We start from the raw sequence: 55,679 nt of genomic DNA on the forward strand, positions 1-55,679 counted from the left end.
GACCTCGCCGCGGCGGGTAGACAGAACAATCTCTTGCCCGCGCCGCAGTCCTCGGTCCCGTGCATCATCGGGGTGCATGTAAACTACAGCGGCAGGGTATGCGCGGTGCAGTTCAGGCACGCGGCGGGTCATCGAGCCTGAGTGCCAGTGCTCCAACACGCGACCGGTGCAGAGCCACAGATTGAACTCCTCATCCGGTACTTCGGGGGCAGGTTCGTAGGGGGCAAAGATGATCTTGGCCTTGCCATCCTTATGGCCGTAGAACTTCACATCCGCGCCCTCGGGCACGTAGGGGTCATAGCCCTCTCGGAAGCGATAAAGCGTCTCTTTCCCGTCTACGACCGGCCAGCGCAGGCCGCGTGCCTGGTGGTAGGTTTCAAACGGGGCCAGATCGTGTGCATGGCCGCGACCAAACTCGGCATATTCTTCGAACAGGCCTTTCTGGACGTAGTAACCAAAGTGCTCGGATTCGTCGTTGTCGAACCCTTCGGCGGTTTCGGACAGCGGGAACTGATCAACGGTGCCATTGGCGTAAAGCACATCGTACATGGTTTTGCCGCGATGTTCGGGCATGGAGGCCAGCAGCTCCTCGCCCCAGACCTCTTCGACGGTGAAGCGTTTCGAGAATTCCATCAGCTGCCACAGGTCCGATTTCGCCTCACCGGGTGCCTTGACCTGTTGCCGCCAGAACTGGGTGCGACGCTCGGCGTTGCCATAGGCGCCTTCCTTTTCGACCCACATCGCGGTGGGCAGGATCAGGTCAGCCGACAGAGCCGTCACGGTCGGATAGGGGTCGGACACGGTAATGAAGTTTTCCGGGTTGCGGTAGCCAGGGTAGCCTTCTTCGTTGATATTCGGGGCCGCCTGCATGTTGTTGTTGCACTGCACCCAATAGGCGTTCAGGTCGCCGTCTTTCAATTTACGATGCTGCAATACGGCGTGGAAGCCGGGCTTGGGCGGGATAGTGCCCGCAGGGATTTTCCACGCGGTCTCACAAATCTCGCGGTGCTTGTCGTTCGCAACGACCATGTCAGCGGGCAGGCGGTGGGCAAAGGTGCCAACTTCGCGCGCCGTGCCACAGGCCGAGGGCTGACCTGTCAGAGAGAAGGGTGAGTTTCCGGGTTCCGAGATCTTACCAACCAGCAGGTGCACGTTGTACATCAGCGAGTTCACCCACGATCCGCGCGTGTGCTGGTTGAAGCCCATTGTCCAAAGGCTCATGACCTTGCGGTTCGGGTCGGCATATTGCTGCGCCAGACGCTCAAGCTGGGCCTCTGGGACGCCGGAGAGTTCCGAGGTGTATTCCAGCGTGTATTCCGAAACTGCTTCGGCGTATTCGTCGAACGAAATCTCTTCCAGCTTGCCCGAGTCCGGGTTCGCGGCCTCTTGCTGCAGCGGGTTGGTCTCGCGAAGGCCGTATCCGATATCGGTCGCGGTTTTGGTGATGTTGACGTGATTCCGAACAAAGAATTCATTCACCGCGTTATTTTGGATGATGTAGTTGGCAATGTAGTTCAGGATCGCCAGATCGGTCTGCGGCGCAAATACGATGCCGTTGTCGGCCAGTTCGAACGAGCGGTGTTCGAAGGTCGACAGCACGTGCACTTCACAACCCGGTTTGGTCAGACGCGTATCCGTCAGGCGCGACCACAGGATCGGGTGCATTTCCGCCATGTTAGAGCCCCAAAGCACAAAGGTATCCGCGTGCTCAAGGTCGTCATAGCAGCCCATTGGTTCATCAATGCCAAATGTTCGCATGAAGCCGACAACGGCCGAGGCCATGCAGTGGCGCGCGTTCGGGTCGATATTGTTTGACCGGAAGCCAGCCTTCATCAGCTTGGATGCGGCATAGCCTTCCCAGACAGTCCACTGACCCGAGCCGAACATGCCGACACTTGTCGGGCCTTTCTTGGCCAACGCCTCTTTCCATTTGGCAGCCATGACGTCGAACGCTTCGTCCCATGACACAGGCTCAAACTCGCCGTTCTTGTCATATTCGCCGTTGGTCTTGCGCAGCATCGGTGTCGTCAGGCGGTCCTTGCCGTACATGATCTTGGACAGAAAATAGCCCTTGATGCAGTTCAGCCCGCGGTTCACCGGCGCATCCGGATCACCCTGAGTGGCGACTACGCGCCCGTCTTTGGTGCCGATCAGGACCGAACAGCCGGTGCCGCAAAACCGGCAGGCAGCCTTGTCCCAGCGGATATCAGGGTTGCCGATCTGTGCACTGGCTTGCCCGGTTGCAAGCGGCAGACCGGCTGCCGAGGCCGTTGCAGCAGCGGCGGTTGATTTCAAAAAGGTCCGGCGGGATTCAGAGATGGTCATGACATGGGTCTCCGGCTTTAGATCTGGCGAGAAGCGTTAAGATGCGGACGGGTCTCCGCAAGGTCTTCGAAATGGTGATAAGTCAGGGTCAGAGAGATCACGCCCGGGATCTGGTGCAGATCCATGATCGTCTCGGAGGCCATTTTCTCAGGCGTATCCTCGACCACAACAACAAGGCGGCCATCTTCGGCTGCTGCGTGCACCTCTGCCCCGTCTGTGCGCGCAATCGCATCTTGCGCGCTTTGCGTCGTTTCGGGGGTCACATGGACAAGGCAACCACAGATGTTCATAGGGCAACCTCCTGGGTTGGTGATGTTTGGCGTGTGAAGCTGACCGATCCGGCAGGGCAGGCGCTGGCGCAAGCACCGCAGCCGGTGCAGCTATCGGCATCTAGCTGGGGTTCGGCGCGACCGCCGAGTTGCAGTTTGAAACGGATCGCGCCCTGATCGCAGACGTCCTGACAGATACGGCAACTGACGCCGTTCATTGACAGGCAGGATGCAGTGACTGAGGCGCGCCATGGCCACTCATTTACAAGTTCTGGCGTTAGTGCACCGGTCGAACAAGCATTAGCGCACTCGCCACAGAAGGTGCAGGGGCCCGCGCTCAGGTCAACAACGGGCCAGCCTTGTGCATCGAAATGGATGATATCCTCGGGGCAGGCATCGCGGCAGTCGTCGCACTGGGTGCACAGATCATAAAGCTCCACCTCCATCGCGCCGGGGGGGCGGATGGCTGATCTGACCTCGCGTAGCGTTTTGCCACACAGGAATGCGCGTCGGCTTGCTAGCTTGTTCATACGCTTGCGACCTTTGAGTGCCCGGCAGGGGTTGGCCTGCCTGACTCGGGTGTTAGCGTAGCACAGGTAACAAGAAATTGATTTATATCATTTCAGCATCGCTTAGTTTTTCAGCGCGAACGCTGAATAACGCCAAGAAATCGGGCGATATCAAGATACTGGAGCGTCAGATCATGGATAGGTCAGGCGCGTTTTTCACCGATAGACGTCACGCCCAGAACCGACAGCACTCTGGCTTCGATCTGCTCGGCATTCATGCCCGCCACCGCATACATATCTGCTGGGCTGGACTGATCGATGAAGATGTCCGGAAGCACCATTGAGCGGTACTTGAGACCCCGATCAAATACGCCTTCTTCGGCCAGAAGCTGCGCCACATGGCTGCCAAACCCGCCAATCGCGCCTTCCTCGATTGTGATCAGTGCCTCGTGATTCTCGGCCAGATCAAGGATCAGGTCACGATCCAACGGCTTGGCAAAGCGGGCATCGGCGATGGTCGGGGTGATCCCGCGCGCCGACAAAGCTTCGGCTGCCTTTTGAACCTCGGCCAGTCTTGTACCAAAAGATAGCAGCGCCACACGTGCGCCGGCTTGAATCAGGCGACCCTTGCCGATTTCCAGCACCTCGCCCTGCTCGGGCAGATCGACTCCGGCGCCCTCGCCACGCGGATAGCGGAACGCGATCGGGCCATCATCATGCGCGACGGCGGTTGCAACCATGTGCATCAATTCGGCCTCATCCGCCGCAGCCATCACGACCATGCCCGGAAGGTTGGACAGAAAGGCAATATCGAACGATCCCGCATGGGTCGCACCGTCGGCGCCAACAAGACCCGCGCGGTCGATGGCAAAACGGACCGGCAAACGTTGGATAGCCACATCATGTACCACCTGGTCATAGCCGCGTTGCAGGAAGGTCGAATAAATCGCACAAAATGGCTTCATTCCACCCGCTGCCAGCGCGGCTGAGAAGGTCACGCCATGCTGCTCGGCAATTGCCACGTCAAAGCAGCGCGAGGGGTAGCGTTCAGCAAACAGGTTTAGCCCGGTGCCATCCGGCATCGCAGCAGTCACCGCGACGATCTTGTCATCCCGGGCTGCTTCTTCGACCAATGTCTTGCCGAAGACCGATGTATAAGACGGCGCGTTAGAGGGTGCCTTTTTCTGTTCTCCCGTCACCACATCGAATTTGGCGGTCGCATGGCCTTTGTCGCGGGCTTGCTCGGCGGGAGCGTACCCTTTGCCCTTCTTGGTCAGCACATGGATCAGTATCGGGCCGGTTGCCTTTGCCTTGACCGTGCGTAGAACCGGCAGCAACTGATCCAGATCATGCCCGTCGATGGGGCCGAGATAAGAAAAGCCCAACTCTTCAAAAAGCGTCCCGCCCATGGCCATGCCTTTCAGCATGTCCTTGGCGCGCTTGGCGCCTTCACGGAAGGGTTCCGGCAGCAACGACACCGCACCTTTGGCTGCGGCTTTCAGATCATGAAACGGCTCTTCCGCATAGATGCGCGACAGATAGTTGGACAAAGCGCCAACCGGCGGCGCAATGCTCATCTCATTGTCGTTCAGGATCACGATCAGGCGCTTTTTCAGGTGGCCTGCGTTGTTCATCGCCTCAAAAGCCATGCCCGCAGACATCGAGCCATCGCCAATCACTGCAATCGCATCGCCCAACCCTTCGGGCGTCACACCGCCCAGATCGCGGGCTACGGCAAAGCCCAATGCTGCACTGATCGACGTGCTGGAATGGGCTGCGCCAAACGGGTCATAGGGGCTTTCGCTGCGTTTGGTAAATCCGCTTAATCCGTCCTTCATGCGTAAGGTGCGGATTCGGTCGCGGCGTTCGGTCAGGATTTTGTGCGGATAACACTGGTGGCCTACGTCCCAGACGATCTTGTCGCGCGGTGTGTCGAATACCGCATGCAGCGCCGTCGTTAGCTCGACCACACCCAAGCCTGCGCCCAGATGTCCACCTGTGACGGACACGGCCGAGATCGTCTCGGCGCGCAATTCATGTGCGATCTGATGCAGTTGCACGTCCGAGAACTGTTTGAGGTCCGCAGGGCGGTTCACAAGATCCAGCAGAGGCGTATTCGGACGGTCAGACATTCGGCGTTCCTGGCTTAGCTGTCCCGGGCAATAACGAAGCGGGCAGCCTGCTTCAAGGTTTCTGCGGCAGGGCCAAATTCGCCCAGTGCATCGCAAGCCTGATCCACAAGCTCAAGCGCACGGGATTTAGCGGCGTCCAGACCCATAAGAGAGACAAAGGTCGCTTTGCCTGCTTCTGCATCTTTCTGCAGCCGCTTTCCGGCCTTTTCGGCATCTCCTTCGACATCCAAAATGTCATCAGCGATCTGAAAGGCAAGCCCAAGCGCTTGGGCAAATTGGCGCAAGGGGGTCGGATCGGCCTGCACCAATCGCGCGCCTGCACAAGCCGACCATTCGATCAACGCGCCGGTCTTGCCTGCTTGCAACTGCGTAATCTCATCCAGTGTTAGCGGTTCTGCTGCGGTCTCTGCCGCGATATCCAGCGCTTGACCCAGCACCATACCCTGCGCACCGCTTGCTTTCGCCAGTGTTAGAGCCAAATCGGCGCGTATTTCAGCATTTCCAACTTCTGGCCTTACGCAGAGCTCAAACGCTAGGGTCAGCAGCGCATCCCCGGCCAGAACGGCCGTTCCGTCATCCCATTTCAGGTGCACAGTTGGACGCCCGCGCCGCAGGTCATCATTATCCATGCAAGGCAGGTCGTCATGAACCAGCGAGTAAGCATGCAGCGCTTCAATCCCGGTTGCTGGCCAAATTGCCCGAGCTATATCGATGCCATGCAAACGCGCGCTTTCCAAAACCAGAAACCCGCGCAGGCGCTTGCCGCCTTCGGTGGCATAGGCCATCGCCCGCGTCACATCCAGATCATCCAGCGCACCCAGAACCAGATCAAAATGGCTCTGAATCAGCGCGGCATCCTGCGCCAGCTTTTCACGAAACATTTACTGACCTTCGACAGGTGTCGTTCCGGTTGGTTTGCCGCTTGCGTCCAGAGTGATCGCGGCCACCTTTTCCTCGGCACGCTTCAGCTCATCCTCACAGCGTTTTTTCAGCGCCGCACCCCGCTCATACAAAGCGATCGACTGATCCAACGCCACATCCCCGCGTTCCAATTGGCCGACCACGGCCTCAAGCTCTTTCATCGCCTGTTCAAAGGTCATCTGTTCGACTGGAGTATCGGTCATCGTGCTGCCTTCATCAGTTCTTCCACATGGGCGCGTGTCGCCTCGGCCAATGCGTTCAGATCATACCCACCTTCCAGAGTCGAGACGATACGGCCATCACAAACTTCATCGGCAATCTTGCACAGTTCTGCAGTGATCCAGGCGAAATCGCCGGTAGACCAGTTTAGGTTGGCCAGCGGATCATCCTGATGGGCGTCGAAGCCGGCTGAGATGATGATCAGCTCTGGTTTGAACGCGCGCAGGCGCGGGAACGCCTGTGTCTCATACGCAGCCCGCATCTCGGCTCCGCCCGTGCCGGGGGCCAAGGGCATATTCAAGACCGTCTCAAAGGCCCCAGTCTCATCCGGGCGACCCGAACCAGGCCACAAAGGCATCTGTTGACTGGTGATCACTAGGGCGCGTTTCTCATCCCACAGTAAATCCTGCGTTCCATTGCCGTGATGTACGTCGAAATCCACCACGGCCACGCGGCTAAGCCCATGATGATCCAATGCATGTTTCGCAGCCAGCGCGGCGTTCCCAAATAGGCAAAATCCCATAGCCGTCTCAGTCTCGGCGTGGTGTCCCGGTGGCCGTATGGCGCAAAACGCGTTTGGCGCTTCTCCGCCCAGAACCAGATCAACCGCACGTACTACTGCGCCCGCCGCGCGATAGGCTGCATCGACCGAGCCCGGGGACATAAATGTATCCCCGTCGATCTGTGTGAACCCATCCGAAGGCCGGTGGTCAAGAATGTCGCTGATATGGCTCTGCGGATGAACCCGCAACAGATCATCATCTGCGGCCAGCGGTGCAGTCACACGCCGCACATCCAGCCCTTCAAGCGCATGCAGAATATGTTCCAACCGCGCCACGCGTTCGGGATGCCCCTCTGGCGTCACATGGTTCAGACAATCCGCATGGGTCAACAAGGCAGTTTTCATCAGGATCCCATCTTCATCTGGCTAAAAATATCCTCGCCGAAGGCAAAAATCGCCGCGCAGCGGCTATATCAATCCGGCGCCAGCATATAGCCGGCACCGCGAACGGTCTGCAGGTACCGGGGCTGTTTCGGATCCTGCTCCAGCTTTCGCCGCAGGCGGGTGATCTGTACATCCACCGCGCGTTCCTGCGCCTGACCCTTGTCGCGCCCCAAATCCTCAACCAGCTTGGCCCGGCTGATCGGTTCGCCGGGCTGGGCCGAGAATATCTTCATCAACTGGCTTTCTGTCGCTGTCAGGCGCACCGGGTCTTCGCCCTGCCACATCTCGCCGCGTTCGATATCATAGCGAATGGGTCCAAGATGAAGAATCTTCGCCGCTGTATCCTGCGCGGGCGTTTCCGGCATTCGGCGCAAGATGGCATTGATCCGCAAAAGCAGCTCTTTGGGCTCGAACGGCTTTGCCAGATAATCATCGGCGCCCGCTTCAAGCCCGGCGATCCGATGTTCGGTCTCGCCCTTGGCGGTCAGCAGCAGGATCGGGGTCGTATGCGTTTCTCGCAAGGAACGGGTCAGGCTCACGCCGTCCTCACCGGGCATCATTACATCCAGCACAATCAGATCGAAATCCAGCCCGGACAAAACCCGCCGTGCATGGGCTGCATCCCGTGCTGACGTAACCAGAAACCCGCTGCGCATCAGGAACTTCTTGAGCAGATCCCGAATACGTTCGTCATCGTCAACGATCAGAAGATGGGCGTCCATATCGCTCATGAAGTCGTATCCCGCAGTTTCGTATATGCACGACGCATATCAGCATCCATCATCGCTTCAAGCACTTTGCGAAACCCGGCAACCGCCTCGGGGCCCGCATCTTTGTAGGCCGCGCGCATTCGGGCGCGCTGGGCGTCGGAGAGTTTGGACTCTAACGCCTTGCCCTTATCCGTCAAAAATAGGTGGCGTTCGCGTTTGTCCACTGTTCCGACCCTGCTTTCAACCAACCCGTCATCGATCAGGCTGCGCAATACACGGTTCAGAGACTGTTTTGTGACCCCCAGGATCGCCAGCAGATTATTCACCGTGGTCCCAGGTGCACGGTTGATAAAGTGGATCGCCCGATGATGGGCCCGGCCATAGGCCATCTCGGTCAGGATGCGATCAGGATCGGCGGTAAATCCGCGATAAGCAAAGAACATGGCCTCGATACCTTGCCTCAGTTGCTCATCTGTCAGAAACAACAGGCTTTCTCCGCCAAAGACAGGGGCGGGACGGATGTCGGACATGTCGGGCCTCATTACTCGATATGGTCTGACTTTATGTCAGCCTTATTGACATTCCAAGAGCGCGCAGGTATCGAATCGCAGTTTTTGCGCAACATTATGTCCGATGCGGACTTAATCGACGCAACATTCGGAAATATTGCCCGGTTCAGGAGGTTTCGCATGGCGGGATATGACGATCGCGACGGTGTCATCTGGATGGATGGCGAACTGGTGCCCTGGCGCGAGGCCAATGTGCACATTCTGTCCCATGCAATGCACTACGCGTCCTCGGTGTTCGAGGGTGAGCGCGCCTATAATGGCAAAATCTTCAAAAGCCGCGAACATTCGGAACGCCTGATCGCCTCAGCCGAGGCTCTGGATATGCCGATGCCCTACACTGTTGATCAGATCGAGGCAGCCAAGGATGAGGCACTGAAAGCCAGTGGCCTTCGGGATGCTTATGTGCGGGCGCTGGTCTGGCGTGGCTCGGGCGAGGATATGGGTGTCGCTTCCGCCAAAAACCCCGTTCGGATGGCGATAGCTGTCTGGCCATGGGGTGCCTATTACGGTGATGCCAAGATGCAGGGCGCTAAACTGGACATCGCCGAGTGGAAGCGCCCCAGCCCGGAAACCATTCCAGTACATGCCAAGGCAGCCGGTCTTTACATGATCTGCACCATCTCGAAGCATAAGGCCGAGGCCAAAGGCTGCTCGGACGCGTTGTTCATGGATTACAACGGCAATGTGGCCGAGGCGACGGGTGCGAATGTTTTCTTCGTTAAGGATGGCGAAGTGCACACCCCGCTGGCCGATTGCTTCCTGAACGGCATCACGCGCCAGACGGTCATTCAGATGTTGAAAGACAAAGGCGTCACCGTCCATGAACGCCGCATCAGACCCGAGGAGATGGCCGATTTCGAACAATGCTGGCTGACCGGCACTGCAGCCGAAGTCACTCCGGTCGGGCAGATCGGCGACTATACGTTTGAGGTCGGAGATCTGACCCGCGAGATCGCTGAAGACTACGAAAAGCTGGTCCGCGCCTAAGTTGAAAGCCTCTCAACCCCCGCTCAGGCGGGGGCTTTGATTGCAGATCGTGCGATTTTCCATGCAGATCGTCCGATGATATGGACGTTGCTGCGCCAAACCGTATCCTTGGTGCATGTTGGATCTTCTCAGCGATATTCTCACGCGCCTGTCCTTGCGCGGCACGTTCTATTTTCGGACCTCCTTTACCCCTCCGTTTGGAGTTCAGGTACCGGGGTTTGAAAACGTGGCGCGATTTCACTTTGTTCAACGCGGTGAGCTGAAGGTCCACCTGTCCGCGACAGGTGAAACGCTGCGATTGCGGCAAGGTGATCTGATCCTGATCCCCCATGGCGCCCCACATGCGTTATTATGCAACGAGGTCAAACCCTTTGATGCTTTGCCGCTTGAGCAGGTCCTGGACCAATCCGGTTATCAGGGCGACGGGGTATTGGTTTACGGTGGTACAGAGGAAGAGCGTGACACGCAATTGATCTGCGGCCACTTCTCGTTCAGCGGCCCTGCCGGGCGGAATGGGACAGGGCACATGCTGATCGATAGGTTGCCGCCCTTTATCTTGATTCAGAACTATGGCGAAGAGGCGGGATCGTGGATCGAAGCGACTCTGCGCATGATCGGATCAGAAGTGTCAGGTGCCCGCATTGGCGGCGATCTGATCGCGATGAAATTGTCCGAAGTGCTGTTCGCCCAAGCGATCCGCGCCTATCTTGAACATCAAAGCCCGGATGACGCTGCGCTGGCCGGATTTGCCGATCCGCGCATATCACGGGCTCTCACGGCGTTTCATCAATCCCCGGCAAAGGATTGGAGCGTTGCGACGCTTGCCCGCGAGGCTGCGATGTCGCGCACGGCATTTGCGCAACTCTTTTCCCAAAAGATGGGAACGACGCCTATGCAATACCTGACGGATTGGCGCATGCAGATTGCCTGTCATGGGCTGACCGAAAGCCGCTGGAATATCGCGGATGCCGCCGCCGAGGTCGGGTATGCATCAGAGGCTGCATTCTCTCGTGTGTTCAAGAAGCAGGTTGGTGTGTCGCCAGCCGCTTATCGGGCGATGCACTGATCGTTCGCATAATGTGTACGATCTGCAATGTTTGCTAAACGATCTGGAATTCAACGTACGAGATCTGCTCCTTAATCTTTGATCATCACTGATAGAAAAAAGGAACTTCTCATGTCTCTGCGTTTTGTTACCCGATCGGTCCACGCTTATCTCGACTATCCTGTTGCCGTCGCGCTAATGGTCCTACCCTTCGTGCTGGGGCTGGGCCAGTCAAACCCGCTTGCGCTATGGCTGTCGGTCGTCACAGGTGCCGCGGCCTTTGTGCTGACCGTTCTGACGGATCACCACCTGGGGATCTGGCGGGTGCTGCCCTACAAGTTCCATTTGGCAGTCGATCTGCTTGTCGGAATTACGTTCCTGTTTGCGCCTAGCCTATTCGGATTCTCGGGTCTAGATGCCCTGTTCTACTGGGTCAACGGGGCTGCTGTTGTCGCGGTTATATCGCTCAGCGCGCCCGAGCAGGACGTTGTTGCGTGACGACACAATAGGATCACAGCATATGATCGGGCCATGCAAAATTTTGCATGGCCCGATCTAAATCAGACACTAAATATAGAATTTCGTGCAAAAAAACCGCCTCAGCTTTTTTGACTTGAAAATTCTGATAAAAATAATCAGATTTAAGGCAAGGCCAGATGATACCATCTAGCATACTGTTCCGGGGCGATCCGTGGGCTCAGCAAATGAGATGTGATAGCCTGCCATCGCCTCGGGAACGATTAAAGGAGCCTACGAGTGCGCGATCGATTCGAAGAACTGATGGCAGATCCCTGCTGCGCATCGTGTGACTGCGACGCGCTCACCTCGGATGTCGCCGTCTATCTAGATCAAAAAACCTGCAATGCCGAAAGGTGCCGAGCGCTTGAAGAACGCTCAGCCGTCAGAGGGCATGCGATCGGACGCCCCTCGATACGGTCACTGAATGAGAGCAGTACGCGGGCTTAGAAATCCACTCCGCGTTGAGCTTTGATGCCGGCCTGAAACGGATGTTTTTCTTCGGTCATTTCAGTTACCAGATCCGCATAGTCCCGCAGGGCCTGTGGTGCGTCACGCCCTGTCAGAAACACGCTGGTTTTGTCCGAGCGCGCCCGAAGTCCCTCAATAACAGTGTCTACTGAAAGGTATTCGTATCGCAGCGCAATATTGATCTCGTCCAGAACAACCAGATCGTAATCACCGCTTTTCATCAAATCACAGGCTTTGTTGAAAGCCGAGGTCGCAGCCGCGATGTCGCGCTCGCGATCTTGCGTATCCCAAGTGAACCCTTCGCCCATGGTATGCCAGGTAACCAGATCGCGGTCCTCAAAGAACCTGCGTTCACCTGTTTTCCACTTGCCCTTGATGAACTGAACCACGGCCACTTTCTGACCCCAGCCCAAGGCCCGGATCACTACACCAAACGCGGCAGAGGATTTCCCTTTGCCTTTGCCGGTATTGATCAGCACCAGCCCCCGACCAGGATCGACCGCTTCTGAGACCTTCTTGCGGTGCTTGGCCTGCACCTCTTGCATCTTTTCTTTGTGGTTTTGTGCGTCACTCATCGGGAAACCTCATAGCCTTATCGCGCCCCAAACTAGGGGAAGTTTGCGAAAGGTAAAGTCACGCTTTGGGGTCTGTCACGGACCGCGCCTTGGTGCGATCCAGACCTAGCTGACGCTCGCGCAGGATAACGACGACGTTGCCGGCGATCACCAAGGCCGCACCGGCCAGCATGACCAGGGTTGGAAGCTCATCAAACCACATATAGCCGATGATTATGGCGAAAAGCATTGTGGTGTAATCGTAGGGTGCCAGCATCGATGCCTGGCCGAACTTGTACGAGGATGTCACGAGAATCTGTGCCACCCCACCAATCAAGCCGATGGTCACCAGCAGGGCTGCTTGCTCCCAGCTAGGAAGGACCCAGCCCCAAAACACAGTCAGGCCCGAAAGCAAGGTTGCGGTGAGCGAGAAATAAAACACGATCGCGGCGGGATGATCCACCTGCACCAACTGGCGGATATGGATCTGCACAAAGGCGCGGGCGACCGTGGCTGCCAGCACGCACAGTGCGCCAAGTGTTGCGGCAGCTTCAGCCGTGCCTGATCCCAGTCGCGGCCAGATCATGATCAGAACTCCGACAAGGCCAAGGGCGACGGCACCGATACGGATCATCCTTATCCGCTCACCTAGCATGATTGCAGCCAGAATCAGCGTGAAGATCGGGGTTGCGTAACCGATGGCCGTGACTTCCGGCAAAGGCAACAGGCTGAGGCCGGTAAAGGTCAGCCCCATTGCCGACGTGCCCAAAACACCGCGCCAGAAATGGCCCATCGGCTTCTTGACGATGAATCCGTGCGACAACTCTCCACGCCAGAATAACCAAGCGATGATAACCGGAATGGCAAAAAGCGAGCGGAAGAACACCATCTCGCCTGGGGGGAAATCTTCCGACAACGCCTTTACCAACGCAGACATCACCGTAAACAGCACAAGCGCACTGAGTTTCAGCGCCACGGCCAATGCCGGACGATGCGATGTTAAGGATTTCGCCATGGCGCGAACCTGCTCTTTTGCGTGGGAAAGATCAACCTGCTCTATGAGAGGGTATTAGTGTGCCGCCCAGTCCGGTGGCAATGGGGTGCCGATCTCGTCCGACAAGTCATTCAAAAACCGGATCATCCGCGCCGCGCGTTCTTGCGCGATAGACCTGCCTTTTTCGGTCAACATGTCATGTGGCAGGTTCAGCAGTTTGATCTTCCAGTGATCGATCGAGAACTGAAGATCATCCATTGGGCGGGATTTGCCGAACGGATCTGCCGGGTCATACAGCGCCCGCCCCAACGCACCTGAGACCGAGAAGTTGCGGGCAATTCCGATCGCGCCAAGCGCATCCAGACGATCCGCATCTCGCAAAATACGCGCTTCGGACGTCTCGGGTGGGATGTTGGCGGAATAGCTGTGTGCTGAAATGGCGTGTTGTGTGCGGCGAATGTCTGAGGCCGAAAAGCCAAGTTTGGCAAGAATAGGCTCTGATTCTACAGCCGAACGTTGTGATGCCAGATGCCGATCAGGATCATCTTTGGGCAGGTTGACCAGATCGTGCAAATAGCTGGCAGCCTGCAACACAGTCATGTCGGTTTGCGTATCAGCAATGGCTTGGGCGTTCACCCAGACGCGATCCAGATGGGCCAGATCGTGGGCGGGGTCAGTTTTCATCCGCTGCACGACGACGCCGCGCAGTCGGCTGCGCAGATCAGCCGATCCGTCCACGGTTCTCACCGATTTGGCCGCGATGCAGCAGCAGATGGTCTAGGATCGTGCAGGCCATCATGGCCTCACCCACGGGCACCGCGCGAATACCGACGCAGGGATCGTGGCGACCTTTGGTGATGATCTCAGTCTCTTCGCCTGATTTGGTGATGGTTTTGCGGGTGGTCAGGATCGACGAGGTTGGTTTGACCGCAAAGCGCACCACAATGTCCTGCCCGGTCGAGATACCGCCCAGAATGCCGCCCGCATGGTTCGAGCTGTATTGAGGGCCGTTCTGCCCCATGAAAATTTCGTCTGCATTGGCCTCGCCGGTTAGTTCTGCGGCGGACATGCCTTCGCCGATTTCAACACCTTTAACGGCGTTGATCGACATCATCGCGGCGGCCAGATCAGTGTCTAACTTGGCGTAAACGGGCGCCCCGATCCCGGCGGGAACGCCGCGAGCGACCACCTCAACCACCGCACCGACCGAATTGCCAGACTTGCGCAGACCGTCCAGATAGTCGGCCCAATTTTCGGCGGCCTTCGCGTCGGGCGTCCAGAACGGGTTTTGCTCAATCTGAGACCAGTCGAAATTGGCACGGTCGATCTTGTGGGGACCAATCTGGGTCATATAGCCTGTGATCTGCACATTTGGAGCGATCTGTTTGATCGCCTCGCGGGCCAGCCCGCCTGCCGCCACACGAGACGCGGTTTCACGCGCCGAGCTGCGCCCGCCACCACGATAGTCGCGGATACCGTATTTTTGCCAGTAGGTGATATCGGCATGACCGGGGCGAAACTTGTCCATGATATCGCCGTAGTCTTTCGACCGCTGGTCGGTATTTTCGATCATCAACTGCACCGGGGTGCCGGTCGTTTGCCCCTCGAAGACGCCAGACAGAATTTTCACCTGATCAGGCTCACGCCGCTGGGTGGTGAACTTGTTCTGCCCGGGTTTGCGCTTGTCGAGCCACTGCTGGATCATCGCCTCGTCGATCGTAACACCCGGTGGGCAGCCGTCGACAGTTGCTCCAAGTGCTGGGCCGTGGCTTTCACCCCAGGTGGTGACGCGGAAGAGGTGTCCAAAGCTGTTCATCGACATGGGGCATGCTCCTTTGAGCGATGTGATTAGCGGTCGCGGGGCTTGGCCTCAAGCGGATTTGCATTTGAGGTGGGGTTGCACCGCCCGGTGGGCGGTGCGTTTGAGTTATTGCAAAAAAGATGAAGATCAGGCGGCTGCAGAAATCTTTCTCCGGGTCTCGGTCACCTTAAGTGCGGCTTGGGCGGCCTCTCGACCCTTTTGCACGAAGTGATCCCGGTAGATCGCGTTGTGATGATCGGTCTCCTGGTACTGATGTGGGGTTAGCGACACCGAGAGGACTGGGACACCGGTGTCCATACCTGCGCGCATCAGGCCATCGACTACGGCCTGAGCAACGAAATCGTGCCGATAGATGCCCCCATCTACAACAAAAGCGGCGCAAGCGACGGCGGCGTATCGCCCGGTCTGGGCCAGATCGCGAGCCAACAAGGGCATCTCGAACGCGCCGGGGACGTCGAATACATCGACTTGGTCGGCGGGAATCAGTTCGAGAAATCCATCCAGCGCGCGATCCACGATATCGGAATGCCAATTGGCTTTGATGAAAGCATAGCGGGTGTGTGTCATTTGGATCTCCTTGGTTTGCAGACACGTCACCCAAGGCGATCACGAGCAGCCGCGCCGGTCTGCGGCGCGCTGCACGTTCTCTTTCATCCGGACTGTAACCGTCGGCTCTGGCCTCTCACCAGATCTGCTGACACCCTTTGGTGGTTCCACAACTTGTCCGAAAACCGGTTCCCACTTTTCGGATCGTGGACACTGCTGGGCCGCTCGCGGGCTTACGGGTCATGCCCGCATACCGCCGGTGGGGAATTTCGCCCCGCCCTGAGAACGAGGTGGACCTTGCCAATCAGATGCCGCTTCTGCAAGAGGAATTGGCAGGAGGAACAAAATGCACCCCAATCCCGCTTTTCGGGCCGAAGCCCAGGCTCGCCACATTGATTTTGCCCGCACTCGTGCATTTGGTGTTCTGGCGGTGTCGACCTTGGACGCGCCCTTGCTGAGCCATGTTCCCTTCCTGCTGAATGAGGATGCCACCTGGCTGGACCTGCATCTGGTGCGTTCCAATCCTATTGTGCGTGCGCTTAAGCAGCCGCAGCCAGCGCGGATCGCCGTTTCGGGCCCCGATGGGTACATCTCGCCCGATTGGTATGGCATTGATGATCAGGTGCCGACCTGGAACTATGTGGCGGTACATCTGACAGGGACCTTAGAGACTCGCCCGGCAGAAGAGTTGCGCGGCGTGTTGGATCGGCAGGCGGCTGATTTTGAGAATCGCCTGCAGCCCAAGCCCCCGTGGCTAGCGTCGAAGATGACACCTGAAGCATTGGAACGGATGATGCGTATGATCGTACCGTGCCGTTTGATGATCTCAGAGATCGACGGTACCTGGAAACTGAACCAGAACAAGCCGGATGCCGCGCGCCAAAACGCTGCGGATCATGTGCAATCTGCCGGGGTCGGGGCTGAGGTGGCGCAATTGGCCTCGCTCATGCGCGAAGCTTGAAGTTTCTGGTAGACATCGACGGAATTACGGCGCCACGAAGGTCGCGAGATAGGCAGCGATGTCATCCGCCCCTTTCTTAAGCTTAACGGTCATGTTCGGGCGCGCGGTGTCATCGTTCAGATATTCCTTAATGAACCCGACCGGGTCCTTGGAATATGCAGCGATGTTTTCTTCGGTCCAAACCAGCCCTTCCTGCCCGGCGCGGATCATGTCATCGGTGAACATGCCGATGGGCAAACGCTCACTCCCGTAAAGATAGTCGTTCTCGGTCCCTGCGATGCGACCAATCACGCCAAAGAGATTCGGCCCTGTGATGCCACCTTTGACCAGAACTTCGCCATCTTTGATGATCGCGTGGCACGAGGAGCATCGGTTATAGAGTTGTTCGCCCTTTGCTGGATCACCGGCCGCTATCACCTGTGACGAAGTTAGAAGCGAAACAAAAACTGCAGTTGTTGCTATCTTTGGCATTGGACATCTCGGGTTGGAAAGTTTGCTTGGCTGGCCTTTCACGTATTCCCGTTTAAAGTGCAACAGAATTCATGCAGAGATCACGTAACTGAAATATCTGTTTTAAATGAACAATTTAGAGATATTTGAGTCTCTTCAAAGTAGATATGGCCTTATCTTCTAGATGCAGCTTTGAATTAGGGCGACGGTTTGCGCCGTAGGGGAATCCAAGACTGTTCAGATGTGTTCACGCAGGTGATTCCTGCGAATCAGGTCGCGTCTGGATCACGGCGATCTGCTGCTTCAAAGCGTCAAAATCTGCATTTGAGATTGAAATTTGGCCTTCTCACCGTGACATGAATGCTTAGATGCGGCGTAATGCGCGTTTAACAGCGCTGGACGAACTCTATTCTCCCCGATAGATACCCCGTTTAAGACGCCGCAGTTCATGCGGTGCGCGAGCTTTATGCCCGTTCGCGGGCGCCAGAAAATCGGAGATAACCTCGTGTCCCAAGCTGAAGACCACGAAGGCACCCGCAGAGATTTCCTCTACTACGTCGCTGGCGGCGCAGGTGTCGTTGTCACCGGGGCTGCCGTTTGGCCCCTGGTAAATCAAATGAACCCCTCGGCAGACGTTCAGGCCTTGTCCTCGATCCGCGTGGATGTAAGCGGTGTTGAGCCGGGCACGCAGCTGACCGTGAAGTGGCTGGGCAAACCCGTTTTCATCCGCCACCGCACCGGTGCCGAGATTCAGGAAGCTCAGGACCAGGATGCTGAAGGCATTGATGCCTTGCCCGATCCATTGGCCCGTAACTTCAATATCGCAGCTGATGCACTGGCAACCGACGCTAACCGCGTCATGCCGTCGCCCGAAGGCGAAGCGCCGGGTGCTTGGATTGTGCAGATGGGCGTATGTACCCACCTGGGCTGTGTGCCGCTGGGCGACGCCGGTGATTTCGGTGGCTGGTTCTGCCCCTGCCATGGTTCGCACTACGATCTGGCGGGCCGTATCCGTAAGGGCCCCGCGCCCGAGAACCTTCCTGTGCCGCCCGCTGAGTGGGTGGATAACAGCACCATCAAACTCGGCTAAGGGAGACCTAACTAATGTCCGGAATTCCCCACGATCATTACGAGCCGAAGACAAACGGCGAAAAGTGGCTGAACAGCCGCCTGCCGATTGTCGGCCTGCTGTATGACACCCTGATGATTCCAACACCAAAGAACCTGAACTGGTGGTGGATCTGGGGCATCGTTCTGGCATTCTGCCTGGCGTTGCAGATTGTCACCGGCATCGTTCTGGTGATGCACTACACCCCGCATGTCGATCTGGCCTTCGCCAGCGTCGAACACATCATGCGCAACGTGAATGGTGGCTATATGCTGCGCTATCTGCACATGAACGGCGCATCGCTGTTCTTTGTTGCGGTGTACATTCACATCTTCCGTGGCTTGTTCTACGGCTCGTACAAAGCCCCGCGTGAGATAACGTGGATCATCGGGATGCTTATCTACCTGATGATGATGGGCACCGCCTTCATGGGTTACGTTCTGCCCTGGGGTCAGATGTCCTTCTGGGGTGCGACAGTTATCACCGGCCTGTTTGGTGCGATCCCGTTTGTGGGTGATGCGATCCAGACCTGGTTGTTGGGCGGACCTGCGGTGGATAACGCCACGCTGAACCGCTTCTTCTCGTTGCACTATCTGCTGCCCTTCGTGATTGCAGCGCTGGTGATCGTGCATATCTGGGCTTTCCACACCACCGGCAACAACAACCCCACGGGTGTTGAGGTGCGTCGTGGATCGAAAGCCGAGGCCGAGAAAGACACGCTGCCGTTCTGGCCCTACTTCGTTATTAAGGATCTGTTCGCGCTGGCGGTCATCCTGGTCGTGTTCTGGGCCATCGTGGGCTACATGCCGAACTACCTGGGCCACCCGGATAACTATATCGAAGCGAACCCGCTGGTCACACCTGCGCACATCGTTCCTGAATGGTACTTCCTGCCTTTCTACGCAATCCTGCGCGCCTTCACCGGTGAGGTTTGGGTCGTTCAGTTCGCCAGCTTCATCACCGGCGGCATCATCGACGCGAAGTTCTTTGGTGTTCTGGCCATGTTCGGCGCGATCCTGGCGATGGCACTGGCGCCCTGGCTGGACACCTCGACCGTGCGTTCGGGCAAGTATCGTCCGATGTTCAAATGGTGGTTCTACCTGCTGGTCATCGACTTCTTCGCCCTGATGTGGCTGGGTGCGATGCCTGCGGAAGAGCCCTATGCGACCTTCTCGCTGATCGCATCCGCCTACTGGTTCGCCTATTTCTTCTTGATCCTGCCGATCCTGGGTGTCATCGAAAAACCCGATGCCCAGCCGGAAACGATCGAAGAAGACTTCAACGCGCATTATGGCAAGGCAAACGCCGACGCCACGCCGGCCGAGTAAGAAGAGGGACCGGAAACATGTTCAAGAAACTTGCAATCGGTGCCGCGTTTGCCCTCGCATTTACCCCTGCTGCGTCTTTCGCAGCAGGTGGCGAAGGGCATGTCGAGGACTTCGACTTTTCCTTCGAGGGACCTTTCGGAACCTGGGATCAAAACCAGCTTCAGCGTGGTCTGCAGATCTATACTGAGGTCTGCGCCGCCTGCCATGGTCTGCAATACATCCCGCTGAGGACGCTTGAGGATCTGGGATATTCGGAAGAGCAGGTTATCACCTATGCGGCCGACAATTTCGAAGTGTTCGACCCCGAGTTGGATGATTTCCGCCCGGCCATCCCGACCGACCATTTCCCGACGTCGAACCTGGAAAACGCGCCGGACCTCAGCTTGATGGCCAAAGCGCGCGCGGGCTTTCACGGCCCTTACGGTCTGGGCATCAACCAGCTGATCAAAGGTATGGGTGGTGCGGAATACATCGCCTCGCTGCTGGATGGTTATACCGGTGAAGAAAAGACCGAAGCGGGCGCGACTCTGTATGAAAACACCGCCTTTCCTGGCGGCTGGATTTCGATGGCCCCACCACTGTCAGATGAACAAGTCGAATTTGCCGATGGTCACGCGAACTCGGTCGAGCACATGGCCGAGGATGTCGCGGCCTTCCTGATGTGGACAGCCGAGCCCAAGATGATGGAGCGCAAGAATGCCGGTTTCGTCGGCGTCCTGTTCCTGACCGTTCTGTCGGTTCTGCTGTATCTTGTGAACAAGCGCCTGTGGGCGCCTGTGAAGGGTAAACGTCTGGACTAACGCCAGGGCGATCCTGATAACAGCCCCGCACCTTTTTGGAGCGGGGTTTTTTGTTGCCGAAGTATTTAAGGGGCCAGCCCCTTCTTGGCCTGCGGCCAATTCATCCCTGGGATATTTTTGGCCAGATGAAGGGCAGATCAGGCTGTTAGCTGGGTCGCAGTGTGCGCTTGAATCGTTGCAGTAACGATTTGGCCTTCGGTTTGGGTTGAGTTGAATGTCACCTCAGTGAATTGTTCAGTGCGACCCATCGTTGGGTTTTCCATCAGGATGTGATGGGTTTTGCCAACCTGCGCGGATAGGTGTTTGGTGATCTGCTCTTCTCCGGCGGCGCGCAGGCGCGCGGCGCGTTCTTTGATGATGCTCCCGTTTACCTGCTGCGGGATGCGGGCGGCAGGGGTGCCTTCGCGTTTTGAGTAGGGGAAGACATGCAGCCAAGTCAGGTTGCAGTCACTTACCAATTTGATTGAATTCTCGAAATGAGCATCACTTTCGGTTGGGAAGCCTGCGATGATATCGGCGCCGAATGTCATATCCGGGCGCAGCTTGCGGGCTTCTTCCGTAAAGCGGATGGCGTCGTCGCGCAGGTGGCGGCGTTTCATCCGCTTCAGGATCAGGTCGTCGCCGTGTTGCAGGGATAAGTGCAGATGCGGCATCAGGCGTGGTTCGGTCGCGATGGCCTGCATCAGGTTCTCATCCACTTCGATTGAATCGATTGAGCTGATCCGAAGGCGCCGCAAGTCGGGAACCAGCTTTAGAATGCGCATGACCAGATCGCCCAGTTTAGGTGCGGCAGGCAGGTCCGCCCCCCACGAAGTGAGGTCGACGCCCGTCAGGACGACCTCGTTATAGCCTTTGTCGACCAGCCGCTTGATTTGATCCACTACAACGCCCGCTGGGACACTGCGCGAGTTTCCGCGGCCATAAGGAATGATACAGAAGGTACAGCGGTGGTCGCAACCGTTCTGGACCTGCACATAAGCGCGCGATCTTGTGCCAAACCCGTCGATCAGATGACCAGCCGTTTCGGTGACAGACATAATGTCGTCCACCTGCACAGCCTCGGTCTGTCCGATAAAGTCTGCAGCCATGCCTTTCCAGGTTTCGGGACGCATTTTCTCGGTATTGCCGATGACCGCATCAACCTCGTCCATCTGCGCGAAGGTGTCGGGCTCGGTCTGGGCGGCGCAACCCGTTACGATGAGGCGGGCGTCGGGGTTTTCGCGCCGCAGCTTGCGGATCTCTTGACGCGCCTTGCGAACGGCCTCGGCTGTCACGGCGCAGGTATTCACGATCACTGCATCGCTGAGCCCGGCTTGCTGCGAAAGCTCTTTCATCGCTTCGGTTTCGTAGGCGTTCAGGCGACAACCCAAAGTGCTGAATTTCGGCGGGTTCATCCCAGTGACCTCAGAAATTCCGATGTTAGAGTGCCCGAAAAGACATGGGCTGTGGGTCCGGTCATCCAGACGCCGTCATCCCGCCAGTCGATCCAGATGGTTCCACCGTCAAGATCCACCTGTACCTTGCGCCCTGTCAGGCCGCGCCGCGCGGCAGCCACGGCTGTGGCACAGGACGAGGACCCAGAGGCCAGCGTGATCCCCACGCCCCGCTCCCACACACGCATGCGAATCTGGTCAGGCCCGGTGATTTGCGCAACCTGCACATTGGTTCGCTCAGGATACAGCGGGTGGTGTTCGTAGCGCGCACCAAATTCTGCCAATGGGATAGCCTCGGCATCATCAACAAAGAAGGTACAGTGCGGATTGCCCATGCCCGTTGCACTGGGCCCGCCTTCGATGGGCAGCTCAAGCGTGTCAACATCTTCGGACAGCGGAATCTCGTGCCATTCAAGCTGAGGAGGTCCCATGTTCACCGAGGTCAGCCCGTTGCCCATGTCTCGTGCTTGCAAGGCACCGCGTTCAGTTGTGAGCGTCAGTTGGGACTTACCCGTTTCTTCCATCAAGAACCGCGCAATACAGCGTGTGGCATTACCGCAAGCCGCCGAGGTCGATCCATCGGCATTGTAGAACATCAAATGCGCATCCGCGCTTCCGTTTTCGATCACTGCCAACTGATCGAAACCGACACCGAATTGACGATGCCCGATTCCCTTTGCCAGAGCAGGAGTAATGAAGGCATCGTGCGCACGCGCATCGACAATGACAAAGTCATTGCCCAGCCCGTGCATCTTCATGAAGGGCAAACCGGTATCGTTTTGGCGTTGCATGGCGGGCATATAACCTTGGTCAGACCATGAATCCACCCTGTGCGTAAGATTCCTCAAAAAAGGGGTTGACCCCCCCGCGCCACCTGCCTAATTAGGCCGCCTATCGGGACGCCGGATATGATTGAAATACCGGCGAAACGAGGCGCAAATTTAGGCTTGAACCTGAGCGGTGAATAGTTCTAGAGAGCGCCACGGATCTAAATGATCCAACAAAAGAGTGGGCCGTTAGCTCAGTTGGTAGAGCAACTGACTTTTAATCAGTGGGTCGCAGGTTCGAATCCTGCACGGCTCACCACTTTTTTTATATAGTAAAATCAAAAAGTTATCCGCCAGAAATCCGGCACGATAATTCTTTTAGCGGGTCATTTCGAATCGACTGGGGGACTCATGGGGGACAAATCTCATAGTTCGATAGCATCACTTAGTCTCTTTGAGACCGATAATTGTCGGCCCCTCTACTAACCGATGTCCAGAACTAACTAGTCACTCTTGAATCCAATTAAATTGGTGCGAGGCCAATACCACTTCGTCGCGCGACGGGCTAATACTGTGGCACACTGGGAGAGACGCAAAGGTTACTGTGGTTAGGCATTCGATAGCCGTGTTCATAATACTGCTCCATCAGCAGAATTCGATGATTGCAGCAATACGATTGTAATAGTTGTGACCAACATCTGCGCCAGCTATCGTGCGTTCAATAGTGGAAAAAGAAAACATGATTACAGAGCAGCAGATTCTTTCTTGGCAACACTCGGATGCGGCAAGGTGAAAGTCTCGAATTCAAAGAGGCAAAGAACAACTTCGACCGAGCGAAGCTATTCAAGTATGTTGTTGCCTTAGCAAACGAAGGCGGTGGCCACCTCGTGCTCGGAATGACCGATAAAAAGCCCAGAGAGGTTGTGGGCACAAGTGCATTCCGAAATACGCAAGACCTTAAATCCGATGTGCGAGATAACACAGGATTAAGCATTCAAGTTTTCGAGAAACTCATAAGCGAAAAACGCTTGTTGGTAATTCGCGCTCCTAGCCGCCCAAATGGGACCGCTTACAATTACAAAGGCGCGTATTTCATGAGATGCGGCTCTGAATTGGTTCCAATGTCAGAGGATCGACTAAGAGAGATTTTTAGTGAGAGCCGTTCATGGGACGCTGAAACCCTGAGAGAAGGCTTATCCGCTGCAGAAGTTTGCGAGGAATTAGATTTAGAGGCGCTGCACAGGTTTCTGGATGTGCCGCTACCCGCAAATGAAGATGAAGCTGTTGGGAAGCTAGTCGCTCTTAGGCTTGCGGCTAAAAATGGAAAAAGTTTCTCCTTGACCAATGCTGCAGCGGTGACGCTGGCCAAAGACCTAAATAATTTCCCAGAACTTAGCAGAAAAGCACCACGCCTCATTGTCTACAATGGCAATAACAAGCTTGACACTCGTGTCGATATTACTGGCCAAAGAGGTTATGCGGTGGGCTTTCAGGGTTTGGTGCGGCTTTGTATGCAGCATATGCCCCAGAACGAAGTGGTTGAAGATGCTCTGAGAAAGACTGTTCCGCTGTTTCCTGAAAGGGCTATGAGAGAAATAATTGCGAACGCCCTTGTGCATCAAGACTTTTGGGCCACGGGAAGCGGACCACTACTGGAAATTTATCCAAATCGAGTTGAAGTTTCTAACCCAGGAAATTCAATGGTTCCAGTTGAACGGTTTATTGATGGTCATGGTTCAAGAAACGAACTCCTAGCTTGGACGATGCGGCAGCTTAAAATCTGTGAGGAGCGCAGTAGCGGAATTGATCGCGTTGTTGAAACGGCGGAAGTGTACCAGTTACCAGCGCCTGAGTTTATTTCCTCTTATGAATCTACTCTGGTGGTGGTGCATGGACCACGACAGTTTCAGAAGATGACATCTGATGACAAGGTTAGAGCTTGCTACCAACATAGCGTGCTCAAGTGGGTTATGAGAGAGCACATGACCAATGAATCAATGTGTAATCGTTTCGGTTTGGGGGATTCGGGAAAGGCAACCGTTTCCAAAATAATTAAAGCTACCGTAGAAGCGGGGTTTGTTGCTCCGGACCCTACCGTTGGAGCATCTAGAAAATACGCTCGCTATGTACCAAAATGGTCACTACAAAATAGGGGGTGATTTTTCTTCCTTAAACATCGTGTCAACCCCTATTATCAACTTAATATCATTTAAAAACAGCGCCTTGTTAAAAACCGTCATTTTCCATTTTTGGTTGAATCAAGCACACTAACACAAGATATAGAGGCCCAAAAAGGCTAGAAAGAACAAAGGCTAACCTCTCGCTACCACCAAAGGTGGTTCCGTCGGAAACGACCGGATGTCGAACCATTTGAACCACGTCCCGTCTGCGTTGCGCATGTTCCCCATGTGCAGGTTTGAGCCCGTGGTCATATGCCGGATCAACGCTGCCCTGAACGCCTTGAGGTCAATCAGCCACCAAGCATTGATAGATAGCCCGTCTGGCCCTGCATGGCCGTAGAACATCCAGTCTCCGTGTCCGTTCACTATCTTGGATAGCTCCGTTTCGGCCCCTGTAGGTAACTTGGCTCGGATGGTAAATTGATGCGGGTATCTGGTGGCATATCCGTGACGCCTCACCCTAGCTGCAATGCGCATGTCCTTGGCGTCCAACATCAACAGGTCAGTTGCCTGGAAATGGTCCAATGGATCGGGCGCGGCCTGTAGGATGTGATTGCCGATGATGCTCTTTATCTCGGGCAGAAACTGGTCCGACCAGTGCCGGTTGACGCTGTAAAAACTCATATCAAATCTCACAAATGAAAGCGGGCGCAGAAAATGCCGCGCCCAGCTTAAATTTCATTCAGGCTGCCTTTTCAGGTACAGCCTTGGGGCCCCTTCCAGCAGTCTCAATTCGTTCAATCGCATCTGCCGCTAACGCCGCAATTGCTTCAAGTAGTGCGTCGTAGCCACCTTTATTAGCGAGGTCGATGTTCATCGCGGAATCGCTAGCCGCAATCCCGACGCGGCAAAGATTGAAGATTGCGTAACAGTTGCCTTCAGCAGTTTGCTCGATTTGACTTTCATAAAGCCCAGATGCGTTAATCATGATGTCAACTCCGGTTCGCTGGCTGTGTCCAAGGCAATGTTGAGCTTGTTTGCTCGCTCCTGCGCCATAGCCATGACTTCAACCATATGTTCCTGACCGTCATTGCCGCCAATTAGTGCGGTGGCAGCGTCCAACAGGCACTCAACGATTAACGCCTCTTGCTGTAATTCAGCGCGGGTGCAGCTCTTTCTGGGATAAGATACAACTTCTCCGTTCGCGCTGGCGCGTTGTTCTGTCATTGCTGTTTCCTCCTGGCTAAATAGCTGGGGCTATGTTGCCCCTAAAAGCGATACAATGTATCTATTAGTGGACAGAGTACTTGTCAATACAGAGAAGCTAAAAAGATACAAGGTATCCATAATGACGCCGATACAGGCAAGGGCAGCAAGGGCAATTCTAAAGGTTGGTGTTAGGGAAGTCGCAACCCAAACTGGTGTGACTCCAAATACGGTTTCACGGACCGAAGCAGAGGCACCTCAAAGCGGGCGCGGACCAAATGCAGCTACAATTGCTGTGCTTAAAGCATGGTACGAAGCCCAAGGCATTCAGTTTCTGGACGCGGGAGATACGGCCAATGGGGTTGGCGTGGTACAGACTAAGAAAGGCTCGTAATGAAGCGTCTTCTCAAATTGCTACTATTCTCCATGCTCGGTGCGTCGATAGCGCCAAGCATGTTGTTGGCAAATCCCGATTGGACATGTTTGCAACCCGCACTCAAAGAAGAGCTTAATCGCAAACTAATGTTTCAAGACGACTTCGCAGAGCTGGTGTCCGCTGAACGTCCAGAATTCGCAGACGTCGCGCAGCTAGGTGCGGATGTCTCCAAGATAAACTTTGAAATGCGCCTTTCCCGGATCGCGTGGCTGTGGAACGAGGAACCCAGCCGACTATCCGTTCCTGACGACTTGTGGGCCTTCACCTGGAGTGACGCCGACATGACCAAGTGGCTTGAAGCAAATCCGGATAACTTGTCGTCGTTTCAGCGTTTTGATGCGCTACAAGCATCTTTGAGTGGTCATCCAAGCCTGCCCGAGTTTCGCAGCTATGTATCTGAGAAAAAGGCGGTGAGCCCCTATCTCGAACTATTTACAGCATTCGGTGTAGACATTCGTGCCGAACGGGACAAAGTTGCCAACTGCTTCTAAGCAAAATGGCCATCTCAATTTCGTGCCAATAGTGTAACCCGCATCACTGACACCGCAATTAGCTTCAGGCATGTTGGCTGTGTCTCGTGAACTTGCTTCAATGTTTTTCGAAGCGATGTTTCAAAGGGAATAGGGCGTGCTGACCGGGGGAAGTACGCCCTTATACAACTTCAGCAGAACACAATCAGTTCCGAGTCGGGTCAATTTTGATATCGGTTGAATTTTCTCGAGCACTACAGGGGAGGGCGCAGACTTTCGAGATTGCCCCCACTCAGGGGTAGAAGCAGGCCAAAGCGTTCTGATTTCATAATTTATGCTGCGCGGCTTACCTTTGAACGTTGTCCACCTACCCCCGGCGCGCCAGTGTTGGGTGGCTGCGCAGTCCCAATGAAACAGGTTCACTTGGGAACGGGATACCAATGGGCGCAACCAAATCCCAACCGCAGTCCGAAAGATTGAAGCGGGGTTGCCGGAAGCCAGGGAAGGCTTTCGCAAGTAGCAATCGACCGGCGGCGTTTCCCCTCTGCGACTAACGGGCCTCTGACTGACCGACGGCGACCGACGCTATGGTACAGCAAGGCAGCGGGACCAACTCTAGCCAAGTGCTAGGGCTGGTCGTCCTATGCCTCTTTCCCTCCCTCAAGCTCCCTCTGCTATGGTACTCAGGTGGTTGGCAACGAAATCAACAAGGTTACAAGCTGACTGGTTGACTGGCTGACTCGGGCGGCTTCGAAATAGGAAAACCAAAACGGCGGCATGTAGGTGATCCGCAAATGCCGGATTATCCGGGGTTATGGGTTGAACTGGCAGATTGTCACGACGTCGTGACGTTTCGGTGCAACTTGCACTGAAAACCCAAGGGCCAGCCGGGTAACGTGAAAGCTGCAAAGCACTTGGCAGAAGAGTTTATTCACCAAATGACGATGATTTGGGACTTGATTGCACTTTCAACCGATTTGCGACGGAAATTCGCGATTCTCGCAATCACGCCGAAAGCTGCTACCAATAGTTAGGAGCAACGTTATTGTCGCAAAGGCCCGATAACGTATTGAATGCTAATCCCAGCTAGGGAGAAACAAATGCATCGCCCAAAGTTTCTATTCGTCTTGTTGGTAATTGTCGCTGCGTGCACGTTAAATTTTCGTGCTCTTACCAGTGGGCGCGAATGGCGCCTCGAACCAACCTATGTTTGTGAAGGAGAAACCGTCGAGGTATCCTGGGAAATTGAAGAGGTTGAGCGTGGTCGTCAGTTTTGTGATAACCCGGACGGTGGTTTCAGCCCGCGTATGACATGCACTTCCGACGGTGCCTGCCCGGTTGGTGCAGGTTGTGTCGATGGGCTATGTATTGATCCCTCGCTTGATCCCCGCACAATTGATTTCGGGCAGGGCTGCTATCGTAGTGTAACAGGAATTATTACACGTCGACTTGAGTCTGGCAGATCCCCAGCGCGTAGTGAATTCACCTCACAGAGTGGTCAACGCGATTTTACAGTCGATGAAACAACGACTTTCAGAATGACTGTCGGTACTGGCAGCGAAACTCTGGGATTGGGGACTAAAACCGCCACAGTCGTGCCAAATCGGGACCTGCCACCAGTGTCACGCTCAGTTGAGTTTCAAATCGCCCAATGCCAAGGCCTGGGTAACCCAATCACTTTGGATTTTCGTGAAATGCCGCGACCTTTGACTGGAAGTCCCAGCGTCGAAATTGTGGAAGTTCTCAACGATTCACGCATTCCCGTCAGTGTAGCTACCCTGTCCTCACGACGTGGTCCAGAAATACTATCGGCTTTGGGGACTACGCGAAATCTCAATGGCCCCATTCCCGCCATTTGGACAGTGACTCCATTGATTAACACAGAGGAAGTCACGTGCCGTGAAGGCGTTCTAACTGGCGGCGATGGCATTACGCTACCTGCACCTGTTCTTACGATCCGGCTGTCTTGCAGCATAGATTAAGGTGTTGCTATTACTGCCCATGGGGGCAGTCAGTCTGTGCTTCGTTTATGCAGGCCTGCGTTTCGCTTCAGCTATCCTGCTCGTGCGATGACTACGGCTCCATCGACCCTGATCCTTGTCCGAGCTAATACTGCAAATTTTCACTTTCTCCCTGTTGTTGGGGCGCGCTTGTGGTGGGTGCGCCCCTATTTCTTTGGAGGTGCTAATTTCGACGGTATGGATAATGGCTAAAAATCAGTGGTGGTGACGGGTGTGTTGGTTCTTACAAAAGGATAACGACGGCAACAAACGCCGAGAGTATTATTGTCGAAGCAGCCGAAATGTTCAGAATGTAGTTTGCCATTCAATCTCTTATGCTCACACGTTGGATTCGGCTGAAGTTCACCTTTCAACAATCCTGTTTAAGGCATGAAAAACGCATCGTTAACGTTCAGTTAACAATTGGGCGGTTCAGCTTGTTTTAGAGCGTCTGACGGACGTAATTAGGGCCTCTGCGCCAGTTGGCAGCACCACAAATTTCAACGATCCGAGGCTTCGACTGTTTCAATCTGCTCTCTGACGTATCGTCATGAGCATCTCAACTTCGCCGTCGACAATTCTACCTGTGGGGCTAAAGCCAAACCGTTCATAGAGCGGCAGCGCGCTTCCCGGTTCATCGACAACGCTTATGACCAGATTTGCACGACCTTTTTGCTGAGTCAAAGCCGACGCAAACTCCAAAGCAGAACGCCCATAACCTTTCCCTTGGTAGGCTTGGTCGACCATCAGTCGCCAAATGTAAATCCCATCCGGGTCGTCACCTTCATCCAGATCCGCATCGGGATGTGACATATCCACGATTGCCAACAATCCGACGGGAGTTTCATCCTCCCAAATGCCATAAATCTCTGATCCCGGCTCAAACATCGATTGGGCCATTGTCATAAGGTTCGATGCAACAAATGTAGCTTGTTCGTCGTGCACACTAAGCGTTGCCAACGGACGGAGAGATTCCCGTATCAAAGGTCGAAAATCAGGCATGTAAAAATCCTATGCGAATAAGGTAATACTGTGAAGTTCGCCGGGAAGCGAAGACAGGTAAGGAACCCCTGCTAAAAACCGCTAACTCGCTCCAAAGCTAGTTCTAAGTTCTTGTGAAGCGCGTCACTGACACATGTCCAAGAATCGACCACCCTTACCTCACTAACAGATTTGCGTTCATTTTGAGTTTCGAACGTGCGATTTCACCGGCCCAAGATTTGTGTGAGGGCCTATCAGTGAAAGGTAATGGATGATGTCTGGTGATGAATTTCTTTTCAACAATATCAATGAAGCGGATGCACAATACATTGGAGAAAACTTGTACATCTCATCTACAAGCGTAGAGAGGTGGGGTTTAGACGAAGATTACGTGCCAAGTGTCACGAATAGCGAAGCAAAATTTCAGTCGCTGCGTTCAACTGCCTTCGGCATCGAAGACTTGCCCAATGAAGCGCCCGCTGAGTACGAGTTCACAGGATTCATGGAGGATGTGTTTTTTTAAACACCATTTGCCAATTAGTTTAAGTGGCAACAAACCGAAAGCCGTCTGGCAATAAACTACTTTATACGCGCGCTCTAAACCTAACCTTTTTGCTATGTGCATTGCGGGAGAATTCGATTTAATTTTTCACGCGCACACACGACTCGGCCCATAGATACGGCTTAAATACACTGATTGTTTTTCACCCTGGGGCTGCGCTAAACGTGGATTGTCAATCCAGTTTAACCTCCCGTCGCCCCTGTATTTCGCCTGTATTAACAGGGCCAGTATTAACCGGCGTTGTGGGTATCGGTTATTCGGGGAACTGCGAAAAACTCAGAATTGAGCATGACCCCCTGCTACATTCGCTACATCTGCTACAGGGGATACCAGACCAGCTAATCCAGCTAACCGGCGCAGGCGTAATTTATAGTTTTGCCGCTAGAACGACGCTTGAGTGCCCAATTTCACTTACTTCGGACAGCTAAGGTGTTTGAATGCAGTGAAACTATATTAGCGGAAGATATAGAAGTCGCACCAAACGAACAGCCGCACCAAACGACAGAAGACACGGCCGCGGAAGAACGAAAACCCGACGCTCAAAAAAAAGAAACTTGAGACCTGCATGAGCTACCAGGTCTGCTTAAGCTGGACAGAACGTCTTTATCTTCCGTCTGAACACGCAAAGCATAACCTTGACAGTTAGGACGTGACTGGACGTATTCAGCCTGACTTACCAATTTCGGATCGATGCTCTATCGGAAGCAGCCTCCCGACTTGCGCTTTTACCAACTCAGTCGAATGCCTGTCTCTACGACTTGGAAGGTAAAACCCATCCGTTACAGTTGCTTGTATTTAGTGGTCAACGCTATCGGACCAACTATTAGGGTGGCCTAGAAATCCATGTTGGCCGCATCGTCGATTTTCCTCGACAAGTATTCGATAAACGCTCTCATTTCATCCTCACTTTGCATCGCTCTCTGGTATGTCCCGTCGGTCGCGTACGTCAAAACACAAGGGAAACCGGTTTCGATGTACTGTTTGGCAGGTAACCTTCCTCCTGACCAAAGCTGGCTTAGAAAGCTGTCAATTCGAGCATAGTCGCTTTCCCAGTCCCTAGAACCATCAGTGCCAAATGCAAAACCAGATCGACTACCGCCGTCCAAAACTCTTAATGGCACCGCTCCCACACCAGAGTGGAAATCAAATGTTGAGCCGTCCTTTCCAAAAGAGCCGTGTGCAACATAGTTTCGCAACTGAACTCTCAGTTCTAAAATATCGTCGTAAGACTTCTTGTCAGCAGCTTCTGAAAGATCGAATACCAGTTTGCACTTTTCTCCGAATTCAAGCCTTAGAAGCTCAACAATTTCTTGCCCATTAGTGAGCTTTCCCATCAGTACAGCTATATGAACAAGGGCTTGTTCACACCAAGCAAAGAAGGCGTCTACCGCTGTTTCGTGTAGCCATAAGGATTGACGACGAAACTCATAGGCGGGGTAAGATGTTGAAGACCAACTAAATGAGCCGTCTTCGTTGTAGCCTTTCTCCACTACTGCGTTGTCTTTTTCTGCTTCGAATTTCTTCATCAAGGTTTCGCTTTGTTCCTTGAGAAAGGCATACTTGTCCCAGAGCTGTGGGCACTTTGAAATTAAATTAAGGTCAGAAGAGATTGATGCCTGTTCTGCTCTCCAAAGATAATAGGGTTTGGCTGCTCTCATCCCTTTCTTCAACGCAGCGTAGACGGCCGCACCGTCTCCACCCTCAGAGTATTCAATCTTCATCCCAAGTTTTGCGTATACTATGGAATATAGCCTACCTTTAAACTCAATCGGGATTATGTAAGCGACCTTCTCAAATGGACCCTTATACTTGAAGCCAAGAAGGTCCACGAGAAGCAAGAAGATGAGATAGTATTCGTTGTGAGGTATTCCTCTAAAGACCTTCAGATCGCCAGAACCGAAATTCGCCGACCGCGGTTTTTCTACTGGTGCGATTGCGCGATGTGCGTTCCCGCGCGTCTTTTCATGTGAAAACTGTCCCATGCTCTTGCTTAGGACGACCCTATCCTAAAGACAATTGCGTTAGGGACTGCTGAGAAACGTCCAGGCTTCATCACAACATGAACCTGCAGCTGTGCGCCAAAGCCTGAACCGGATCCCCCAATCAAACAGCCACGGAGACCTTCCGTTTCGTGCCAAAAGTCATTTTAACGGTCGAGAGCATTCGCGATAAGTTTGGCAAAGACTCGGAGCTCGTTGTTACCCGGATCCGGCATTGGTTTAAAGGTAATTCCCTCTTGTTCGATATAGCGCCGCGATGTCACATCGTGCTTTTCAAGAAGCGGTATCAGATGCGCATGCGCATGGGCGACATCACCACCCGAGTATTGAAAGGCCACTCGCTCAACGCCAAAAACCTTCTTCTGAGCGACCGCCAGTCTTTGCCCTAGCAACATGATTTCGCAGGCAATATCTTCAGGGATGTTTTCAAAGTATTCAATATGAGCCGTCGGAATGATCTGGAGATGACCCGGCCGAATTGGGCCAGTATCCATAAACGCCAAGATGCGGTCGTTACGAAACACCTGATGCGTGGGGATTTCTCCGGCAGCAATTCGGCAAAAAAGGCAGTAATCACTCATATTCCCAAAGTCGCCCAATGAAATTCGACATTATCCATCAAGCAACGTAGAATTTCCTGCATCGAATTGGAACGTCGGTATTGATCCCCAGAGCAGTAACTCGCATCAAGAATAACGAAAATCCGCAGTGTGCCCAAACTGTCGGATTCTGCGCTCCGCACCAATGACCGGAGTTCAAGCGTCCGATAGGCTAGATGGAAGTCGCTCAAGTTGACTTTGAAGAAACTCTTCAGTTTCTTTGCTCGCTAAAAACTTAGGGTTGTTGAGGTCCAAAATTTCAACATCATCGATTGGGGTCGTATTTTGAACGACACGGCTCACAACTTCCTGGTTCCCGGATCTTAGCGTTACTTGAATTACCAGCTTCCAGTTGTTCAAGCCTCCTAAGAAGTAGCGGCTAGGTTCAGTTACCTCACCGTCGAAGCGGTCTTTGAAGCTCCGAACAACATTGATAGTGGACGATGAATTGTTTCCCCAGACACGATGAATGAGTAACCGGTCATTCATGTATCTGGAGAAGATTGCCAAAGTCGGATCTTTTGAGCCAGTCTTCTCAATTTGATCCAGATCGTAGTAGCAGACGGCATAAGGTATTCGTTGAAATAGCTGATCGTTGATAACAATGATTTCGTACCATCCGCCAGCTCGATAAGGGTCATACACGTACGCGCCCACCTCCCCATTGTAGAGGCGAATAAGTAGGTCTGATGTGTCGTCGTCGACTACTTCTTTGCCTGTGATAATCTCTCTGAAAGTCATATCGGCTGGATGGTTTTGGGGATCGGCAATGTATGCGCCACTTCCCGCAATCCAATTCATTGTGTCGCCCTGCGAAACATGCTCTCCATGATGACCGAAGAACTCTATCCTCCCGCGGTTAATCCTGACTAAACTGAAGGCGACCGCATCGAGTTCTTTGGCGGAGAACTCGAGGGATAGAAGTCTCTCTATCGTTTCAAACGGCGCTTTGATGTGTGGCCTCAAGAAATTGTAGATTGAACGAGCAACAATCATTTGCCCGGCCCACTGAAAAAGACATCTTCGGTTGAACAGAATAGTTTTCTGAATATGGCCAGTGGTCGAGTAATTGGCTTCGTCAACTTGACCTTCTGAGATAAGCCACATCGATTTTGTGTCCGGAGAAGGCTGATCGTTGCTAAGCATGATATCGGAGACCATGATTGCACCTTCTGGGGTGATCTTTGTTCGAATTAATGTCATTCTTCGACCTGTAGTTGGCGCGGACAGTGAGTGGGGCGTTTCCCCTAATTCATATATTTTTCTAAAGTCCTTACACAGCTGAACATGAACTCCTTTCGTGTGAGGCTTGAAGCTTATCGCGAGCAGCAAGTATTTGTATTTGCGTCCTCGAATTCTGGAGTGCAAGGTCTGCTTTTGGTCGTCTCTGAACCTGTCGACGATGCACAAGGGCGTCAAGAAATCCTGCAAAGCAACAGCTGCAACACCTAGTGATGTAGGTCCACTTTGGACTACCTCAGGTCAAATTTCGAAGGCCGACGAACGACGATATTGAGCCCAGCTGTCGCCGCTCGTTGATCTACAAGTGAACGGAAAAATTGACGCTCCTCAACGGTTCCGATGATGTCCTGGCATTGTGAAACACGACGCTAAGTCCTGACGTGTTTTACTTCTGGCATCGACGTTAATGCCCAGAACCGAACGGGCAAAGCAACAGCCGCAACGATCAGCCCAAGCGTGTATCCAAGCCATACGCCGATTGCACCGTAACCTAAGAGGAAACCCATAATGTAGCTCGCCGGGAGAGCCAGTGGCCAGTAAGCTGTCAGTGTTATGATGGTGGGGAACCGCATATCTGACATTCCCCGCAACGCTCCTAACGCTGTTCCTTGAACACCGTCTGCGACCTGCAAGAGGGCGACAACAAAGAATAGCAGCACAGCTAAGTCCACGACAGCAGGATCGTCCGACATTGTTTCTGCCATGAAACGGCCGGCTGAAACAAAAATTATCGCAGCGATGGTTTGCCAAAGCGTTACCATGACGAGGGAGGCTTTGAGGATTGGCCTGAGACGTGATTGTGCGTCCTCTCCGACTGCTAGACCTACACGGATTGAAGCAGCTCCCGCCATGCCTAATGGGATCATGTAAGCCAACCCGGCCAGTGCGTTTACAATCTGGTGTGCTGCTAGAGCCTCGGCGCCGAGCCATCCCATCATCAAACCTACAATCGCATATCCTTCTTGGCAACCAGATGGAAGTGAACCTTCGCCGCGCAATGACGATTTCGGACGGGGATTGGTTGGCGCTAGTGGGAAGTCCCCTCGCAATAATCCTCTGGCTTATCGCAATCGCCGGTTTCGTGTTGCCCATGTTTGTTGGCCGTCGGGTTAAGGACCGCATGGATGCGCAGCGCCATGACGAAGAGGCATCGGTGGGGGATTAAACCCACCGGATTTCAAGAATGACTGGCTTCGGCCAACAAGGAGACAAAAGATGCGTATCATGACATTGCCCTGCGATGGCATCGGACCTGAAATCATGGCGGCGACTTTGGAAGTCGTTGAGGCCGCCAACAAGAAGTACGATCTGGGATTGACGTTTGAAGAAGAAGAGTCCGGTTTTACCGGCCTTAGGAACCACGGTATCACTCTGCGTGACGACGTGTTGGAACGTGCACGAACTGAGTTCGATGGAGTCATTTTAGGGACGCAGTCCCATATGGACTACCCGCCAGTCGTTGAAGGTGGTCGCAACGTTTCGGCCGGATTCCGTATCGGGCTCGATCTTTATGCGAATGTGCGGCCGGCCCGCAGCCGTGACTTTCTACCGAACAAAGCGCCCGGAATGGACCTTGTGATCATGCGTGAGGCGACGGAGGGATTCTATCCTGACCGCAACATGTACAAAGGCGTCGGAGAAATGATGCCCGATCCGGACATGGCGTTGTCGGTTCGCAAAATTACGCGACACGGATCAATGCGGATTTGCAGAGAGGCTTTCAAACTGGCCATGCAACGTAAGAAGAAAGTCGCCGCGATACACAAGGCCAACTCTTTTCTCATGACCGACGGCCTGTTTCTGGAATGTTTCCGCGAGGTGGCGAAGGACTACCCTGAAGTCGAAACCGAAGAGTTGATTGTCGACGCATTTGCAGCGCTGCTGGTTCGAAAACCGCACGAATATGATGTTATCGTCGCGACTAACTTCTACGGCGATATTCTCTCGGACCTTGCCTCTGAACTGTCAGGGTCTTTGGGGCTCGCTGGGTCGATCAATGCAAACGCTGAAACGGGCTTATGCTGCGCACAAGCACAGCATGGTTCTGCCCCGGACATCCAAGGGCAAAACGTTGCGAACCCGACATCACTTATTCTCTCCGCCGCTATGATGCTCATCTGGCTCGGCGAGCAGAAGGGTAGTCCGAAGCTTATGGAGGCTGGGCAAGCCATTGCGGATGCAGTTGATGCCGTCATTGATGATCCTGCAAAGCGCACCCGTGACCTTGGTGGCACCGTAAACACCGACACCTTCGGGACGCTTGTGGCCGAAATGGTCGCCAAGGAAACGATCCCGGCGTGATTGGATCTCCCGGTGGGCAAGCGTGCCCACATCAACTGGTGGCGTCGCTCCTTGCGGCGTCACCCGTCTTGAGCTGTTCACCTGGAGGCTTGGCGGAGATGTCAATCATAGCGGTGAGCGTTGGTCGCGATGTTGCGTTCGTCGGCGTGCATCATATTTTTAGGGTCTTGGCGGCGCTTGTTTTGGCACCTGTCCTCGTAGCGGCTTTCACAAAGCCTTCCCGACTTAGCAATTAAAGTTGGCCGAATATGAATGATGAGGACACGAAAATTAATGTGCTTGTACTCTAGCCATGGTGAAAGTTCATTTCGCATTGCGATGTTCAAGAGAGGCATATGAGTTTGTGATCAGCGGCTCTCGGGGTTGGAGAAATCCAGGTTTCAGCAGATACCACGCCCGAGAAAACGAGCCGCGTGAGTCGGCCTGATGGATTTTGGCCTTATCTAACGCGAAGAGTTGGTTCTTCGTATTTGCTGGTAGTCAGGTAACGTTAGGTTTGGAGTACAATATGGAATTACCAGCACTGACGTACGAAATGATAGCCGTATTGAGTTTATTGTCTTTTACGGTCTTACTTTTTGTTACCGAGATTATACGGATCGATGTCGCAGCAATTCTCGTAATGGTGCTGCTTGGCGCACTGAGCTATCTACCGGGGCTGGGTAATCTTGCCGATGTCTCCAGACTCTTTGAAGGTTTCTCCTCCAACGCTGTAATGTCCATTATCGCGGTGATGGTAATTGGGGCTGGGCTTGATAAGACTGGACTTATGTCAAAGGTTGCGGCCTTGATCCTCAAGAATGGTGGCACGACAGAGGCCCGGATTATCCCAATCATATCAACAACGGTTGGTGTCATTAGCTCCTTCATGCAGAATGTAGGAGCTGCTGCGCTCTTTCTACCCGTTGTTAGCCGTATCTCAGCACGTACGGAAATCCCGATGAGTAGGTTGCTGATGCCCATGGGGTTTTGCGCGATTCTGGGTGGTACAATTACATTGGTCGGGTCGTCGCCCCTCATCCTGTTGAATGACCTGATTGTTTCAGCAAACTCATCCCTTCCGGCTGACCAACAAATGGAGACATTTGGGTTGTTTTCAGTCACGCCTATCGGTGTGATGCTGGTGCTGACAGGGGTGCTTTACTTTGTGCTCTTTGGTCGTTGGGTCCTTCCAGCGCAGCGAGAGCGTGGAGAAGACGCAAGCTCAGCTCGGTCCATGCAGACCTATGTAGAAAACACCTATGGGCTTAGGGCCGATATGTTCGAGATACGTGTCCCTGAAGGCTCGATCATCATAGGGCAAACGCTTGCGGATCTGATGGTTGCCCATAACATGTACATTCTTGGTACATCCTATCGCGGCCACAAGGTCATTGCGCCAATGGCGGATACCAAGATCGAAGCCCCTGCGCGGCTCGCAGTGCTTGGCCTGCGTCGGGTGGTTGAGCATCAGTTTGCTGAGCCTTACGGATTAGAGATCCTACCCCAACTAGATGTCTTTGCGGATGATTTTGCCGCGACCCAATCGGGGGTGGCCGAGGTTGTTATTCCTCCCGGTTCTTCAGTGATCGGCCAGACTCCGATTGATTTGCGTCTCCGTCAGACACATGGTTTGTCTCTTTTGGCCATTCAGCGCGGAGAAGAAACACTGAGCCACGTTGAAACCGAGGATCATTCAGCCACGCATATCGGGCAAGTCCCTTTGCAGGCCGGCGACACGTGTGTGGTGCATGTGCAGTGGGACCGTCTGACACGACTGAAGTCGGACAGGGATTTTGTCGTCGTAACTTCGGATTTTCCCCAGGAAGAGTTACGGCCACACAAGGTCGGATGGGCGCTCGCCTTCTTCCTGATAGCGTTGAGCTTAATTCTATTCTCCGATCTGCGCTTGTCATTATGCCTTTTGATCGGCGCTATTGGCATGGTGTTGAGCCGGGTTCTCTCGATTGACGAAGCCTACGAGTCGATTAGTTGGAGTACAGTTTTTCTACTCGCTTCGCTGATCCCGTTGGGTCAGGCCGTTCAGAACACTGGCACTGCGGATTGGATTGCCGCGCATGTGTTGGCCCTCCTGAAGGGCTGGCCGATATGGTCGCTGCAAGCGGGAATAGCCGTTTTGGCAACGGCGTTCACGCTGGTCATGTCCAATGTAGGCGCAACTGTCCTGCTGGTGCCGCTAGCAGTTTCTATTGCCGTATCCGCGGGTGGCAATCCGGCTGTGTTTGCTCTCACAGTGGCAATTTCAACGTCCAACTCATTTTTGATCCCAACCCACCAGGTGAACGCGTTGATCATGGGACCAGCAGGCTACCGGGTGGTCGATTTTGTTCGCTCGGGCGGAATCATGACTCTCCTTTTCTTGGTTGTCTCAATGACCGGGCTTGCGATTTTCTTCTGAGCCGCCTCTCGGCGATCCGTACAGATGAACTCATAATATAAGGTTTTTGAGACCAAATTTTTTGGCGCGGATTCAAAACGTCTGCAAAAAGGGCCTCCTCCGCGAGGGACCGAAGCAATGCGTCGAAGTCAACCAAACCTGAAGTCGGTATACGCTGGAACTGGACCGTTTTAGTTTTATCGATCACTGTTGTCGGACTAAGACCGTCGGCAATTTTGGATAGTTCACTATGAAGTTCCTTCGTACACCGGACCACCAGTTTGACGGATTGCCAGATTTCGACTTTGGCCCGAACTATCTTGATGTGGATGATACCGAGGGCGGTCTTCTCCGACTGCACTATTTGGACGAGGGACCGGCGCAGGCACCGCCAGTATTGTTGATGCATGGAGAGCCAACCTGGTGCTTCCTGTATCGGCACATGATTCCGTTATTCAAAGATGCGGGTCATCGAATTCTGGCTCCTGATTTGATTGGGTTTGGACGGTCTGACAAACCCACTGAGCGATCCGATTACACTTACCAACGCCATGTGGACTGGATGTCCGAATGGTTGCGGAAAGTTGACCTGACGGGCATCACATTGGTTTGCCAGGACTGGGGCGGACTCATTGGCTTGCGGTTGGTTGCAAGTATGCCCGAGCGTTTCTCTAGTGTTGTTGTGGCGAATACGGCCTTGCCCACCGGTGACGTGCCCTTGGGTGAGGCATTTCTTTCATGGCGGGAATACTCACAATCCGTACCTGAATTTAATTCGGGACGCATCGTATTCGGCGGCACGACATCTAAAATTTCAGAAGAAGAGGTTGCAGCCTATAACGCACCATTCCCGGATGCGCGCTATCTGGCAGGCGCTCGAGAGTTTCCAGTGTTGGTGCCCGACACACCTGACAATCCAGCTTCAGAAGCCAACCGAGCCGCATGGGAAACCCTCAAGACCCTGAACACTCCGTTTCTGACTGTTTTTGGAGAAGATGACAGGGTCATGGCTGGCGTAGACAAACTGTTCCAAAGGTCGATCCCTGGGGCAGTTGGTCAAAATCATATCGTTGTGCCAAAAGCCGGGCATTTCATTCAAGAAGATGCTGGCAGAGAGCTAGCACAGGCGACTTTGAAATTCATTGAGCAAACATAGCGGCTATCAATTTAGTGTCTTCCCCTGCGGCCTCAACTCACACCAAATTTGCGACGCAAATGCTCGGCCAAGGCCGTTATGCGACGTGGTTGGGCTCGGCTCGGCGGAAACATCATTTGCAAAGGTTTCGGTGGTGGGAGGAAGTCGCGCAAGACAGAAACAAGTCTGCCAGATCGAACATCGTCGCCGACATCCAGCTCTGACTTCAAGACGACCCCATGGCCTGCGATTGCCCAATCGCGGATGAGTGAACCATCATTGACTATTCGATTTCCCTTTACTGATACGCGCTTGGCATTTGGTCCTGATCTAAACTCCCAAACGTTGTCTATCATGTCGCCAAACCTCATAACCAAGCAGTTGTGGTTTAATAGATCTTCTGGTTTTTCAGGCGTTCCGAATGAGGCCAGATAACTTGGGGATGCACATACGAAACGTTGGTAGCTTCCTAGATTTCGTAACCTGAGCGAGCTGTCTGTGATGTTGCCGAAGCGAACTGCGAGGTCGAAACCCTGGCCGACTAGGTCAACATAGCCATCCGAGAGGGATAGTTCGATTGAGACGGCAGGGTTCTCTTCGGTGAATTCGGCGACAACCTCGGAAACAATGCTCCGTCCCAAGTCAATCGGCGCGCTTATGCGAATTGGACCAGACAGAGTTTCAGCGCCGTGCCGAACAAGCGTATCCAGGTCCGCAACCTCACTGAGTAAGCTTCTTGCTCCGTCAGCGAGTGTCCGGCCTTCTTCGGTCAGGCTAATGGAACGGGTGGTGCGGTTGAACAAAACCACACCGTAATGTGCCTCCAGAGCCGCGAGCCGCTCGGACACTGTCGTGCTCGACATCCCTATCTCGCGCGCCGCAGCCACAAGAGTGCCTTTCTCGGCTATGGTCAGAAACAAGCGAAGATTGTCTAAAAGCATTAAACGGAAATTCCGGATTATATGTTCGATCCTGACCTGTTTATCCCGAAAGTACTGCGGCGTAAATCTTGCGCATCGCTCAAGAACACAAGGGACGTATTCCAATGGCCAAGCTGACAATCCTCGCCAACATCAAAGCCAACCCCGACAAGATCGACCTCGTAAAAGGTGAGCTGATCAAGCTCATCGACACAACCCGTGCTGAAGAGGGTTGCATTAACTACGACCTGCACCAGGACAACGACAACCCAGCTCATTTCGTGTTCTACGAAAACTGGGAAAGCCGAGAGCTTTGGCAAACCCACATGGGTGCTCAGCACCTTGCGGCTTATCTGGAAGCAACAGAGGGCGCCGTTGCAGAATTCACGTTGAATGAAATGACAGTCATCGGTTGATACAGAACCGAACAAAGGAGCACGCTATGAAAGCCGTGGGATACCGCGAGACAGGGTCAATTGATCGGGCGGACGCCTTGATCGACTTCGAGGCCGACAAACCGACGCCGAAGGGGCGTGACTTGTTGGTGAAGGTGCAGGCCGTGTCAGTGAACCCGGTTGATACGAAAATTCGGCAAAAACGTGCTCCTGCGGGTCCAGCACCTGATATTCTGGGGTGGGACGCAGTAGGGATCGTCGAAGCAGTTGGCGAAACGGTTGAGACTTTCAGTCCGGGAGATACAGTTTGGTATGCCGGGGCAATAAACCGACCGGGAACCAATGCCGAGTTTCATCTGGTGGATGAACGTATTGTCGGAGCCGCGCCAAAGTCCATACCGGCGAAAGCGGCTGCGGCGATGCCGCTAACGACGCTTACTGCTTTTGAGATGCTGTTCGACCGATTGCGAGTCCAAGATGCCGTTTCCGGCGGAACCAATACGTTGCTGGTTATTGGTGGCGCAGGCGGTGTCGGGTCAATCACCATTCAATTGGCGCGGGCTCTCACTGAATTGACAGTGATAGCGACGGCGTCCCGACCCGAGACACAAGACTGGGTTCGAGGGCTGGGCGCACACCATGTCATCAACCACGCAGAACATTTTGGCACACAACTCGAGGCTCTCGGTATCGAAAGTGTGGATTTCGTCTATTCAACAAACCATTCCCAGCTTTATGCGTCTCAAGCTGGAGAGGTGATGACAGCTCAAGGTCGCTTTGGGTTGATTGATGATCCTGAAACCTTCGACATCGCGCCGTTCAAACCCAAATCGATCTCATTGCATTGGGAGTTCATGTACACTCGGTCGCTTTTTGGGACTGGAGATATGAACCGTCAAAGCGAAATCCTGAATCAGGTCGCCGGGATGATAGATGACGGAAAGATCAGATCCACAGCGACCGATACACTTGGTAGGATCAATGCTACAAACTTAATGAAAGCGCATGCTATCCTTGAAAGCGGGAAGGCCAAAGGAAAGCTCGTGCTTGAGGGTTTTTAGATGAGAATTGAGCGGCTGGATCATGTGAATATCGTGACGACTAGGTTGCCTGAGATGGTTACTTGGTATGAAGAGGTCTTGGGTTTAAATCTCGGGGCCCGCCCTGATTTTCCGTTTACTGGAGCTTGGTTGTATGCGGGTGATCACGCCGTGGTTCACCTTGTGGGTCACGAGGGAACGCCTGATATCGGCTCCGAAGTGAAGCTCAAGCTCGAGCATTTTGCGCTCTCAGCCACAGGGTTGAGAGCATTCGAAGAAAAACTGATCTCGTGTCAAATCCAGTATCGCAAAACTGATGTCCCGGGGGCTGGAATAGTGCAAATCCATGTGGCCGATCCTGATGGAAATCACATTCACATAGACTTTGAAGAAACCGAGTAAGTGACTGACCCTCGAAATAGTCGGAACGCGAAATTAAGCTCGTTACGTCTTGCCGGTTAGTGGTTGAGATCCTTGCCGGGTTGCTTCCAAGAGCTACGTGGACCAACATTTTTTTGCGGTGCAAACGTCGATTGGGAGATCAGCATGCCGGACCTCGAAACAAACAAGAAAAACGTCATCGCTTTCTACGAAATGATGTTCAACGCGTGTCGACCTGCCGAGGCCATAGCAACCTTTGTTGGTGATACCTATACGCAGCACAACCCGCATGTTGGCGACGGCAAGCAAGCGTTTATCGAATATTTCGAGCGCATGGCTGCCGAATATCCGCGAAAGCGAGTGGACATCAAACGAGCGTTTGCTGAAGACGATCACGTTATTCTGCATTGCCACCAAATCTGGCCTGATGGTCTCGAGTACGCAGGGATAGATATTTTTCGCCTGGATGCTGATGGTAAGGTTGTCGAGCACTGGGACGTTCTTCAGGAAATTCCAGCAAACAGCGAGAATGACAATGGCATGTTTTGACTTCGCCGTTCTGACTGCGGAGCATGGAACTTAGGAAGCTCCTGTCTGCTAAACCACTATAGTCAAAGGGCATAAGTCTGATCCAAGAAACCCGCCGACGCGTATTTATCAGAAACCTTATAGCAAGGAGATAAATATGCTTCCGACCAGCATTCTTGCGGCAACCGTGGGATTTTTCGCAGCTACTTCCCTTCAGGCCGGAGTCCAAATTCGCTTTATCGAAGGCGCACCCAAGGACCGTTTTGTTCTGACAAATGTCGGAGCTTGCGAAGTAGAAGCCTCGACCGTCAAAATTGACTTGTCGCAATCTGCCGGACGTCTGATCTTCGACGTTTCCGAAAAAGGCGCGGGTGTGGAGGTGTTCCAACCTCTTGAATTCGTTGAGGGTGCGGATGCTTTGCGGCAAATTCCAGCGGTCGTGGATGGGCAAGATACAATTGAACTTGAGATCGCCTCTCTCGCAGCCGGGGACAAACTCGTCTTTACCATCGATGTAGATGACACTATCGGGCAACGCGAAATCACCGTAACCGGGTCCGAGATCGAAGGCGCCACAGTGTCATATGCAGATGCGAATGAGACCAGTACTGCGACCTTCTCTTCCGAAGCACTTGTGAACGTGACAACCAAGGACTGCTGAAAGCTATCCTGCAATGTCGAACTGGTTGATCCGCATAGCATTCCTTGCGCTCATGGTGGGAGGCGGCATCCTGATCGGGACACTGACCGCACCCGGCGATTGGTACGCGCAGCTTTCTAAACCGGCTTTCAATCCACCAAATTGGATTTTTGGACCGGTTTGGACGGCGCTATATGTTTTGATCGCTATGGTTGGTTGGCGTCAGTTTGAAACAGACCGAAGCTCGACCGCCATGAAGCTGTGGTGGGCGCAGATGGGTCTGAACTTTTTGTGGTCCCCAACCTTTTTCGTACTGCAACTGCCATGGTTTGCCTTTGTCGTCATTGTCGCGTTGTTGGCTGTCATCGTCATGTTCATCGCTCAGGTCAGGACTTCAGATCGGGTTTCCGCACTGGCCTTCCTGCCGTATTTTGCATGGGTCGCATTTGCCACGGCACTGAACCTTTCCATTGCGATACTGAACTGAGAAGGATCGATATGCGTGCCAACTTCATTGGGCTTGTTTCAGGTTTTGTTATCATCGGATGCATGATGGCGCAGGCTGATGTAAAACTGACTGAAGACTTCTCCAAGTCTCCGGAAACGCGTTGGGACTACGTTGCCGACACCGTAATGGGAGGGGTTTCTTCAGGGCAGGTGCAGTTTCGTTCGGAAGGTAATGTTGCATTCGCGCGGCTGACCGGAACCGTGAGTACAGTAAACAACGGCGGCTTCATCCAGTTCCGACGCAAGTTGCCTGATCGGCCAGGTACGGGTGTATCAGGCGTCAGGCTATTGGTCCGGGGCAACGGCGAACAATACTTCGTCCACCTCAGAACACGTGGCACGGTGCTTCCGTGGCAATACTATCAGGCCGCGTTCGCAACTTCTAACGAGTGGACAGAAGTTTATTTGCCTCTGTCAGGCTTCAAGGCTTCAGGTGCTATATTGCGCGCTATTCCCGTTGCTGACGAAATCACCTCCGTCGGAGTCGTAGCCTTCGGGCGCGATCATGAGGCCAGCGTAGATGTCAGCGAGATTGGTTTCTACTGAAGGTCGCTCGGGCGCAGCGCTCCAATCTTCGTTGAACCAGCCAGATCAGGCGACTCAAAAGACGCAAGCGACGTTGCCAATCCAATAGTCTTTGCTCATCGTTTCCATGCGAGTAACTTGGGTCCATGGAAGAAGTCACTCGTCTAACCGAATGGATGATCACAGAAGGTCGTCGCTCCGGCGATCCCGTAAAGGTGGTGTCTCAGTTTTGTTCCTCCTTGGTCGAAGCCGGAGTTCCGCTGTGGCGAGTAAACATTGGCCAGCGCTTTGCCAATCCACTGCTTATTGCTTGGGGCGTGGTTTGGACGCCCAACGGCACCGACAGCTACGATGTCACCCATGAGACAACGTTGACGGATGGTTATGTTGGGAGCTCATTCGAGTATATTCTGGCAAATAGAAAGCCGCTTCACAAAAGTCTCCAGCAACTGGACTCAGAAACAGAGCATTCATCCTATTTGGAATTTGCAGAGCAAGGCGGCACCGACTACTATGCTACTTTGCTTTATTACGGTGATGGATCGCTGCATGGTTGCACGTTCATTACACAGGCGCCGGATGGTTTCTCGCCGAAACATCTGAGGCTGATTGAAGCGGTCTTACCGGCCCTTTCTTGCGCCTTGGAACCTGTGACGATGCGAAAATCGTCTAAAGGTCTACTTCGAACCTATTTAGGAGATGGACCTTCTGAGGCAGTCTGGAGCGGCAACATCAAGCGCGGTGAGCGAACAACTCTGGACGCCGTGGTTATGTTCTCTGATCTGCGAGGCTTTACGGCACTTTCCGAAACCTCGACGGAAGAAGAAGTTTTCGACACGCTCAGCGACTATTTTGATCTGGTGGTCAACGCCGTGGAAGACAACGGTGGAGACGTCCTCAAGTTCATGGGTGATGGCATTCTGTCGATCTTCACTATTGAAGCTCAAAAAAAACATGCCGACCGTTGCAGAATGGCGGCTCTTGCAGCGCAGAGTGTGCTGAGTGGTTTGAAAGCTCTCAACACTAGACGAGACGAGTTCCAAAAACCGCCCTTGGACATTGGAATTGGGATCAACGTTGGGCAGGTCAGCTACGGTAACATCGGCAGCCCCGGCAGGCTTGATTTTACGGTTTTGGGCGGTGCGGTGAACGTCGCAAGCCGAATTGAAAACTTAACAAAATCAATTGGTCAGAGAGTGTTGGCGACGTTAGCCGTTGCAAGTGCTGCACCTAACATGTTCGTTAGCTGTGGGGATCACGAAATACGTGGCCTTGCTAAGCCCATAGAGCTGTTCTTTCTCACTGAAGGGGCGCAATAATCAGGTATAGTTTTTTAACAGTATACCTTTCCGGGAGCATCCTGAGTGTTTGCAAGAACCATAGCCTTACTGATCTGCGCTGGGGCTTCTCCGGCCACGGCATTGGAGCTTCGCGAAACTGGGCGCTACGAGCTCAACCAACCCGCAAGCCTTGACTATGATCCAACGTTTTGTGGCTTGTGGATTGCCAACGAGGGGCCCGAAGCAATTCTCGTTACATTGCAAGGTGATGAGTTGCGCCGAATATCCAGCGATCTCTTTCGGATCAAAGCAATTGCTATTGAAGGGGATCACTTGTTGCTGGGTGATGGTTTCGGCAGTCTTCAACGTGTCACCAAGGATGGATCACCCCTGGGAGCGCCTTTCGAATTGGAAGGTGGGTTTGCGGATACGGAAGGAATTGCAATCAACGCCGCGGGACAGATCGTGACTGTCGAAGATGACCCTGAACGGTTGTCCTGGTTCACCACCGAGGGCACTCTGGCAGCGAGGTTGGATACCATGAAGCTCTCTCCGCCCTTGAGTGAGGCACAGGGCATCGCGATTGACCCACGCACCGGTCACATGTTGATTGTTGATGACTGGGAAGGGTCAAACAGCCTGTATGAGTTCACGGCAGATGGCCAACTGCTCGCCCAGCAAAGTCTGTTGGAATTCGGAACTGACCCGGAAGGCATCGCCATTAGGCCGGGATCTAACCAACTGTTCGTGGCATTCGACGGCGGCGCGAAGATTGTGACATTTGACTACACGCCCACTTTACCTGAAGGATCACCGCCGCTGCCGCCGGGCGCGGATTGCATGATGTTCTGAGAGCTTTTCTGTTTGCTTGGGTCGACGCAGGTTTCCGCTAGTCGCGCTCGCTGTCCAAAGTTTCGCGTATGAGCGTCAGATTAGGGAGTGTTTCATGAAACGGTTCAGACCCGAGTTCGGACAACACCGGATCTAGGGCTGTCGACATCCGCTCCATACAAGCTTTCAAAAACTCCGCGCCTTGCGGAGTAGACCTAGCAATTTTCGAACGCTTGTCATTGGGGTTGGCTTCAAGGGTAATTAGGGTAAGATTTTCAAGGCTCGCGAGCATGTGCGTCATCGAGGTCTTAGGCACTTGAAAAGCGTTCGATAGCTGTAGTGGAGTTTCCCCCTCGGGGCGCCGGACCAGGTGGCCCAATATGCCAAATTGGGTTGCGGTCATTCTTCCAGGTAAGAATGCCTCAAGCTTGGTCGAGATCAACTGATTGATGATCCCGACCTCGGTGAAGAACCGGTAGACTTCGTTGGTCTCATCTTTAGGCTTCATTCAGAATTCGTGTCTCCAGCGGCCAGCGGGGTGTGGCAATTGGTTCAGGTCCATACCCCAAACGCAGCAACATTTGCACCGTGTGGCCCGGTGACGCAAGAAGCTCATGCGCCAGAGCGTATTCATCGGCCATCTCAGGATACTCCTGAAGTGCCTGACTGACGGGGTGAACGCCCAGGCCCATTTCGGTTGTCTTCAAGTAAAAACGCATCAATTGACGCCCGGCATCGAGTTGATCGCTTCGCGTATTTGTGGCTGTCGTGAGAACTGCGTATTGCGGCGTCGCGTCTAGCATGGCGAAGTAGCCCCGCATGTGTGACTGAGTGCCTGGGTGGTCAACGTTCATCAGGGTCTCATTGTCCAATAGGCCGGTAAGGCGCAGCGTTTCCAGCATGGGATCACGTAATTCAATCCCGTCCGGGTTGGCGTTGATTTCTGCTTTCCCGATCCGCATCAGGTCGACGGATTCTTTCAGGGTCTGCGGTGTTCGCATTTCGATTTCGAAAGCGCGTTTCGTGAGGTCTCGAATACGGGCCACCAAATCTTTATCGGTAATCAAAGTTGCATAGTTGCCAAGCGTAGACACTTGATCGGCAGAAAGTGGCTGTTCAGTGTACGGTTCTTTGTTGGAATGTCGGTTGAGGATTTGATCTGAGAGTGGATCGGGCGCTCCGCCAGGGACAAACACTGCTTCTGCGATTGGTCCGTCATCTCCATTTGGCAGTAGTTTGACCTCGGTATCAAATCCCTGTGCACCTGCCGCCAGAACCATCGTCTCAACAAATGCGCCGAGGCCAATATAGAGCTGGCGGTGGTAAGGATCGGTTTCTGGAAGCTCGCGATCAGGATCACGGTGGATACGTACCTTATCTTGCCCAACCAACTCGACCAGCCAAGGTTGCAAGTTGTGTGGATTGGGGGAGAGAATCGCGTAGGATAAGGCGGCTTTGCGTGGGTCGTCATAAGATCTCGGCGTCCAAGGAGCCAACGCGTCATGCGGCGTGCGTGTAGCGAGGAACCCAACCGCACCAGTTGCCGCCAGAATTGTGCCTCCGCCTAGAATCTTGAGAAAACGTCTTCGAATTGGCATTTTGACTCTCCATTAGTGCGATATCGAACTAAATAATACGAAATCGTATTAAATCAACCCCAATGGAATCGTTGACTGGTTTTGTGACTTGGAGAAAAGAAAACTAGAACAGCCGGGCGCCATTGCTGACTACCGTGTCCGACAAGTATTCTGGGTGCCAGGGATGTCAAAACAATCAGTTCTTTTAGACGGTTAAAGAACGAGCACGAGAAGATCGGAAACTGTTAAAGCGTTGCTTCGAGTATCCCACAAAGCATAGCCTTGGCTTGAAGCCTTTGTGCTCGATGACGTTCACAGGGTCGACATCCGGTCGACCTTCGCTAATCGCTTAGACAGCTGCGCAGTAATTGGTGTCTTAAGCCGGACATCGGTTCAGGTTCGTTGCCGAAAGCCTTTAGAGTATTTACTGCAACTCAGCATTGAGACATGCTGCTTTAGATGCGCTAAAAGCTTTTAGGCGTTGGCTTTGGGTCACTTTTTCGGGCATCAAAGGACAGAAGCCAGAGTGCTTTCGAGTTGGAGCGCAGGCTTTTGGGCCAATCGTGCAAAGTTTTGCGCAAACACTGTGCAAATCTATGGGCGAAAACTCAGGGTTTTCTTCAATGAAATCAGTGATGAAAGCGCAGCATTATGAGCATACCTACATCAGTTGTAGGTGTACCCATAGTATTGAATTTTGCGCATAACTTTGCATTATGCAGCCTTTGTAGTTTCGCGATCTGAAGCAGCAATTCGTTCAGAAGGCGACATATGTTCGGATTGAGCCCATTCCTACAGAGAGCTGCACCATAGCCAATAGCCTATAGGCAGCAATATCGTTGACTCTACGCTTTTGGTTGCCTTATCGCTGACCTCATGGTGAAATCGTCCTTCGCATCGCAGGACTATTATCCTCAGCTTCGATAGCTGCGGGCAATTTATCATTGGTTTTCCGCTGCCCCTGACAGCGGTCAACATGCAAACGACCTTGTGCCGGGCGGCAAATTCAAAGGTCGCAAAATGAACAACAACAGCAGAAATCAAAATACGTCGCTAGGCATCGTGGGGTTGGGTGTCAAATCGAATCCAGAACGCAGTCGTCCAAAACTCCGCCAACTCCGCAGCGCTGTATATGGAAAGCGTGGTATCCCCGCTCAGTCAGGAATTGGCACATGGCGACCGCTTTTCAGACCAGGCGAGCCTGGCGTTGGACGAGATTTTCATGACCCAGCCAATGCGTGACCGTATCGTTTCCTACAAATTCTGGAAGCAAGGCGGTGTGATTGCGCATGCCTCGGATACAGACATCATTGGAAAACGTTTCAATCCAACGGATGATCTAAGGCGGGCGTGGAGCGGTGAAATCTCCGGCTCTTTCGAAGAGCTTGATCACGCCGAGAGCGCCGCCGAGGCGGCATTAGGGATACCACTACTTGAAGTTTACAGCCCCATCCGCGAACTCTGGTCCGGCGATATCATCGCAGTTGCGGAGTTCAACGAAAGAGCCGATCAGCTGGAGATAGATTTGGCCAAGGCCAGGCGAACAAGTTGGTTGATCGTCGGCTCCGCATTTCTGGCAAGTACTATTGTTCTGTATTCCATTGTCGCAATTGGCGACAAAACAATTCGACGACAGGGGTCTCTTCTTAAACAGCGGTTGAAAGAAAGTGAGAAGATGGCTGAGCAGAATGCGCTGCTGCGGTCGCGTGTGGTCGAGGCGTCAGAAAGATATACCACGCAAACAGATCGGTTCCTCAAGAATCTTGGAGCTGAGCTACATGATGGCCCTGCGCAATACCTGTCGCTCGCCGCCCTTAGACTGGAGGCGGCGTTTTCCAAAGAGTCCGAAAGGCCTAAAGAAGCAGAGGAAATTCAGCAATCTTTGCAAAAATCTCTGGCTGAAATTCGTGCAATATCGCGAGGGCTGTCCGCGCCAGATATCGACAGTCTGTCACTCGTCGATGTTGTGAAGAGAGCCGTAGAGGATCATGCCGAACACAGCCCGTTGCGACCAGATATTTCATTCCAAGGTAACCAATTCCCAGAGTTGTCATTGTCGGACAAGCTGTGCGTTTTTCGGTTCCTTCAGGAAACGCTTTCCAATGCCGCGAGATATGCTCCAGATTCCAAGTGCACGGTTATCTCTGAAGCGCAGAACGACTGCATAGTTGTTAAGGTCAAAGATGACGGACCTGGATTTGACAGGTCAGAAGAAACCGCATTGCGAGATGATGGTGGCCAAGGGCTTATGGGCTTGCGAGATCGGGTCGAGAGTATTGGTGGCAGGTTCGAAGTCGCATCGAGACCGGGCGAAGGTACCACCATTGCTATGACACTATTTCCCAGAAAGTTAGGCACATCATGACTACATCTGTCGTAATAGCCGATGATCACCCGATATTCAGGGATGGTTTGCAACGCACGTTGGATGAAGCTGATGGCTTCGAAGTTTTAGCCGCTGGGTCCAGTGCTGAAGAGGCAGTATCGCTGGTCGGCACGCATCAGCCGGACATAGCTATTCTTGACCTCTCGATGCCCGGTGGCGGGATAAGCGCAACACGTAAAATTGCAGCGATGGCAAATCCGCCCGTCATTGCAATCTTGACAGTCTCAGAGAACAGCAGCGATGTCGCGGACGCCTTGGAGGCGGGCGCGATTGGGTACATCGTGAAGGGAGTAACCGCGAGCGAACTAACCGCTTCCTTACGCAGCATCGCCGCAGGTGAAGGGTTCGTTTCTCCGGGCTTGGCCTCGCGGGTATTGCTTCAAATCAACGCTGACACCGGCATGTCTACTAACAGCAGCATTCTCGATGACCTTACGCATCGTGAGGAAGAAATACTTAGACATGTGGCCAAAGGACTGAGCAATCGTGAAATCGCTGATGAGTTAGACCTTCAGGAAAAGACCGTGAAGCACTACATGACGGCATTCCTGTCCAAGCTTCATGCGCGAAATCGGGTAGAGGCCGCGCTCATTGCCCATGATGTTTGGAACAAGGGAGATTAAATTCGGTCTCTTTTACGACGATGACGGCCCCTCACTAAGAGACGCCGCCAACGGATTTTTGACTAAAGTTTCAGTTCAGTTGGCAACCGACTGTAACCTCCGGCGATCAGACGCCGTTGCGTTTCTTTCAACAACAGTCCGGTTGTACGGGTCTTTCAACTCGTAGCGCCCAAACTCGATCTCCTCTTTCCAACCATTGGCATAGTCCACTTCGATATTATTGCCCTGGCGTTCGACTTTCGTGGGTCGACTTCCAGCAGTGCCGCCTTGCCTAGAAGAGCGCACGTTGTCGATTGAGATACCATTCGCCAAAGACCGAAGCCTTGAGACGTCAGCGCCGGTCGCGGGGCGTTCCTCAACAGTTCGGTTCTGAGCATTCTTTCTCTCATACCGCCCGTTTTCGATCTCCTCCTTGGTTCCGTCGGCGTACCGCACTTCAATGCCGTTAGCGTTTGTTTCGACCTTCGTTATCCCAGCCGAACCCGACGGTTTGCCCCCTGTTTGAGACCGATCCTTCTTTCCGCTGCCTCTATTGGAGCGTTTCGAGTCGTCATCGTCATCGTCGTCATCATCGTCGCGACCACTTTTGCCTGATCCTGAATTGTCGTCACGATCATCATCTCGGTCGTCGTCGCGATCATCGTCTCTGTCGTCGTCACGATCATCATCCCGATCATCGTCGCGACCATCCCCGTCGCTTCCCCTGCCGCTCTTGGCAAAGACATATGACGGTTCAAAATGTAGGCGACTATCGGCGTCGAACGCTGGCACATAAGGCGTCGCCGCGATCAACGAAGCCAACGCCGCGGCACTAAGAAGTTGACCCAGCTTTCTTTGAAATTTCATTTTCGCCTCCAATGTTGAGCAACACGCTTCGTGACGTTGGAGACAGGTTACTTCTGGTTCGGCTTTCCCACATCGGGCTTAGGTCTGACGAATATCAAGCCGAACGTCTTAGTCAGATCAGTCAAACCAATAGAGTTTTTGCTGAGCCATTTGCCCAGTTTAGTGGGAACTAACCCCGTCACCCTTCAACTCGTCATCTGGTTCGAGGTGAATGACAAAGACGGAACCCGGATACAAACGATCCAGTTCTTCCTCGATGTCATTGCATATATCATGCGCGGCACTGACTGGCATGGTGCCGTCCACAACAAGGTGAAACTCCACAAATATGACATTCGCGGATCTGCGCCCTTTGAGGTCGTGATACTCTAAGGCGGCACCGAGGTTTGCTTCGATTGCATCTGATATGGTCTGCAAGTCATGGTCCGAAAGTGTCACATCCATCAGGCCATCGACGGATACCCGAATAACTTTCCAGCCCTCCCACAAGATGTTCAGCGCAACAAGAATTGCCAGGATCGGGTCGAGGATCAACCAGCCGGTGACAAGCGCCAGTAGCAGACCTGCGATAACACCAACTGAAGTCAGGACATCCGTAAAAATGTGCCGAGAGCTTGCCTCCAAAGCAGGCGACCCCTCCCGCCTGCCGATTTTGAGCAATAGGTAGGCCCATGCGCCATTCACACCCGTTGCAAGGACATTGACAATGATGCCGAGCAGCGGCGCATCCTCCAGATGCGGGTTTGGGAGCGCCAGCACAGCTTCTCTGATGATCAAGAACGCCGCCAGCACAATCAGCACGCCCTCGACGACAGCGGAAAGATACTCGGCCTTTTTGTGACCAAACGGGTGGTTTTCATCAGGGGGCTTGTTCGCGACCCGAACTGCGAAATACGCCAACAGCGCGGCAACGACATTCACGGTAGATTCCATTGCGTCCGACAACAAAGCCACTGAGCCCGTCAGCCACCAAGCCAACAGTTTTAGGGCCAGTACCGCAATGGATATTGGAATGGACCAAAGAGCGATTTTTTGTGTCATTTGGCCGCGACCCTCAGTCAATCATGAACAGAAACTCGGGTGATTGGTGAGCTCCGATGTTCAAAACGTAAAACAGGTGTTTGGTGAAAAGGGAATAGGCCTCACGGCTTCCTACTGGCGACCGGCAACAGCATCTGGTCCCCGCAGCATGGCGCCGAACGACTGTTACTCTGATGGAAGCCCCGCCGCAGAAAAAGGAACAGCTTTGAGATAGGCGGCAATCGCCAAACGATCCTCATCCGTAAGACGCGATGTGTTCTCGATGACGTCCACCATCTCACCACCTGCGCTGTCATAGTCCGGCGTGAAGCCGGATTTCAGGTACTCGGCGATGTCAGCCTCGGACCAATCAAGCTGGTCTGAGGTAAGGCCGGGGATGCGACCTTTCCCGTTTGGATTTGGTGCACCCGTCAGCCAAAGGTCTCGTTTTAAACCACCTAGACCATTTCGCGGGGTATGGCATTCAGCACAATGACCCAGCGCCTCGACTAAATATCTGCCATGGCTTTGTTGGTCGGTCAAATCACCTTCGACTACCCAGCCTGGTGTCATGAACAACAGTTTCCATCCCCCCAATCCACGACGTACATTGAAAGGAAAACCTACCTCATGCGGAACGCTTGCAGTTGTGGCTGGTGGCAGAGTGCCGAGGAATGCGTGAAGCGAATCGACGTCGTCCGCTGACATGTTGGCGTAAGATGTATAGGGAAACGCTGGAAAATAGTGTTGCCCTTTAGGTCCGGTCCCATGGATCAAGGCGTTGGCCAGATCCAGGGCAGACCAGGACCCAATACCAACTTCTGGGTGACTGGAAATGTTGGGGGCAATGAACGTGCCGAATTCCGTCTCAAACCGGCGACCACCGGAGAGCATGAGCTTGTCCTCGCCAACCGCATCCGGCGCTGAATGACAGGATGCGCATCCTGCGGCGTAGAAAACGATTTCACCTCTGGCGAGATCTGGGTTCAAATCGTCAAGTCGAGATTGATCCATTCTTTGTGGTCGGGTCAGCACCAAACCGGCCAACCCAACCAAAAGTGCAGCGAAAGCAGTGAAAAGGAAAAACCGCTTCACAGCTTTCTACCATTTAGTCTTTCGGTGCTCTGTACGCTTTGTGACATGCCGAACAGCTTCCACCCAGATCTCCCATAGCCGCTTTCAGGGCATCAACATCTTGGCCAGCCGCAGCCTGCATCGCAACAGCGGCGTCTGCCATGGCCTGCCCTTTCGCACCAACGTCAGGGAAGTTTTCCCAGATCGCAGGGAGCGCGCGGGAGGACGGATCGGAAACATTGTCAGATCCCGGGGGCCACATTGCGGATTGATCGATCTGCGTTAGCACAACAAGGTTGTTTGAAGCCCGTGTTGCGGCCTCGGCATCATAGTCCACCTCGCCTTTGGCCATGCCGCCAAGTGTACCAAGATTGAAGGCATAGAGCTGCATGATCGAGGTTCGAGCCTTCACAGCCGGGTTTTCACTTTCATGGGCGATGGCTGTGCCAATTGCGGCCAATGACAAAAGACCGACCGCGAAGATTGAGTACTGCTTCATCATGATGTGTCTCCCTGTTCAATGCTCCGAATGTTATCTTGAACGAATTTTCTTGTAATTGTTTGTTATTGGTCGTCACTTGTTAATTTATGAACAACGAAAACTGGGATGATATTCGATACGCGTTAGCCGTAAGCAAATACGGTTCGTTGAACGCGGCGGCGATGGCCATGGGCGTCACGCATGCCACAGTCTTGCGCAGAGTGGCCGCATTCGAAGAGCGCAATGGCTGCCGGATTTTTCAAAAAAGCCCGTCAGGATACTCCATTCTCCCCGAAGCCAGTGCGATCTTTTCGGCCATGGAAAGCGTGCAAGAAGCCGTGCTGTCGGTGGAGCGGGCAGTTGTCGGAGCAAATCGCTCTCCTATGGGTCAGGTGCGCATTACATCGACCGATAGTCTTTGTCAGATTGTTCTCCCTCGCATCATAAACGAGATCTCAGTCCTTTACCCAGGTTTGAAACTGACTCTGCTAAGCCAGAACAGCCACCATGATCTTTCCCGACTGACAGCAGACATTGCTGTGCGCCCATCGATAAAGCTAGGGGAAGGACTGATCGGGCAGCGCGCGGGAACGCTGTCATTTGGCGTCTTTGACGATGGTTGCCCCAATCGCAAGTGGATGAGGCTTGACGGAGCGTTGAGCCGTTCCCTCCCAGCTAAATGGCTAGCGGAGAATGTGGACTCTGACGAAATGACCAACGGAGCAGACAGTTTTCTGGTGCTACAGCAGATGGCTGCCTCAGGAGCTGGTAAAACTTTTCTGCCGTCATTTTTTGGCGACGTGGATACCCGCCT

The 55,679-nt window shown here is 53.7% G+C and carries 59 protein-coding genes, 1 tRNA gene and 1 riboswitch (2 of these 61 cut by a window edge); of the genes, 28 read left to right on the top strand and 32 right to left on the bottom strand.

From position 1 onward, the window contains the following. The 9 genes from napA to ACR0NN_RS21195 all read right to left on the bottom strand — a co-directional run. Positions 1-2,325 carry the 5' portion of a nitrate reductase catalytic subunit NapA gene (gene napA, locus ACR0NN_RS21155; protein ID WP_170722515.1) on the bottom strand. It extends 168 nt beyond the left edge of the window, so only the first 2,325 of its 2,493 coding nucleotides appear in the window; the start codon lies at positions 2,323-2,325; the stop codon falls past the left edge of the window. Between the two features lie 17 nt (positions 2,326-2,342). Continuing rightward, positions 2,343-2,615 (bottom strand): chaperone NapD, encoded by a 273-nt coding sequence (locus ACR0NN_RS21160; RefSeq protein ID WP_170722513.1) that lies wholly within the window; start codon positions 2,613-2,615, stop codon positions 2,343-2,345. After that, positions 2,612-3,124, bottom strand: coding sequence for a ferredoxin-type protein NapF (gene napF, locus ACR0NN_RS21165; RefSeq protein ID WP_480685480.1), 513 nt, complete (start codon positions 3,122-3,124; stop codon positions 2,612-2,614). The genes ACR0NN_RS21160 and napF overlap by 4 nt, the downstream gene beginning before the upstream one ends. Before the next feature lie 182 nt (positions 3,125-3,306). Further along, positions 3,307-5,235 carry a 1-deoxy-D-xylulose-5-phosphate synthase gene (dxs, locus tag ACR0NN_RS21170; RefSeq protein WP_170722504.1) on the bottom strand — a complete coding sequence of 643 codons (1,929 nt, stop codon included), beginning with the start codon at positions 5,233-5,235 and terminating at the stop codon, positions 3,307-3,309. A 14-nt stretch (positions 5,236-5,249) separates the two neighbouring features. Further along, on the bottom strand, positions 5,250-6,116 hold the full coding sequence (locus ACR0NN_RS21175; RefSeq protein WP_170722502.1) for a polyprenyl synthetase family protein: 867 nt from the start codon (positions 6,114-6,116) through the stop codon (positions 5,250-5,252). After that, positions 6,117-6,359: an exodeoxyribonuclease VII small subunit gene (locus ACR0NN_RS21180; RefSeq protein WP_170722500.1), complete on the bottom strand. Its 243-nt coding sequence runs from the start codon at positions 6,357-6,359 to the stop codon at positions 6,117-6,119. Beyond that, a complete protein-coding gene (locus ACR0NN_RS21185; protein WP_170722498.1) occupies positions 6,356-7,282 on the bottom strand; it encodes a histone deacetylase family protein in 927 nt (308 codons plus the stop codon). Before ACR0NN_RS21185 ends, ACR0NN_RS21180 begins: the two co-directional genes overlap by 4 nt. 68 nt (positions 7,283-7,350) lie before the next feature. Next, a complete protein-coding gene (locus tag ACR0NN_RS21190) occupies positions 7,351-8,052 on the bottom strand; it encodes a response regulator (protein WP_170684525.1) in 702 nt (233 codons plus the stop codon). Then, positions 8,049-8,561 carry a MarR family transcriptional regulator gene (locus ACR0NN_RS21195; RefSeq protein WP_170684523.1) on the bottom strand — a complete coding sequence of 171 codons (513 nt, stop codon included), beginning with the start codon at positions 8,559-8,561 and terminating at the stop codon, positions 8,049-8,051. Before ACR0NN_RS21195 ends, ACR0NN_RS21190 begins: the two co-directional genes overlap by 4 nt. A 159-nt stretch (positions 8,562-8,720) precedes the next feature. On the opposite strand from ACR0NN_RS21195, the gene ACR0NN_RS21200 reads away from it, so the two are divergent. The 3 genes from ACR0NN_RS21200 to ACR0NN_RS21210 all read left to right on the top strand — a co-directional run bounded on the left by ACR0NN_RS21200 (position 8,721) and on the right by ACR0NN_RS21210 (position 11,130). Further along, positions 8,721-9,587 carry a branched-chain amino acid aminotransferase gene (locus tag ACR0NN_RS21200; RefSeq protein WP_170722496.1) on the top strand — a complete coding sequence of 289 codons (867 nt, stop codon included), beginning with the start codon at positions 8,721-8,723 and terminating at the stop codon, positions 9,585-9,587. 115 nt (positions 9,588-9,702) lie between these two features. Further along, positions 9,703-10,653: an AraC family transcriptional regulator gene (locus tag ACR0NN_RS21205; RefSeq protein ID WP_170722494.1), complete on the top strand. Its 951-nt coding sequence runs from the start codon at positions 9,703-9,705 to the stop codon at positions 10,651-10,653. Positions 10,654-10,764: 111 nt separating this feature from the next. Then, on the top strand, positions 10,765-11,130 hold the full coding sequence (locus ACR0NN_RS21210; protein WP_170722492.1) for an SPW repeat domain-containing protein: 366 nt from the start codon (positions 10,765-10,767) through the stop codon (positions 11,128-11,130). 464 nt (positions 11,131-11,594) lie between these two features. On the opposite strand, the gene cobO is transcribed toward ACR0NN_RS21210, so the two are convergent. From cobO to ACR0NN_RS21235, 5 genes are all read right to left on the bottom strand, one after another. Then, on the bottom strand, positions 11,595-12,194 hold the full coding sequence (cobO, locus tag ACR0NN_RS21215) for a cob(I)yrinic acid a,c-diamide adenosyltransferase (RefSeq protein WP_170722491.1): 600 nt from the start codon (positions 12,192-12,194) through the stop codon (positions 11,595-11,597). Positions 12,195-12,252: 58 nt separating this feature from the next. After that, entirely contained in the window at positions 12,253-13,188 is a 936-nt protein-coding gene (locus ACR0NN_RS21220) for a DMT family transporter (protein WP_170722490.1), read from the bottom strand. A 54-nt stretch (positions 13,189-13,242) separates the two neighbouring features. Beyond that, positions 13,243-13,905: an HD domain-containing protein gene (locus ACR0NN_RS21225; RefSeq protein ID WP_170722489.1), complete on the bottom strand. Its 663-nt coding sequence runs from the start codon at positions 13,903-13,905 to the stop codon at positions 13,243-13,245. Then, a complete protein-coding gene (gene aroC / locus ACR0NN_RS21230) occupies positions 13,889-14,989 on the bottom strand; it encodes a chorismate synthase (RefSeq protein ID WP_170722488.1) in 1,101 nt (366 codons plus the stop codon). The genes ACR0NN_RS21225 and aroC overlap by 17 nt, the downstream gene beginning before the upstream one ends. Before the next feature lie 126 nt (positions 14,990-15,115). After that, positions 15,116-15,562 (bottom strand): 6,7-dimethyl-8-ribityllumazine synthase, encoded by a 447-nt coding sequence (locus ACR0NN_RS21235; RefSeq protein WP_480685521.1) that lies wholly within the window; start codon positions 15,560-15,562, stop codon positions 15,116-15,118. A 65-nt stretch (positions 15,563-15,627) separates the two neighbouring features. After that, positions 15,628-15,826: riboswitch (FMN riboswitch) on the bottom strand. A gap of 55 nt (positions 15,827-15,881) precedes the next feature. On the opposite strand from ACR0NN_RS21235, the gene ACR0NN_RS21240 reads away from it, so the two are divergent. After that, positions 15,882-16,496, top strand: a complete 615-nt coding sequence (locus ACR0NN_RS21240) for an FMN-binding negative transcriptional regulator (RefSeq protein WP_170722481.1) — start codon at positions 15,882-15,884, stop codon at positions 16,494-16,496. Between the two features lie 24 nt (positions 16,497-16,520). Here ACR0NN_RS21240 and ACR0NN_RS21245 read toward each other — a convergent pair whose 3' ends face one another. Next, positions 16,521-16,967: a cytochrome c family protein gene (locus tag ACR0NN_RS21245; RefSeq protein WP_170722479.1), complete on the bottom strand. Its 447-nt coding sequence runs from the start codon at positions 16,965-16,967 to the stop codon at positions 16,521-16,523. A 484-nt stretch (positions 16,968-17,451) separates the two neighbouring features. Between ACR0NN_RS21245 and petA the strand changes: the two genes are divergently transcribed. Genes petA through ACR0NN_RS21260 form a run of 3 tightly spaced genes read left to right on the top strand, consistent with a single transcriptional unit; the run spans position 17,452 to position 20,182 of the window. Beyond that, positions 17,452-18,036 carry a ubiquinol-cytochrome c reductase iron-sulfur subunit gene (gene petA, locus ACR0NN_RS21250; RefSeq protein ID WP_170722468.1) on the top strand — a complete coding sequence of 195 codons (585 nt, stop codon included), beginning with the start codon at positions 17,452-17,454 and terminating at the stop codon, positions 18,034-18,036. Positions 18,037-18,050: 14 nt separating this feature from the next. Beyond that, positions 18,051-19,382, top strand: coding sequence for a cytochrome b (gene petB, locus ACR0NN_RS21255; protein ID WP_170722466.1), 1,332 nt, complete (start codon positions 18,051-18,053; stop codon positions 19,380-19,382). A gap of 17 nt (positions 19,383-19,399) precedes the next feature. Continuing rightward, entirely contained in the window at positions 19,400-20,182 is a 783-nt protein-coding gene (locus ACR0NN_RS21260; protein WP_170722464.1) for a cytochrome c1, read from the top strand. Between the two features lie 137 nt (positions 20,183-20,319). On the opposite strand, the gene mtaB is transcribed toward ACR0NN_RS21260, so the two are convergent. Then, positions 20,320-21,576 (bottom strand): tRNA (N(6)-L-threonylcarbamoyladenosine(37)-C(2))-methylthiotransferase MtaB, encoded by a 1,257-nt coding sequence (gene mtaB / locus ACR0NN_RS21265; protein ID WP_170722462.1) that lies wholly within the window; start codon positions 21,574-21,576, stop codon positions 20,320-20,322. Beyond that, positions 21,573-22,415: a diaminopimelate epimerase gene (gene dapF, locus ACR0NN_RS21270; protein WP_170722967.1), complete on the bottom strand. Its 843-nt coding sequence runs from the start codon at positions 22,413-22,415 to the stop codon at positions 21,573-21,575. Before dapF ends, mtaB begins: the two co-directional genes overlap by 4 nt. Positions 22,416-22,625: 210 nt before the next feature. On the opposite strand from dapF, the gene ACR0NN_RS21275 reads away from it, so the two are divergent. Both ACR0NN_RS21275 and ACR0NN_RS21280 read left to right on the top strand, forming a co-directional pair. Then, positions 22,626-22,701, top strand: a tRNA-Lys gene (locus ACR0NN_RS21275). Between the two features lie 460 nt (positions 22,702-23,161). After that, positions 23,162-24,541, top strand: a complete 1,380-nt coding sequence (locus tag ACR0NN_RS21280; protein ID WP_480685487.1) for an ATP-binding protein — start codon at positions 23,162-23,164, stop codon at positions 24,539-24,541. Positions 24,542-24,694: 153 nt separating this feature from the next. Here the strand turns inward: ACR0NN_RS21280 and ACR0NN_RS21285 are convergent, their stop codons facing one another. The 3 genes from ACR0NN_RS21285 to ACR0NN_RS21295 are packed head-to-tail and all read right to left on the bottom strand — an operon-like array spanning position 24,695 to position 25,729. Continuing rightward, positions 24,695-25,186, bottom strand: a complete 492-nt coding sequence (locus ACR0NN_RS21285; RefSeq protein ID WP_480685489.1) for a hypothetical protein — start codon at positions 25,184-25,186, stop codon at positions 24,695-24,697. Between the two features lie 58 nt (positions 25,187-25,244). After that, on the bottom strand, positions 25,245-25,490 hold the full coding sequence (locus ACR0NN_RS21290; RefSeq protein ID WP_480685491.1) for a hypothetical protein: 246 nt from the start codon (positions 25,488-25,490) through the stop codon (positions 25,245-25,247). Then, on the bottom strand, positions 25,487-25,729 hold the full coding sequence (locus ACR0NN_RS21295; RefSeq protein ID WP_480685493.1) for a hypothetical protein: 243 nt from the start codon (positions 25,727-25,729) through the stop codon (positions 25,487-25,489). The genes ACR0NN_RS21290 and ACR0NN_RS21295 overlap by 4 nt, the downstream gene beginning before the upstream one ends. Positions 25,730-26,101: 372 nt before the next feature. Here ACR0NN_RS21295 and ACR0NN_RS21300 point away from each other — a divergent pair, with 372 nt between their 5' ends. Continuing rightward, positions 26,102-26,635: a hypothetical protein gene (locus ACR0NN_RS21300; protein WP_170722456.1), complete on the top strand. Its 534-nt coding sequence runs from the start codon at positions 26,102-26,104 to the stop codon at positions 26,633-26,635. A 2,504-nt stretch (positions 26,636-29,139) separates the two neighbouring features. Here ACR0NN_RS21300 and ACR0NN_RS21305 read toward each other — a convergent pair. Next, positions 29,140-29,616: a GNAT family N-acetyltransferase gene (locus ACR0NN_RS21305; RefSeq protein WP_170746968.1), complete on the bottom strand. Its 477-nt coding sequence runs from the start codon at positions 29,614-29,616 to the stop codon at positions 29,140-29,142. A 253-nt stretch (positions 29,617-29,869) separates the two neighbouring features. Between ACR0NN_RS21305 and ACR0NN_RS21310 the strand changes: the two genes are divergently transcribed. Continuing rightward, entirely contained in the window at positions 29,870-30,118 is a 249-nt protein-coding gene (locus ACR0NN_RS21310) for a hypothetical protein (protein ID WP_170722447.1), read from the top strand. A gap of 872 nt (positions 30,119-30,990) precedes the next feature. Here ACR0NN_RS21310 and ACR0NN_RS21315 read toward each other — a convergent pair. The 4 genes from ACR0NN_RS21315 to ACR0NN_RS21330 form a co-directional block, all read right to left on the bottom strand. After that, a complete protein-coding gene (locus tag ACR0NN_RS21315) occupies positions 30,991-32,139 on the bottom strand; it encodes a hypothetical protein (RefSeq protein ID WP_170722445.1) in 1,149 nt (382 codons plus the stop codon). Between the two features lie 164 nt (positions 32,140-32,303). Continuing rightward, complete coding sequence (locus ACR0NN_RS21320) at positions 32,304-32,738, bottom strand: HIT family protein (RefSeq protein WP_480685496.1); 435 nt, start codon at positions 32,736-32,738, stop codon at positions 32,304-32,306. 174 nt (positions 32,739-32,912) lie between these two features. Then, the gene (locus tag ACR0NN_RS21325; RefSeq protein WP_170722441.1) at positions 32,913-33,959 is read right to left on the bottom strand and encodes a hypothetical protein; all 1,047 of its coding nucleotides are present in this window, start codon (positions 33,957-33,959) and stop codon (positions 32,913-32,915) included. Positions 33,960-34,366: 407 nt separating this feature from the next. Then, positions 34,367-35,047, bottom strand: coding sequence for an MATE family efflux transporter (locus tag ACR0NN_RS21330; protein ID WP_480685498.1), 681 nt, complete (start codon positions 35,045-35,047; stop codon positions 34,367-34,369). On the opposite strand from ACR0NN_RS21330, the gene ACR0NN_RS21335 reads away from it, so the two are divergent. From ACR0NN_RS21335 to ACR0NN_RS21355, 5 genes are all read left to right on the top strand, one after another. Beyond that, positions 34,972-35,163, top strand: coding sequence for a tripartite tricarboxylate transporter permease (locus tag ACR0NN_RS21335; RefSeq protein WP_170746967.1), 192 nt, complete (start codon positions 34,972-34,974; stop codon positions 35,161-35,163). The two genes, ACR0NN_RS21330 and ACR0NN_RS21335, sit on opposite strands and share 76 nt — an antisense overlap. 50 nt (positions 35,164-35,213) lie before the next feature. After that, positions 35,214-36,299: an isocitrate/isopropylmalate dehydrogenase family protein gene (locus tag ACR0NN_RS21340; protein WP_170722434.1), complete on the top strand. Its 1,086-nt coding sequence runs from the start codon at positions 35,214-35,216 to the stop codon at positions 36,297-36,299. Between the two features lie 38 nt (positions 36,300-36,337). After that, a complete protein-coding gene (locus ACR0NN_RS21345; protein ID WP_480685500.1) occupies positions 36,338-36,535 on the top strand; it encodes an AbrB family transcriptional regulator in 198 nt (65 codons plus the stop codon). 272 nt (positions 36,536-36,807) lie between these two features. Next, a complete protein-coding gene (locus tag ACR0NN_RS21350) occupies positions 36,808-38,697 on the top strand; it encodes an SLC13 family permease (RefSeq protein WP_170722966.1) in 1,890 nt (629 codons plus the stop codon). Between the two features lie 229 nt (positions 38,698-38,926). Then, the gene (locus tag ACR0NN_RS21355) at positions 38,927-39,832 is read left to right on the top strand and encodes a haloalkane dehalogenase (protein WP_170722422.1); all 906 of its coding nucleotides are present in this window, start codon (positions 38,927-38,929) and stop codon (positions 39,830-39,832) included. 32 nt (positions 39,833-39,864) lie between these two features. On the opposite strand, the gene ACR0NN_RS21360 is transcribed toward ACR0NN_RS21355, so the two are convergent. Then, entirely contained in the window at positions 39,865-40,857 is a 993-nt protein-coding gene (locus ACR0NN_RS21360; protein WP_480617008.1) for a LysR family transcriptional regulator, read from the bottom strand. Here ACR0NN_RS21360 and ACR0NN_RS21365 point away from each other — a divergent pair. The 9 genes from ACR0NN_RS21365 to ACR0NN_RS21405 all read left to right on the top strand — a co-directional run bounded on the left by ACR0NN_RS21365 (position 40,857) and on the right by ACR0NN_RS21405 (position 46,879). Then, the gene (locus ACR0NN_RS21365; protein WP_170722418.1) at positions 40,857-41,147 is read left to right on the top strand and encodes a putative quinol monooxygenase; all 291 of its coding nucleotides are present in this window, start codon (positions 40,857-40,859) and stop codon (positions 41,145-41,147) included. The two genes, ACR0NN_RS21360 and ACR0NN_RS21365, sit on opposite strands and share 1 nt — an antisense overlap. A gap of 26 nt (positions 41,148-41,173) precedes the next feature. Next, on the top strand, positions 41,174-42,187 hold the full coding sequence (locus ACR0NN_RS21370; RefSeq protein ID WP_480685503.1) for a zinc-binding alcohol dehydrogenase family protein: 1,014 nt from the start codon (positions 41,174-41,176) through the stop codon (positions 42,185-42,187). After that, on the top strand, positions 42,188-42,568 hold the full coding sequence (locus tag ACR0NN_RS21375; protein WP_170722416.1) for a VOC family protein: 381 nt from the start codon (positions 42,188-42,190) through the stop codon (positions 42,566-42,568). A gap of 144 nt (positions 42,569-42,712) precedes the next feature. Beyond that, a complete protein-coding gene (locus ACR0NN_RS21380) occupies positions 42,713-43,096 on the top strand; it encodes a nuclear transport factor 2 family protein (RefSeq protein WP_170722413.1) in 384 nt (127 codons plus the stop codon). 136 nt (positions 43,097-43,232) lie between these two features. Continuing rightward, on the top strand, positions 43,233-43,736 hold the full coding sequence (locus ACR0NN_RS21385; protein WP_170722411.1) for an aggregation factor core: 504 nt from the start codon (positions 43,233-43,235) through the stop codon (positions 43,734-43,736). Positions 43,737-43,749: 13 nt separating this feature from the next. Beyond that, positions 43,750-44,202, top strand: a complete 453-nt coding sequence (locus ACR0NN_RS21390) for a TspO/MBR family protein (protein ID WP_170722409.1) — start codon at positions 43,750-43,752, stop codon at positions 44,200-44,202. An 11-nt stretch (positions 44,203-44,213) separates the two neighbouring features. Next, positions 44,214-44,768 carry a CIA30 family protein gene (locus tag ACR0NN_RS21395; RefSeq protein WP_480617012.1) on the top strand — a complete coding sequence of 185 codons (555 nt, stop codon included), beginning with the start codon at positions 44,214-44,216 and terminating at the stop codon, positions 44,766-44,768. 125 nt (positions 44,769-44,893) lie between these two features. Next, on the top strand, positions 44,894-46,066 hold the full coding sequence (locus tag ACR0NN_RS21400) for an adenylate/guanylate cyclase domain-containing protein (RefSeq protein ID WP_170722407.1): 1,173 nt from the start codon (positions 44,894-44,896) through the stop codon (positions 46,064-46,066). Between the two features lie 45 nt (positions 46,067-46,111). Beyond that, positions 46,112-46,879, top strand: a complete 768-nt coding sequence (locus ACR0NN_RS21405) for a hypothetical protein (RefSeq protein WP_480685507.1) — start codon at positions 46,112-46,114, stop codon at positions 46,877-46,879. Positions 46,880-46,916: 37 nt separating this feature from the next. On the opposite strand, the gene ACR0NN_RS21410 is transcribed toward ACR0NN_RS21405, so the two are convergent. Both ACR0NN_RS21410 and ACR0NN_RS21415 read right to left on the bottom strand, forming a co-directional pair. Next, a complete protein-coding gene (locus ACR0NN_RS21410; protein WP_170722404.1) occupies positions 46,917-47,366 on the bottom strand; it encodes a MarR family transcriptional regulator in 450 nt (149 codons plus the stop codon). After that, complete coding sequence (locus ACR0NN_RS21415) at positions 47,356-48,456, bottom strand: Acg family FMN-binding oxidoreductase (RefSeq protein WP_170722402.1); 1,101 nt, start codon at positions 48,454-48,456, stop codon at positions 47,356-47,358. Before ACR0NN_RS21415 ends, ACR0NN_RS21410 begins: the two co-directional genes overlap by 11 nt. Positions 48,457-49,567: 1,111 nt before the next feature. Between ACR0NN_RS21415 and ACR0NN_RS21420 the strand changes: the two genes are divergently transcribed. Both ACR0NN_RS21420 and ACR0NN_RS21425 read left to right on the top strand, forming a co-directional pair. Beyond that, positions 49,568-50,800: a sensor histidine kinase gene (locus ACR0NN_RS21420; protein WP_480685510.1), complete on the top strand. Its 1,233-nt coding sequence runs from the start codon at positions 49,568-49,570 to the stop codon at positions 50,798-50,800. Continuing rightward, positions 50,797-51,444 carry a response regulator gene (locus tag ACR0NN_RS21425; protein WP_480685512.1) on the top strand — a complete coding sequence of 216 codons (648 nt, stop codon included), beginning with the start codon at positions 50,797-50,799 and terminating at the stop codon, positions 51,442-51,444. The genes ACR0NN_RS21420 and ACR0NN_RS21425 overlap by 4 nt, the downstream gene beginning before the upstream one ends. 75 nt (positions 51,445-51,519) lie before the next feature. Here ACR0NN_RS21425 and ACR0NN_RS21430 read toward each other — a convergent pair whose 3' ends face one another. The 4 genes from ACR0NN_RS21430 to ACR0NN_RS21445 form a co-directional block, all read right to left on the bottom strand. Next, positions 51,520-52,290 (bottom strand): hypothetical protein, encoded by a 771-nt coding sequence (locus tag ACR0NN_RS21430; RefSeq protein ID WP_480685513.1) that lies wholly within the window; start codon positions 52,288-52,290, stop codon positions 51,520-51,522. Positions 52,291-52,449: 159 nt separating this feature from the next. Next, a complete protein-coding gene (locus tag ACR0NN_RS21435; protein ID WP_170722400.1) occupies positions 52,450-53,331 on the bottom strand; it encodes a cation diffusion facilitator family transporter in 882 nt (293 codons plus the stop codon). Between the two features lie 165 nt (positions 53,332-53,496). Further along, complete coding sequence (locus ACR0NN_RS21440) at positions 53,497-54,405, bottom strand: c-type cytochrome (protein ID WP_480685515.1); 909 nt, start codon at positions 54,403-54,405, stop codon at positions 53,497-53,499. 13 nt (positions 54,406-54,418) lie between these two features. After that, positions 54,419-54,886, bottom strand: a complete 468-nt coding sequence (locus ACR0NN_RS21445; RefSeq protein WP_170722396.1) for a cytochrome c — start codon at positions 54,884-54,886, stop codon at positions 54,419-54,421. A gap of 86 nt (positions 54,887-54,972) precedes the next feature. Between ACR0NN_RS21445 and ACR0NN_RS21450 the strand changes: the two genes are divergently transcribed. Next, positions 54,973-55,679, top strand: partial view of a LysR family transcriptional regulator gene (locus tag ACR0NN_RS21450; protein ID WP_170722394.1) — the 5' portion only. The gene runs 139 nt beyond the window's last position; the window shows 707 of its 846 coding nt (coding positions 1-707); the start codon lies at positions 54,973-54,975; its stop codon lies beyond the right edge, outside the window.

It is taken from the genome of Ruegeria sp. BA2 (assembly GCF_056539605.1).

What these genes read in the sequence shown, in the direction of transcription:
- ACR0NN_RS21375 (WP_170722416.1), top strand. Translation starts at nt 42,188, where the DNA reads ATGAGAATTGAGCGGCTGGATCATGTGAATATCGTGACGACTAGGTTG.
- ACR0NN_RS21335 (WP_170746967.1), top strand. Translation starts at nt 34,972, where the DNA reads ATGGAAGTGAACCTTCGCCGCGCAATGACGATTTCGGACGGGGATTGG.
- ACR0NN_RS21420 (WP_480685510.1), top strand. Translation starts at nt 49,568, where the DNA reads ATGGAAAGCGTGGTATCCCCGCTCAGTCAGGAATTGGCACATGGCGAC.
- ACR0NN_RS21175 (WP_170722502.1), bottom strand. Translation starts at nt 6,116, where the DNA reads ATGTTTCGTGAAAAGCTGGCGCAGGATGCCGCGCTGATTCAGAGCCAT.
- ACR0NN_RS21180 (WP_170722500.1), bottom strand. Translation starts at nt 6,359, where the DNA reads ATGACCGATACTCCAGTCGAACAGATGACCTTTGAACAGGCGATGAAA.
- dxs (WP_170722504.1), bottom strand. Translation starts at nt 5,235, where the DNA reads ATGTCTGACCGTCCGAATACGCCTCTGCTGGATCTTGTGAACCGCCCT.
- aroC (WP_170722488.1), bottom strand. Translation starts at nt 14,989, where the DNA reads ATGTCGATGAACAGCTTTGGACACCTCTTCCGCGTCACCACCTGGGGT.
- ACR0NN_RS21205 (WP_170722494.1), top strand. Translation starts at nt 9,703, where the DNA reads ATGTTGGATCTTCTCAGCGATATTCTCACGCGCCTGTCCTTGCGCGGC.
- ACR0NN_RS21430 (WP_480685513.1), bottom strand. Translation starts at nt 52,290, where the DNA reads ATGAAATTTCAAAGAAAGCTGGGTCAACTTCTTAGTGCCGCGGCGTTG.
- ACR0NN_RS21160 (WP_170722513.1), bottom strand. Translation starts at nt 2,615, where the DNA reads ATGAACATCTGTGGTTGCCTTGTCCATGTGACCCCCGAAACGACGCAA.
- ACR0NN_RS21200 (WP_170722496.1), top strand. Translation starts at nt 8,721, where the DNA reads ATGGCGGGATATGACGATCGCGACGGTGTCATCTGGATGGATGGCGAA.
- ACR0NN_RS21395 (WP_480617012.1), top strand. Translation starts at nt 44,214, where the DNA reads ATGCGTGCCAACTTCATTGGGCTTGTTTCAGGTTTTGTTATCATCGGA.
- ACR0NN_RS21435 (WP_170722400.1), bottom strand. Translation starts at nt 53,331, where the DNA reads ATGACACAAAAAATCGCTCTTTGGTCCATTCCAATATCCATTGCGGTA.
- ACR0NN_RS21260 (WP_170722464.1), top strand. Translation starts at nt 19,400, where the DNA reads ATGTTCAAGAAACTTGCAATCGGTGCCGCGTTTGCCCTCGCATTTACC.
- napF (WP_480685480.1), bottom strand. Translation starts at nt 3,124, where the DNA reads ATGAACAAGCTAGCAAGCCGACGCGCATTCCTGTGTGGCAAAACGCTA.
- ACR0NN_RS21295 (WP_480685493.1), bottom strand. Translation starts at nt 25,729, where the DNA reads ATGACAGAACAACGCGCCAGCGCGAACGGAGAAGTTGTATCTTATCCC.
- ACR0NN_RS21350 (WP_170722966.1), top strand. Translation starts at nt 36,808, where the DNA reads ATGGAATTACCAGCACTGACGTACGAAATGATAGCCGTATTGAGTTTA.
- ACR0NN_RS21280 (WP_480685487.1), top strand. Translation starts at nt 23,162, where the DNA reads ATGCGGCAAGGTGAAAGTCTCGAATTCAAAGAGGCAAAGAACAACTTC.
- mtaB (WP_170722462.1), bottom strand. Translation starts at nt 21,576, where the DNA reads ATGAACCCGCCGAAATTCAGCACTTTGGGTTGTCGCCTGAACGCCTAC.
- ACR0NN_RS21310 (WP_170722447.1), top strand. Translation starts at nt 29,870, where the DNA reads ATGTCTGGTGATGAATTTCTTTTCAACAATATCAATGAAGCGGATGCA.
- ACR0NN_RS21340 (WP_170722434.1), top strand. Translation starts at nt 35,214, where the DNA reads ATGCGTATCATGACATTGCCCTGCGATGGCATCGGACCTGAAATCATG.
- ACR0NN_RS21390 (WP_170722409.1), top strand. Translation starts at nt 43,750, where the DNA reads ATGTCGAACTGGTTGATCCGCATAGCATTCCTTGCGCTCATGGTGGGA.
- ACR0NN_RS21220 (WP_170722490.1), bottom strand. Translation starts at nt 13,188, where the DNA reads ATGGCGAAATCCTTAACATCGCATCGTCCGGCATTGGCCGTGGCGCTG.
- ACR0NN_RS21315 (WP_170722445.1), bottom strand. Translation starts at nt 32,139, where the DNA reads ATGGGACAGTTTTCACATGAAAAGACGCGCGGGAACGCACATCGCGCA.
- ACR0NN_RS21320 (WP_480685496.1), bottom strand. Translation starts at nt 32,738, where the DNA reads ATGAGTGATTACTGCCTTTTTTGCCGAATTGCTGCCGGAGAAATCCCC.
- ACR0NN_RS21185 (WP_170722498.1), bottom strand. Translation starts at nt 7,282, where the DNA reads ATGAAAACTGCCTTGTTGACCCATGCGGATTGTCTGAACCATGTGACG.
- ACR0NN_RS21400 (WP_170722407.1), top strand. Translation starts at nt 44,894, where the DNA reads ATGGAAGAAGTCACTCGTCTAACCGAATGGATGATCACAGAAGGTCGT.
- ACR0NN_RS21445 (WP_170722396.1), bottom strand. Translation starts at nt 54,886, where the DNA reads ATGATGAAGCAGTACTCAATCTTCGCGGTCGGTCTTTTGTCATTGGCC.
- ACR0NN_RS21365 (WP_170722418.1), top strand. Translation starts at nt 40,857, where the DNA reads ATGGCCAAGCTGACAATCCTCGCCAACATCAAAGCCAACCCCGACAAG.
- ACR0NN_RS21210 (WP_170722492.1), top strand. Translation starts at nt 10,765, where the DNA reads ATGTCTCTGCGTTTTGTTACCCGATCGGTCCACGCTTATCTCGACTAT.
- ACR0NN_RS21305 (WP_170746968.1), bottom strand. Translation starts at nt 29,616, where the DNA reads ATGCCTGATTTTCGACCTTTGATACGGGAATCTCTCCGTCCGTTGGCA.
- ACR0NN_RS21415 (WP_170722402.1), bottom strand. Translation starts at nt 48,456, where the DNA reads ATGCCAATTCGAAGACGTTTTCTCAAGATTCTAGGCGGAGGCACAATT.
- ACR0NN_RS21285 (WP_480685489.1), bottom strand. Translation starts at nt 25,186, where the DNA reads ATGAGTTTTTACAGCGTCAACCGGCACTGGTCGGACCAGTTTCTGCCC.
- ACR0NN_RS21240 (WP_170722481.1), top strand. Translation starts at nt 15,882, where the DNA reads ATGCACCCCAATCCCGCTTTTCGGGCCGAAGCCCAGGCTCGCCACATT.
- ACR0NN_RS21245 (WP_170722479.1), bottom strand. Translation starts at nt 16,967, where the DNA reads ATGCCAAAGATAGCAACAACTGCAGTTTTTGTTTCGCTTCTAACTTCG.
- ACR0NN_RS21425 (WP_480685512.1), top strand. Translation starts at nt 50,797, where the DNA reads ATGACTACATCTGTCGTAATAGCCGATGATCACCCGATATTCAGGGAT.
- ACR0NN_RS21385 (WP_170722411.1), top strand. Translation starts at nt 43,233, where the DNA reads ATGCTTCCGACCAGCATTCTTGCGGCAACCGTGGGATTTTTCGCAGCT.
- ACR0NN_RS21355 (WP_170722422.1), top strand. Translation starts at nt 38,927, where the DNA reads ATGAAGTTCCTTCGTACACCGGACCACCAGTTTGACGGATTGCCAGAT.
- dapF (WP_170722967.1), bottom strand. Translation starts at nt 22,415, where the DNA reads ATGCCCGCCATGCAACGCCAAAACGATACCGGTTTGCCCTTCATGAAG.
- ACR0NN_RS21290 (WP_480685491.1), bottom strand. Translation starts at nt 25,490, where the DNA reads ATGATTAACGCATCTGGGCTTTATGAAAGTCAAATCGAGCAAACTGCT.
- petB (WP_170722466.1), top strand. Translation starts at nt 18,051, where the DNA reads ATGTCCGGAATTCCCCACGATCATTACGAGCCGAAGACAAACGGCGAA.
- ACR0NN_RS21325 (WP_170722441.1), bottom strand. Translation starts at nt 33,959, where the DNA reads ATGACATTAATTCGAACAAAGATCACCCCAGAAGGTGCAATCATGGTC.
- ACR0NN_RS21370 (WP_480685503.1), top strand. Translation starts at nt 41,174, where the DNA reads ATGAAAGCCGTGGGATACCGCGAGACAGGGTCAATTGATCGGGCGGAC.
- ACR0NN_RS21195 (WP_170684523.1), bottom strand. Translation starts at nt 8,561, where the DNA reads ATGTCCGACATCCGTCCCGCCCCTGTCTTTGGCGGAGAAAGCCTGTTG.
- ACR0NN_RS21410 (WP_170722404.1), bottom strand. Translation starts at nt 47,366, where the DNA reads ATGAAGCCTAAAGATGAGACCAACGAAGTCTACCGGTTCTTCACCGAG.
- cobO (WP_170722491.1), bottom strand. Translation starts at nt 12,194, where the DNA reads ATGAGTGACGCACAAAACCACAAAGAAAAGATGCAAGAGGTGCAGGCC.
- ACR0NN_RS21190 (WP_170684525.1), bottom strand. Translation starts at nt 8,052, where the DNA reads ATGAGCGATATGGACGCCCATCTTCTGATCGTTGACGATGACGAACGT.
- ACR0NN_RS21300 (WP_170722456.1), top strand. Translation starts at nt 26,102, where the DNA reads ATGAAGCGTCTTCTCAAATTGCTACTATTCTCCATGCTCGGTGCGTCG.
- ACR0NN_RS21380 (WP_170722413.1), top strand. Translation starts at nt 42,713, where the DNA reads ATGCCGGACCTCGAAACAAACAAGAAAAACGTCATCGCTTTCTACGAA.